The sequence below is a fragment of the Wolbachia endosymbiont (group A) of Ancistrocerus nigricornis genome (assembly GCF_947250785.1).
Taxonomy (GTDB): domain Bacteria; phylum Pseudomonadota; class Alphaproteobacteria; order Rickettsiales; family Anaplasmataceae; genus Wolbachia; species Wolbachia pipientis.
The window spans coordinates 461,371-519,041 of sequence record NZ_OX366348.1 but is presented as its reverse complement, the minus strand read 5'-3'; the positions used below and the strand labels follow the sequence as shown (position 1 = coordinate 519,041).

47 protein-coding genes, 2 pseudogenes and 1 riboswitch (2 of these 50 only partly in view) are annotated in these 57,671 nt (G+C 35.2%); of the genes and pseudogenes, 19 read left to right on the top strand and 30 right to left on the bottom strand.

Going from position 1 to position 57,671, the window contains the following annotated elements; all coding sequences use genetic code 11:
- Positions 1–823: pseudogene (locus OOK90_RS02600) on the top strand (glycosyltransferase family 2 protein); it begins 776 nt to the left of the window's first position.
- Positions 781–2,055 (top strand): COX15/CtaA family protein, encoded by a 1,275-nt coding sequence (locus OOK90_RS02595; protein WP_244663076.1) that lies wholly within the window; start codon positions 781–783, stop codon positions 2,053–2,055. Before OOK90_RS02600 ends, OOK90_RS02595 begins: the two are co-directional and overlap by 43 nt.
- Here OOK90_RS02595 and OOK90_RS02590 read toward each other — a convergent pair.
- Together OOK90_RS02590 and OOK90_RS02585 are read right to left on the bottom strand one after the other, a co-directional pair.
- Complete coding sequence (locus OOK90_RS02590) at positions 2,004–4,079, bottom strand: acetyl-CoA carboxylase biotin carboxylase subunit (RefSeq protein WP_070356813.1); 2,076 nt, start codon at positions 4,077–4,079, stop codon at positions 2,004–2,006. The genes OOK90_RS02595 and OOK90_RS02590 overlap by 52 nt on opposite strands.
- Positions 4,080–4,151: 72 nt before the next feature.
- Positions 4,152–4,907 (bottom strand): ankyrin repeat domain-containing protein, encoded by a 756-nt coding sequence (locus OOK90_RS02585; protein ID WP_264706109.1) that lies wholly within the window; start codon positions 4,905–4,907, stop codon positions 4,152–4,154.
- A gap of 149 nt (positions 4,908–5,056) precedes the next feature.
- Here OOK90_RS02585 and gltX point away from each other — a divergent pair, with 149 nt between their 5' ends.
- Positions 5,057–6,478: a glutamate--tRNA ligase gene (gene gltX, locus OOK90_RS02580; protein WP_264706108.1), complete on the top strand. Its 1,422-nt coding sequence runs from the start codon at positions 5,057–5,059 to the stop codon at positions 6,476–6,478.
- 763 nt (positions 6,479–7,241) lie between these two features.
- Positions 7,242–9,041 carry a succinate dehydrogenase flavoprotein subunit gene (gene sdhA, locus OOK90_RS02575; protein WP_264706107.1) on the top strand — a complete coding sequence of 600 codons (1,800 nt, stop codon included), beginning with the start codon at positions 7,242–7,244 and terminating at the stop codon, positions 9,039–9,041.
- Here sdhA and OOK90_RS02570 read toward each other — a convergent pair whose 3' ends face one another.
- The 6 genes from OOK90_RS02570 to ychF all read right to left on the bottom strand — a co-directional run bounded on the left by OOK90_RS02570 (position 9,042) and on the right by ychF (position 16,912).
- Positions 9,042–11,684, bottom strand: a complete 2,643-nt coding sequence (locus tag OOK90_RS02570; RefSeq protein ID WP_264706106.1) for an ankyrin repeat domain-containing protein — start codon at positions 11,682–11,684, stop codon at positions 9,042–9,044.
- 282 nt (positions 11,685–11,966) lie between these two features.
- Positions 11,967–12,575, bottom strand: coding sequence for a guanylate kinase (gene gmk / locus OOK90_RS02565; protein ID WP_209473330.1), 609 nt, complete (start codon positions 12,573–12,575; stop codon positions 11,967–11,969).
- Positions 12,559–14,364, bottom strand: coding sequence for a pentapeptide repeat-containing protein (locus OOK90_RS02560; RefSeq protein WP_264706105.1), 1,806 nt, complete (start codon positions 14,362–14,364; stop codon positions 12,559–12,561). The genes gmk and OOK90_RS02560 overlap by 17 nt, the downstream gene beginning before the upstream one ends.
- Positions 14,357–15,550, bottom strand: a complete 1,194-nt coding sequence (locus OOK90_RS02555) for an ankyrin repeat domain-containing protein (protein ID WP_070356816.1) — start codon at positions 15,548–15,550, stop codon at positions 14,357–14,359. The genes OOK90_RS02560 and OOK90_RS02555 overlap by 8 nt, the downstream gene beginning before the upstream one ends.
- 146 nt (positions 15,551–15,696) lie before the next feature.
- The gene (locus tag OOK90_RS06630) at positions 15,697–15,825 is read right to left on the bottom strand and encodes a hypothetical protein (protein WP_410529689.1); all 129 of its coding nucleotides are present in this window, start codon (positions 15,823–15,825) and stop codon (positions 15,697–15,699) included.
- Positions 15,818–16,912 carry a redox-regulated ATPase YchF gene (gene ychF, locus OOK90_RS02550; protein WP_010962597.1) on the bottom strand — a complete coding sequence of 365 codons (1,095 nt, stop codon included), beginning with the start codon at positions 16,910–16,912 and terminating at the stop codon, positions 15,818–15,820. Before ychF ends, OOK90_RS06630 begins: the two co-directional genes overlap by 8 nt.
- Before the next feature lie 117 nt (positions 16,913–17,029).
- Between ychF and OOK90_RS02545 the strand changes: the two genes are divergently transcribed.
- Together OOK90_RS02545 and OOK90_RS02540 are read left to right on the top strand one after the other, a co-directional pair.
- Positions 17,030–17,962, top strand: a complete 933-nt coding sequence (locus OOK90_RS02545) for an OTU domain-containing protein (RefSeq protein WP_264706103.1) — start codon at positions 17,030–17,032, stop codon at positions 17,960–17,962.
- A 99-nt stretch (positions 17,963–18,061) separates the two neighbouring features.
- Entirely contained in the window at positions 18,062–19,237 is a 1,176-nt protein-coding gene (locus OOK90_RS02540) for a CCA tRNA nucleotidyltransferase (protein ID WP_213862916.1), read from the top strand.
- Here OOK90_RS02540 and OOK90_RS02535 read toward each other — a convergent pair.
- Positions 19,221–21,008: a coiled-coil domain-containing protein gene (locus tag OOK90_RS02535; RefSeq protein ID WP_264706099.1), complete on the bottom strand. Its 1,788-nt coding sequence runs from the start codon at positions 21,006–21,008 to the stop codon at positions 19,221–19,223. The genes OOK90_RS02540 and OOK90_RS02535 overlap by 17 nt on opposite strands.
- Before the next feature lie 135 nt (positions 21,009–21,143).
- Positions 21,144–21,677, bottom strand: coding sequence for an HK97 family phage prohead protease (locus tag OOK90_RS02530; RefSeq protein WP_006280514.1), 534 nt, complete (start codon positions 21,675–21,677; stop codon positions 21,144–21,146).
- 569 nt (positions 21,678–22,246) lie between these two features.
- Between OOK90_RS02530 and OOK90_RS06700 the strand changes: the two are divergent.
- From OOK90_RS06700 to tatC, 3 genes and pseudogenes are all read left to right on the top strand, one after another.
- A pseudogene (locus OOK90_RS06700) lies at positions 22,247–22,327 on the top strand (WPE palindromic element domain-containing protein); the annotation flags it as partial.
- A gap of 604 nt (positions 22,328–22,931) precedes the next feature.
- The gene (locus tag OOK90_RS02520) at positions 22,932–24,020 is read left to right on the top strand and encodes a type I glyceraldehyde-3-phosphate dehydrogenase (protein ID WP_209472945.1); all 1,089 of its coding nucleotides are present in this window, start codon (positions 22,932–22,934) and stop codon (positions 24,018–24,020) included.
- Positions 24,017–24,778 carry a twin-arginine translocase subunit TatC gene (tatC, locus tag OOK90_RS02515; protein WP_182320250.1) on the top strand — a complete coding sequence of 254 codons (762 nt, stop codon included), beginning with the start codon at positions 24,017–24,019 and terminating at the stop codon, positions 24,776–24,778. The genes OOK90_RS02520 and tatC overlap by 4 nt, the downstream gene beginning before the upstream one ends.
- Before the next feature lie 53 nt (positions 24,779–24,831).
- Here the strand turns inward: tatC and OOK90_RS02510 are convergent, their stop codons facing one another.
- Positions 24,832–25,287 carry an arginine repressor gene (locus OOK90_RS02510; protein ID WP_010081874.1) on the bottom strand — a complete coding sequence of 152 codons (456 nt, stop codon included), beginning with the start codon at positions 25,285–25,287 and terminating at the stop codon, positions 24,832–24,834.
- A 125-nt stretch (positions 25,288–25,412) separates the two neighbouring features.
- Here OOK90_RS02510 and OOK90_RS02505 point away from each other — a divergent pair, with 125 nt between their 5' ends.
- The 3 genes from OOK90_RS02505 to OOK90_RS02495 are packed head-to-tail and all read left to right on the top strand — an operon-like array spanning position 25,413 to position 27,419.
- Positions 25,413–26,147, top strand: a complete 735-nt coding sequence (locus tag OOK90_RS02505; RefSeq protein WP_264706098.1) for an ABC transporter substrate-binding protein — start codon at positions 25,413–25,415, stop codon at positions 26,145–26,147.
- A complete protein-coding gene (locus tag OOK90_RS02500) occupies positions 26,147–26,794 on the top strand; it encodes an amino acid ABC transporter permease (protein WP_264706097.1) in 648 nt (215 codons plus the stop codon). Before OOK90_RS02505 ends, OOK90_RS02500 begins: the two co-directional genes overlap by 1 nt.
- Complete coding sequence (locus tag OOK90_RS02495; protein ID WP_209472947.1) at positions 26,778–27,419, top strand: amino acid ABC transporter ATP-binding protein; 642 nt, start codon at positions 26,778–26,780, stop codon at positions 27,417–27,419. Before OOK90_RS02500 ends, OOK90_RS02495 begins: the two co-directional genes overlap by 17 nt.
- Before the next feature lie 390 nt (positions 27,420–27,809).
- Here OOK90_RS02495 and OOK90_RS02490 read toward each other — a convergent pair whose 3' ends face one another.
- A complete protein-coding gene (locus OOK90_RS02490) occupies positions 27,810–29,009 on the bottom strand; it encodes a phage major capsid protein (RefSeq protein ID WP_065094900.1) in 1,200 nt (399 codons plus the stop codon).
- Between the two features lie 48 nt (positions 29,010–29,057).
- Between OOK90_RS02490 and OOK90_RS02485 the strand changes: the two genes are divergently transcribed.
- The gene (locus tag OOK90_RS02485) at positions 29,058–29,351 is read left to right on the top strand and encodes a hypothetical protein (protein ID WP_010962608.1); all 294 of its coding nucleotides are present in this window, start codon (positions 29,058–29,060) and stop codon (positions 29,349–29,351) included.
- Positions 29,352–29,543: 192 nt separating this feature from the next.
- Here OOK90_RS02485 and OOK90_RS02480 read toward each other — a convergent pair whose 3' ends face one another.
- The 7 genes from OOK90_RS02480 to OOK90_RS02450 all read right to left on the bottom strand — a co-directional run bounded on the left by OOK90_RS02480 (position 29,544) and on the right by OOK90_RS02450 (position 37,634).
- A complete protein-coding gene (locus OOK90_RS02480; RefSeq protein WP_264706096.1) occupies positions 29,544–30,341 on the bottom strand; it encodes a hypothetical protein in 798 nt (265 codons plus the stop codon).
- Positions 30,342–30,390: 49 nt separating this feature from the next.
- On the bottom strand, positions 30,391–31,065 hold the full coding sequence (pyrF, locus tag OOK90_RS02475; RefSeq protein WP_209472951.1) for an orotidine-5'-phosphate decarboxylase: 675 nt from the start codon (positions 31,063–31,065) through the stop codon (positions 30,391–30,393).
- 30 nt (positions 31,066–31,095) lie between these two features.
- Positions 31,096–32,070, bottom strand: coding sequence for a coiled-coil domain-containing protein (locus tag OOK90_RS02470; RefSeq protein WP_264706095.1), 975 nt, complete (start codon positions 32,068–32,070; stop codon positions 31,096–31,098).
- A complete protein-coding gene (locus OOK90_RS02465; protein ID WP_264706093.1) occupies positions 32,055–32,330 on the bottom strand; it encodes a hypothetical protein in 276 nt (91 codons plus the stop codon). Before OOK90_RS02465 ends, OOK90_RS02470 begins: the two co-directional genes overlap by 16 nt.
- A gap of 168 nt (positions 32,331–32,498) precedes the next feature.
- Complete coding sequence (locus tag OOK90_RS02460) at positions 32,499–33,617, bottom strand: coiled-coil domain-containing protein (protein ID WP_209472955.1); 1,119 nt, start codon at positions 33,615–33,617, stop codon at positions 32,499–32,501.
- Between the two features lie 84 nt (positions 33,618–33,701).
- Positions 33,702–35,117 carry an AAA family ATPase gene (locus OOK90_RS02455; protein WP_264706091.1) on the bottom strand — a complete coding sequence of 472 codons (1,416 nt, stop codon included), beginning with the start codon at positions 35,115–35,117 and terminating at the stop codon, positions 33,702–33,704.
- 66 nt (positions 35,118–35,183) lie between these two features.
- Positions 35,184–37,634 carry a valine--tRNA ligase gene (locus tag OOK90_RS02450; protein ID WP_209472959.1) on the bottom strand — a complete coding sequence of 817 codons (2,451 nt, stop codon included), beginning with the start codon at positions 37,632–37,634 and terminating at the stop codon, positions 35,184–35,186.
- 249 nt (positions 37,635–37,883) lie between these two features.
- Between OOK90_RS02450 and OOK90_RS02445 the strand changes: the two genes are divergently transcribed.
- Positions 37,884–39,176, top strand: a complete 1,293-nt coding sequence (locus tag OOK90_RS02445) for a coiled-coil domain-containing protein (protein WP_264706089.1) — start codon at positions 37,884–37,886, stop codon at positions 39,174–39,176.
- Positions 39,177–39,226: 50 nt separating this feature from the next.
- On the opposite strand, the gene OOK90_RS02440 is transcribed toward OOK90_RS02445, so the two are convergent.
- On the bottom strand, positions 39,227–39,742 hold the full coding sequence (locus OOK90_RS02440) for a gamma carbonic anhydrase family protein (protein WP_264706088.1): 516 nt from the start codon (positions 39,740–39,742) through the stop codon (positions 39,227–39,229).
- 144 nt (positions 39,743–39,886) lie between these two features.
- Between OOK90_RS02440 and secG the strand changes: the two genes are divergently transcribed.
- From secG to OOK90_RS02425, 3 genes are read left to right on the top strand one after another with little or no spacing between them, the layout of a single operon-like run.
- Positions 39,887–40,207 (top strand): preprotein translocase subunit SecG, encoded by a 321-nt coding sequence (gene secG, locus OOK90_RS02435; RefSeq protein ID WP_007548880.1) that lies wholly within the window; start codon positions 39,887–39,889, stop codon positions 40,205–40,207.
- Entirely contained in the window at positions 40,207–41,811 is a 1,605-nt protein-coding gene (locus tag OOK90_RS02430; RefSeq protein WP_264706087.1) for a CTP synthase, read from the top strand. The genes secG and OOK90_RS02430 overlap by 1 nt, the downstream gene beginning before the upstream one ends.
- A 25-nt stretch (positions 41,812–41,836) precedes the next feature.
- Complete coding sequence (locus tag OOK90_RS02425) at positions 41,837–42,244, top strand: nucleoside deaminase (protein ID WP_209472967.1); 408 nt, start codon at positions 41,837–41,839, stop codon at positions 42,242–42,244.
- Between the two features lie 71 nt (positions 42,245–42,315).
- On the opposite strand, the gene OOK90_RS02420 is transcribed toward OOK90_RS02425, so the two are convergent.
- The 4 genes from OOK90_RS02420 to OOK90_RS02405 all read right to left on the bottom strand — a co-directional run bounded on the left by OOK90_RS02420 (position 42,316) and on the right by OOK90_RS02405 (position 46,898).
- The gene (locus OOK90_RS02420) at positions 42,316–42,972 is read right to left on the bottom strand and encodes a hypothetical protein (protein WP_264706085.1); all 657 of its coding nucleotides are present in this window, start codon (positions 42,970–42,972) and stop codon (positions 42,316–42,318) included.
- A gap of 20 nt (positions 42,973–42,992) precedes the next feature.
- Positions 42,993–45,020 carry an ankyrin repeat domain-containing protein gene (locus tag OOK90_RS02415; RefSeq protein ID WP_264706083.1) on the bottom strand — a complete coding sequence of 676 codons (2,028 nt, stop codon included), beginning with the start codon at positions 45,018–45,020 and terminating at the stop codon, positions 42,993–42,995.
- A 249-nt stretch (positions 45,021–45,269) separates the two neighbouring features.
- The gene (locus OOK90_RS02410) at positions 45,270–46,475 is read right to left on the bottom strand and encodes an MFS transporter (protein ID WP_244663081.1); all 1,206 of its coding nucleotides are present in this window, start codon (positions 46,473–46,475) and stop codon (positions 45,270–45,272) included.
- A gap of 249 nt (positions 46,476–46,724) precedes the next feature.
- Positions 46,725–46,898 (bottom strand): hypothetical protein, encoded by a 174-nt coding sequence (locus tag OOK90_RS02405; protein ID WP_264706082.1) that lies wholly within the window; start codon positions 46,896–46,898, stop codon positions 46,725–46,727.
- 719 nt (positions 46,899–47,617) lie between these two features.
- Between OOK90_RS02405 and OOK90_RS02400 the strand changes: the two genes are divergently transcribed.
- Positions 47,618–48,718 (top strand): ATP-binding protein, encoded by a 1,101-nt coding sequence (locus tag OOK90_RS02400; RefSeq protein ID WP_264706081.1) that lies wholly within the window; start codon positions 47,618–47,620, stop codon positions 48,716–48,718.
- Between the two features lie 547 nt (positions 48,719–49,265).
- The gene (locus tag OOK90_RS02395) at positions 49,266–50,264 is read left to right on the top strand and encodes a pyruvate dehydrogenase complex E1 component subunit beta (RefSeq protein ID WP_264706079.1); all 999 of its coding nucleotides are present in this window, start codon (positions 49,266–49,268) and stop codon (positions 50,262–50,264) included.
- On the opposite strand, the gene OOK90_RS02390 is transcribed toward OOK90_RS02395, so the two are convergent.
- The 6 genes from OOK90_RS02390 to OOK90_RS02365 form a co-directional block, all read right to left on the bottom strand.
- Positions 50,240–50,614, bottom strand: coding sequence for a TrbC/VirB2 family protein (locus OOK90_RS02390; protein ID WP_006279664.1), 375 nt, complete (start codon positions 50,612–50,614; stop codon positions 50,240–50,242). The genes OOK90_RS02395 and OOK90_RS02390 overlap by 25 nt on opposite strands.
- Positions 50,615–51,468: 854 nt before the next feature.
- A complete protein-coding gene (gene lepA, locus OOK90_RS02385) occupies positions 51,469–53,265 on the bottom strand; it encodes a translation elongation factor 4 (RefSeq protein ID WP_264706078.1) in 1,797 nt (598 codons plus the stop codon).
- Positions 53,266–53,340: 75 nt separating this feature from the next.
- Positions 53,341–54,735, bottom strand: a complete 1,395-nt coding sequence (locus OOK90_RS02380) for a malonyl-CoA decarboxylase (protein WP_264706077.1) — start codon at positions 54,733–54,735, stop codon at positions 53,341–53,343.
- A 1,229-nt stretch (positions 54,736–55,964) separates the two neighbouring features.
- Positions 55,965–56,657: a thiamine diphosphokinase gene (locus tag OOK90_RS02375; protein ID WP_010962623.1), complete on the bottom strand. Its 693-nt coding sequence runs from the start codon at positions 56,655–56,657 to the stop codon at positions 55,965–55,967.
- Positions 56,638–56,913: a SemiSWEET family sugar transporter gene (locus tag OOK90_RS02370; protein WP_006280002.1), complete on the bottom strand. Its 276-nt coding sequence runs from the start codon at positions 56,911–56,913 to the stop codon at positions 56,638–56,640. The genes OOK90_RS02375 and OOK90_RS02370 overlap by 20 nt, the downstream gene beginning before the upstream one ends.
- Positions 56,902–57,004: riboswitch (TPP riboswitch) on the bottom strand. It overlaps the preceding gene by 12 nt.
- A gap of 76 nt (positions 57,005–57,080) precedes the next feature.
- A protein-coding gene (locus OOK90_RS02365; RefSeq protein WP_264706173.1) for an SPFH domain-containing protein crosses the window boundary here: on the bottom strand, positions 57,081–57,671 show its 3' portion. The gene runs 321 nt beyond the window's last position; only the last 591 of its 912 coding nucleotides appear in the window; its start codon lies off the right edge, out of view; its stop codon occupies positions 57,081–57,083.

The window sequence follows — 57,671 nt, the reverse complement described above, 5'->3', positions numbered from 1 at the left end:
GTATGCAGTAATATATGATGCGGACGATAAACCAGACCCATTGCAGTTAAAAAAAGCACTGATTGAATTTAATAAGGACGACGATAAGCTTGCCTGTGTACAGGCGAAATTAAATTACTACAATTGTGATTATAATTTTCTCACAAAATTCTTTTCTCTGGAGTATATGAACTGGTTTCAATACTTATTGCCTGGATTCCAAAAAATGAACATGCCGATGCCTTTGGGTGGTAGCAGTAATCATTTTTCAGTAAAAATTCTAAAAAAAGTGTTTTTCTGGGATGCTTATAGTGTTACCGAAGATGCTGACCTTGGTTTGAGACTTGCACAAATGGGATATAAAACCAGGATGATTGACTCAGAAACATTGGAAGAGTCACCAATTGCTGTATTTGCTTGGATTAAGCAAAGAGCGCGCTGGATCAAAGGCTATATGCAAACTTATATTGTTCATTTAAAAAATATAAAGTCACTTTATAAACACACTGGATTTAAGGGAATTTTGCTATTGAATCTTTTTGTTGGCTCTGCAGCTTTTATATTTTTTACTACTCCATTTTTACTGCTTTCATTGATATTAACTAAAGTTTTAAATGAATTATTTTTGTACTACTTTGTAGTGGTATACGTTACTAACCTGATTCTTTTGGTAATAGCTGTCAAACAGCAAAAGATGCCTTTTTATTTTTATATAGTATCGATATTTTTTCCGGTCTATAGTCTGCTACATAGTGTTGCAGCTTTTCTTGCCTTATGGGAATTTATTCTTTACCCTGAGCGATGGAACAAAACTCAGCATGGTTTATGGAAGCAAAACCTGTAGCTATTTGGCTTTTTCTCTGCTCGGTCATGGTAATTCTCATGGTAGGGATTGGTGGATTTACCAGACTTTCAAAAGCAGGATTGTCAATCACGGAGTGGAAACCAATTACTGGAACATTACCACCACTGAGTGAACAAGACTGGCTACAAGAAAAATTAAAATACGAAGCTACACCTGAATATAAAGCACTTAACTATGGTATTAGTATGGAGGAGTTTCGCGCTATATACTTAATAGAATATGTACACAGATTGGTTGCAAGACTAACAGGTTTAGTTTTTGTCCTGCCATTTATATATTTCATATTAAGAAGAAAAATATCTAAAAAGGTAGTAATAAAGCTATGTGTGGCATTATTATTTGGAGCTTTACAAGCTTTTGCTGGTTGGTATATGGTTAAAAGTGGTTTAGTAACTGAACCTCATGTTAGCCACTATAGGCTTGCACTTCACTTATTATTAGCATTAATTATCTTTGCATTATTGTCATATCAATTTTTTGATTACCAAATATGGATCCCAGTGTTACGTACACAACTATACGAACATTGCAGTATAAGAGTAATTTTCACCAAGAAAGATGTCATCCCAGTGCCCAGACACTGGGATCCAGAAAACTTAACTTTAAATAAGTGGCTGCATAGTAAAAGCTGGATTCCAGTGTCAGCTACTTTCATGACACCATTTGCTGTGCAATTTATTTTCAAAAGTAAGCGTTCGTACAGTTGTGTGTCAGCTACTCGGATGACAGGATTTCAATCTACTAACAGTAGTATATATTACACAATACTTATTCTGATTCTAATTGTAATACAAATAATTTTCGGCGCATTTGTTGCGGGATTAAATGCTGGTTTGATTTACAATACCTTTCCACTAATGGACGGACAAATCGTTCCAGAAGATTTATTTTTCTTACAGCCTATATGGCTGAATATCTTTGAGAACAGAGCGACAGTGCAATTTATACATCGAGCACTGGCATTGCTAATACTAACTTTGGTAGTAATACTCACAGTAAAAAATGCTAGCATAAAACCGGTATATATTATGCTGCTCTCCGTCGTCATTCAGATCATTTTAGGTGTAATTACTCTATTATTGCACATACCAATAGCCATTGCCATAGCTCATCAAGTGTTTTCATTTATCTTGTTTGGGTCAAGTTTGTACTTCTTATGTTATTTAAGAAAGCAGACTACATCACCAATCTGCACATTTTTTCCTTCTTGAACGGGAATATTTTTTATCACCATTGCTGCTTCAGCACATATGATATTTTCCATTTTCATTGCCTCCACCACAAATAAAGGTTGTCCTATTTCCACCTGATCTCCTACATTTACGTGCAATTTAACTAATAAACCAGATATTGGGGATTTTACAGCATCTGCTGAAATCCCTTCTGTTTCATTATTTAGCATTAACCTACTTAATTCAGCTACATGAGGCTTAAATATACAACACTCAGCTTTCATGCCTGCATGCCTTATGAAGTACTTGCTGCCTTGTCTTTCTATTTTAAGTGCTATATTGGTATCGTCATTAATTGTGATATATAGCAATCTATAACTTGATTTCCACTTGCCTATAACGGAGTATTTATTGTGATTATATACCGTTATTAATATATTATCTTGGTATTTTGCATTTACGGAGTACTCATTGTCATTTATATTCACTATGAATAAATCTCTTGCACGGTCACCTGCCATCCGAGTAGCTGATACTGGTGCCCCTTCTTTTTTACTAGATTCCAGTGTCACGCACTGGAATGACACCTGAGATGTTTCATTCACTGCTTTATGATGGTACCTTTCTTCATTTTCCAAATGAACATATAACGCAGTGAAAATAAATATTTTAATATACTCCTCTGTAACAAAATCGCCGTGAAACCCACTAGGGTAATGATCTGGAATGAATCTCGTATGGAGCTTTGCTGCGATAAAATTTGGGTGATGGAAGATGGATTCTAGAAATTCTATATTATTTGTTACTCCTTCTATATAGCATTCAGACAATGCTTTTTGCATTCTGCTGATCGCTTCTACTCTATCTTTTCCATATGTTATCACTTTGGCAATCATCGAATCATAGAACATGCTAATTTCTGAACCTGCAGCAACTCCATCATCTATTCTTACATAATCATTTTCACCCGGTTTATCGTAATATTTTATTCTTCCGCTGGAAGGGAAAAATTTCTTCGATGGGTCTTCAGCGCAAATTCTACTTTCTATTGCAGAACCAGTAAGTTTAATATCATCCTGATTGAATCTCAATTTCTCTCCACAGGAAGTTCTAATCATTTCTTCTACTATGTCTATTCCAGTTATAAATTCTGTTACTGGATGCTCAACTTGCAATCTCGTATTTACCTCAAGAAAATAGAAGTTTTGGTCTTTATCTACAACAAACTCAACAGTGCCTGCTGAAAAATAGCCAACTTGCTTTGCCAGAGAAACACATTGAACATACATTTTTTGTCTTACTTCTTCACTAATGAATGGACTTGGCGTTTCTTCTATTATTTTCTGATTATTCCTTTGTATCGAGCATTCTCTTTCTCCAAGACAAACTATATTGCCATATTTATCTGCTATGATTTGTATTTCAATATGTCTTGGCAACTCTATATATTTCTCTATAAAGATACTGCCATCCTTAAAACTTTTCTCTGCTTCATTTGTGGCTGATGTAAATGCTAGTTCAATTTCTTTTTTGGAGTTTACAATTCGCATTCCTTTGCCACCACCGCCTGATGCAGCTTTGAGCATAACGGGAAAACCGACCTCTTTAGCAACTTGAGCTGCGTGGGCAGCATCGCTGATCTTACCCATATATCCTGGCACTACATTCACTCCAGCTTTTCTTGCAGCTTCTTTTGCTGTTATTTTGTTGGCTGTAACTTCTATTGTTTCTGCACTGGGACCGATGAAGTCTATATTATGTTTTTGAAGAGCACGTGGAAAATCTGGATTCTCTGCTAAAAAACCATAGCCAGGGTGAACTGCCTCAGCACCTGTTTCAACTGCTACTTCACATATTTTTTCAATGTTTAAATAACTGAGGCAAGATGGCGAAGGGCCGATATATCTTGACTCATCTGCTTGTCTTACATGCACAGAATTTACATCTGCATCCGAGTATATGCACACACAAGATATACCCATCTTATGGGCAGTTCTGATAATCCTGCAGGCAATCTCTCCTCTGTTTGCTATTAAAATCTTACTGTACTTCTTTTCTATCATCGTATGAGTATACTTTCTGAAGTTAAGAAAGTAAATTTCTATATCATTGCCTGCAAGTAATTTCTAGCTTCATCAAACACCTAAACTTTCTCCTGCAAGTTGTACATTAGCATTTTCCACTAAAGTGCTTTCGTTATGCAAGGCATGTATCTCGCTACATGCTTTAACTGACAGGTATGTGACTCCGCCAGAAGCTATTGCAACCATCGAGCTTAGTGCAAAAGGTTGCGAAACTAAAAATAAAAAGTATAAAGACAAACATAAAGCAGCGATACATGCTATCGCTCCTATTATATATAAGCACAGGTGAAACTTCTGGTTACATATAAAGCTGTCTTTTATGCCTGCGATTTGCTTAATTTCTTTCTGTTGTGCAGCATTTAAGTAATAAAGAGGAGTTTCCCTCTTCTTATTAAAAGCATAGCCTTTACTGCAGAGCGCATCTTTAATATATTTTTTATTACATTTGAGTTCCTCTTTCAATCTGCTTACTTCTTTCCGATCTCCAGCTTCTTCTGCTTTCGTAATTTTGTTATTAGCTTCCTTCTCTAAGTCATTCACAATCTCTTGTACTGCAGGCAGCAAAATTCCACTTCTTGCTGCTTCATGAAATGGATTATCTCCATATTCATTATGCGCAGTTACAGAAGCAATGTTCTTCTTACAAATGTCTACAAATTTACCTTTGTTTTGTATTCTTGCAGCTAAATGCAGGAAATTACCTGCCTGTACTCTTTGTTTTGTTTTATCAAAAGGGCCGGTGTAACGCCAATTGATATTAGCTTCATTATCTGAAAGCAATTTTGCTATATCTACAAGTCCATCCATAACTCACCTCGCTATATTCAACCAATACTAAATTATACAACACAATTTATGAAAAACAAGTAAATTTTATCTCTCAGAACAAATAAATTCTAAATTGTTACAAACATAAATTTTAGCTATCATCATTTACATTACTGTAACAGACAAATATGCCAGGTATAGTCACGAGATTTGCTCCATCACCAACAGGATTTTTGCACATTGGAGGAGCTCGTACTGCGTTATTTAATTGGCTCTATGCAAAGCATCATGGTGGCAGGTTTTTGCTAAGAATTGAGGACACCGACAGAAAACGTTCAACACAAGAAGCAATTGATGCAATTATAGAAGGGCTAAGATGGCTCGGTATGAGCTATGATGGGGAAATAGTATATCAGTCAAAAAGAATAGAGCGGCATAAAGAAGTAGCAAACCTTTTAGTTGAAAAGGGTAGGGCGTATCACTGTTACTGCCCTGAAGATGAAGTTGCAGAAAAGAAGGCAAAAGCAAGAGAAGAGGGCAAGATATACAAGCATAAATGTACTACAAAACCTCCTTCTTGTCATCCAAGTAGCCGACACTGGAAAAATATGTGGTCACGCGCTGGAATGACATCGGGTGTGAGGTCAGTTGTCCGCTTTAAAGTGCCAGATTCGCAAGAGATCGTCATTGATGACAAAATATACGGCCAAATCAAAGTAAATAGCGACCAGCTTGATGATATATTGATCTTACGCTCTGATAACACTCCAACATATATTTTTGCCGTGGTAGTTGACGATCATGATGCTGGAATAACTGATATAATACGTGGTTCTGACCATCTCACTAATACCTTTAAACATCTGCTAATATACCAGGCTCTTGATTTTGACATTCCACGCTTTGCACATGTGCCGCTTATCCATGGGGAAGATGGGAATAAGCTATCCAAAAGGCATGGTGCCACAAGCGTTTGCGATTATGAAAAGATGGGAATATTGCCAAAAGCGATGCGTAATTACTTGCTGAGACTTGGCTGGAGTCACGGCAACGATGAGATTATTAGCGATGAGCAAGCAATAGAGTGGTTTAATTTAGAAAGTATTGGTCGTTCACCTGCACGGCTCGATTTCAAAAAACTGGAGCATTTGAATAACCACTATATTAGTAATATGAGCAATGAAGATATTCTGACTCTAATGCTTAGAGAAAATACTCTAACTGACAAAAAAAAGGGCTATTTACTGCAGGGACTGACAGAGCTAAAAAAAAGAGCAAACTACCTGACCGAATTATTGGATTTAGCAAAATTTTATATTCAAGATCCGCCACTTGATTTAAGTGAAGAGGCTGAGCAAATTGTCAAATCTAACCTCGATATAATCAAGTTACTCGCGTCATTTCTGTCAAAGATCGGTGATGAAAATTGGAATAAGGGTTTTTTATCTTCTCAGATCAAGGAATGTGCAAAATTGCACGATATGAAAATAAGCGATGTATACCACTCATTACGCGCCCCTATAACTGGAGTAATGGATGCACCTGGAATCATTGATATCATGGTGATTCTTGGTAAAGATGAGTGTATAAGAAGGTTACAAGCAATTTAAATGAAATAAGAAAATTACTTGACATCCTTCGCCAGCCCCCTTATCATGAAACTGAAGCTATTGTATTTGCTTTCGCCAATCTGCAGATTAAAAGGTAAGGATTACTTAATGTATCGGCGTCTTATGTTCAATTTTTTGCAGTATATAGATACTGTATGTCTTTACAAAACTTCATCTACATCTAGATTTTTATCTAAATAAGCTGAACGCGCTTATAAAGCGTTACAAGACATCAAAAAATGCCAATACTCGACAGAGATAGTAAAAGACTAGCTAACTCGGGGGTTCTTTGTCTTTTTTTCTGCTTAGTAAATTTCTTAAACATTTGCAGCGTAAGTTAGTTGCAATTAAAAGCAGCTGAATTTCGCTTGTCAAGCGTTTAAAACATAAAAAACGCCAATATTTTAAAGCGGATAATAACCACGGGGCTTCTTTTGCCTTTTTTTTCGTTTGGTAAATTTCTTAATATTTATAGCTAAACGACAATCGTCATCCCGCTGCTTGTTAGCGGGATCTAGAGATACCGCGAATGAATCGCGGTATGACGGTTCGTGGCGGTATGACGGTTCGCGGCGGCATGACAATAAGCTCGTCATCCCGCTACGTGTTAGTGGCTGAGATACTGCGGCGGTATGACGTAGGATTGCTGTCATCCCGCTACTTGTTAGCGCCGCGGCGGCATGACGTCTTAACTATAGAAAACTTGTATAGATTTTTTCTACTTCTGTGATATCATAAGCCTGTAATGATAAAATAAGTAAATATGGATAAGTCAGCGTATGAGATCATAGAACATGAGTATGACGTGGTAGTAGTAGGTGCAGGTGGAGCAGGGCTCAGAGCAACGCTTGGGATGGCTGCAACTAATTTTTCAGTTGCCTGCATTTCTAAAATTTTCCCTACACGAAGTCATACAGTTGCAGCACAAGGCGGAATTAGTGCAGCTTTAGGTAATATCGGTGAAGACGATTGGCGCTGGCATGCATATGACACAATAAAAGGTTCAGACTGGCTTGGTGATCAAGATGCAATAGAATATATGTGTAAAAACGCTGCTAAAGCTGTTATTGAACTTGAAAATTTTGGCGTACCTTTTTCTCGTACAGAAGATGGCAAAATATACCAGCGTTCCTTTGGTGGAATGACAACTCACTTTGGTAAAGGAAAATCAGCGCAGCGCACTTGTGCGGCAGCAGATAAGACTGGGCACGCAATCCTTCACACTCTATATCAGCAGTGTCTTAAATTCAACGCTGAATTTTTTGTTGAATACTTTGTGATTGATTTAATTATGGATAGCGAAACATGCTGCGGAGTTCTTGCTTGGTCGCTATGCGACGGCACATTACATAGATTTCGTGCGCATAGAGTGGTGTTAGCAACAGGTGGATATGGACGTGTTTATTTCTCTGCAACAAGTGCGCATACCTGCACAGGTGATGGTAATGGCATGGTAGTAAGAGCTGGATTACCACTTGAAGATATGGAATTTGTGCAATTTCATCCGACAGGAATATATGGCTCAGGGTGCTTGATGACAGAAGGATGCCGTGGCGAAGGGGGATACCTTGTTAACTCTCAGGGCGAGAAGTTTATGGAACGTTACGCACCAAAAGCAAAAGATTTAGCTTCCCGTGATGTGGTAAGTCGTGCAATAACAATTGAAATTAGAGAGGGAAGGGGAGTTGGACCTAAAAAAGATCACATGTATTTAACTATAGCGCATCTTGATCCGGAAGTAATAAAACTCAGATTGCCGGGCATTAGCGAAACCGCAAAGACCTTTGCAGGAGTTGATGTTACTAAAGATCCAATACCGGTCATTCCGACTGTTCACTATAACATGGGTGGCATTCCAACCAATTATCATGGAGAAGTGATCACGCTGAAGCAAGGTAAGGAAGAAGTGGTAGATGGAATATTTGCAATTGGAGAAGCTGCGTGCGTCTCTGTGCATGGTGCAAATCGACTTGGTTCTAACTCGCTTCTTGATCTTGTGGTTTTTGGCAGAGCTGCAGCGCTCAGAGCAAGAGAGAAACTAAAATCCGGTACACCACATAAAAAATTGCATTCAGACTGCACAGACTGGATAGTAGATAGATTCAATAAAATGCGATTTGCTTCCGGTGGGCTAAAAGTAGCAAAAATACGCAGTGAAATGCAGAACACTATGCAAAAGTACGCATCAGTGTTCCGTGTTGCTGAAGTTTTAGAAGAAGGCAAAAAAGCTATAAAAAAGGTAGCAAAAATGATGCCTGATATTTCACTTGAGGATCGCAGTATGATGTGGAATAGTGATTTAGTTGAAGCACTGGAGCTTGCTAACATGATCCCACAAGCGGTTATTACCATGGAATGCGCAGCTAATCGCGAGGAAAGCAGAGGTGCCCATGCTCGTGAAGACTTTCCTGAACGTGATGACAAAAACTGGATGAAGCACACTATAGCGTGGCTTGAAGAAAAGAAAGGGCAAATTAACGTAAAAATTGATTATAAAAAAGTGGCTGAAAAAACTCTGAGCGGTGAGATTGATTTCATAGCGCCAGAGAAGAGGGTTTACTAGTTACACTATCCCTACACAATTTTTCAACGAGTTCATTATTGATACATCGCTCATTTTGGTAGCTGGGTTTTCTGTATGCTCTGATTGATTTTGTTGTCTTTTTGCTGCTAGGTCTTCAGAATCATTTCCTAAATTCTGTTGATCATTGTCAATAGGGTTCTTCGAAGCTTGATTCTGCTCTGTTGTTGAATTAGAGCGGTTTTTGTCGTTAAATATGTCCTGTGCTTTGTTGGTTGATTTTTCAAAAAATTTCTTAATACCACTAAATCCTAAAGTTAAAGTAAGACATATAACTCCAGCAGTAGCTATGATAGGAATGGCTGCTCCAATTGCCATTTGACCCTGAAAGAAAGCAAATGTTACCATTGCAATAACAGTAATCGTTATCGTGATTGCTAACAGTTCGCGGGTCCTTTTTGCTGGATCTATGAATCCTGCTACAGCAGATACTCCTTTTTTTATACCAGAACCTGCTTCTTTAATGCCAGACTTGCATTTTTTTGAAGCAGTTTTACAGTGGTATTTTTCTTCAAGCTTCTCTTTTAGTTCTTTAGCTTTCTCCTGTGCTTTCTGTGGAGTCTCTGAATAATCTTTTAGATCTCGTAAAGTTAAATAGTACTTTTTAGTATGGAATTTTGGATCTTTCAGCTCCAGAGAACAGCGATCAGCGCCTATTTCTAGCAGCATTGTACAAAATTTTGTTGTATTGTCATAAGCAGTTGCTGTATCAAAAATTGTTCCTTGCAATAGGTGTTCGATACTTCTTTTTTCTGCTTTTTTCTTTAATGCCAATTCTAGGGGTGTGTTCCCTTCTCCATTAGGTGCATTCACAGCCTCTCTTAATTGATCTTCAGATATTTTTCTTTCTTTTACTAAACCTAATATTAATTTCAAGCATGTAACTTTTTGTTTTCCTTCGAATAAAGCAATATAGTGCAGAGCATTTTTTTCATCTTTATCTTGCACAGTAATATCTGCACCGTTTTGTAGAAATAACTCTAAGGTTTTATACCTGCCAGTATCCTTAAATTCTTTTTTTATTACATTCTTTATTTTATTTTTCAATGAAGGTTCTTTACTCTTTTCTTGTATGCGCTGGAGTACCTGATGGAGCGGTGTTTGCTCTTTCCCGTTAACAGCATTTATAGCCTTACTAAATTCATCCTTACCTAAAGTCAACTTCAAACATGCAACTTTTTGTTCTCCTTTGAATGAAGCAATATAGTGCAGAGCATTTTTTTCATCTTTATCTTGCACAGTAATATCTGCACCGTTTTGTAGTAATAGCTCTAGGGTTTTATATCTCTTAGTTTTCTCAAATTTCTTAAGTGATCGGTTCTCACTCTTCTCTTGTATGCACTGGAGTACCTGGTGGAGCGGTGTTTGCCCTTCTTTTTTATCATTTACAGCTTTTATAAATTGTTCTTTTTGGCTTGCTTCTAGCAATATATGGAGAAGTTTAAGTTTTTGTTTTGTTTCAGGTTTAACAATCAAGTGTAAAGCATTATTATCATCTGTGTCTTTAAGGCTAATATCTGCCCCTTTTTGCAATAGTTCTTTAAAAAGTTCTTTATCATTATTTTTAATTGCTAAATGTAATTGATAATTATCATTACTATCTGGAGTATTTATGGTACGTGGTATAATTTCTTTAATTTTTGCTTCTGTATTGATTTTTATTTCTGGCTTTAATTTAGAGTTCTTTCCTTGCTCTGCTAATTTTTCTAAGAAATTACGATAGTATGTCTTTTGCTCTTCTTTTAAGTCTTGTAATTTTTTTGTAGATAATCCTAAATTATCAGAGCTGGCCCCATGCTCTAACAATTTTGTAAGAAACTTAAGTGTGTTATCGTTATCTTGGATTGTATGAGACTCATGTTTTTCTTTTGTTATCTTGTTAATTAGTGCCACCTGAAGAGGAGTTTTTTCGTCCTGATTTTCACTATCAACAAGTTGTGCTAAATCTTCCTTGGTGACCGTTTTTATTAGGGTACCCAGAAACTTGCATTTCTGTTTCTTTTCCAACGACGCAATGAGGTGTAAAATATTTTTCCCTTCTTCAGCTTTTATGCTGCTAATATCCGTACAATCTTTTAGATATTTTCTAAATTTCCTGTTATTTCCATTTTTGATCGCTTTTAGTAGTAGAGCATTGTTATTTGTTATTTCGTTGCTTATTTCTACTTCATGATCATCTTCAACATCACTGCCGTAGCCACTCTCTGTTTCGCTGTCCCTACGGTTGTGGGTAAAACAATATCTGCTATTATAAGTAATTTCTGAAATTGCTTGTCCTATTTCCTCTTTTTTTATAGGGTCTAGTTCTTTCGATATTTTTCTATTCAATACCGGAAGAAAGCATTGGACATAATACTTATAATATTTTTCTTGTTCTCTAAGTGATTCTTCTAATTTAGTTAGTACTTCAGAGCTAGCACCTTCCTCAAATAACCTTTTACACTTCTTGAGGGTTCCATCTTGATCTCTTGGTTTTTCACGCTTGTGTTCTTCTTTTTTTACCTTTCTCTCTATAATGCCATATAATTGTTCGTCTTTTCTATCCTGCTCTTGCTTTTTATTTTTATCTATGCATTCACCTAATTTATCTGCATTAGTAGTTAGTGCAGTTATATCTATACCCATACTAAAACCTCAATATTAAAAGCTATTTAAGTTGTCAGCACTAAACTAACAACCAAGAAGTTTGACTTTTAAATTGAGCTAAACGTTGTATATGTATAGGTGGAAAGGCAGAAAACTAGTTTCTATTAGAAAATCTGTTGTCATAGTCAAATCCTCACTTGAACAGTTGCTACTATTTTAACCATTTAATCTTAAAAAATAATAAATATAGCTAAACTGTGAAATGTGCTATTGGCTAAAATAGGATAAGAAACTATAGCTGCAAATATCCAAATTGATTTTTTATAAATCTTCCAGGCTTGGTTTTTCTTCTGATTTTTTAAGTCTTTCTTTATTTAGTATGGAGCTTATCTCTTCTACACTTTTATCAATATCATCATTGATTATTACATAATCATATTTATCACGTTTGCTTATCTCTTTTTGAGCTTCGGCTAATCTGCGCTCTATTTCGCTTGCATCATCACTATTACGCTTTTGCAAACGCAACCTAAGCTCTTCCATTGAAGGGGGAAGTATAAAAACACTTACAACTTTTTTTCTCATGAGCTTGAATAAGTGAAATGCTCCTTGCCAGTCTATGCTGAGTAAAACGCTTATTCCATTGCTTAAGTTTTGCTCTATAAAATTTCTTGGTATACCATAAAAATTCTCAAAAACTTTGGCGTATTCAAGCATTTGGCCAGCTTTGCATAACTCGTGAAATTTTTCTTCGGTAACGAAAAAATAGTCTTTTCCATTTCTTTCGCCGGGGCGAGGCTTGCGTGTAGTCATAGAAACAGACCTAACTAAATTAGTTGATTGCTCAAGTAATTTTGCTGATATAGTAGTTTTTCCAGCTCCAGAAGGGGAGGATAGAACCAATAATACGCCCTCACTTTTTACGGTCATTTTTCTTTGCATTTTTTAACATGGTGCTTTTTGGATCAGAGTTTAAAAAGCTAGAACCTTCTAAATTAGAATTTGATAAGTTGGTGCCAATAAGAGAAGAGTTATCAAAGACAGTATAGCGCAAATCGGTCTTTTCAAAATTTGCCTTATTCAAATTAACGTTTACAAACTTTGCTCTACTCAATGTTGAATTAGAAAAATCGGCATTTTCTAAATTCATATTCTTAAATTCAAAGTAAGAATAATTTACATTAAATTTTTCACCCTGTGATATTTTCTCTTGCAAATCTTTAATCGAAGTTATAGCATTTTCTGAACCTGCAAGTTTTTTCTGTCCTTTATTGTCAATCAAAATTGAATTATCAAATTTGCAACCTGTTAAGTGAGCATCAACAACTGAACTTTTATATATGCTTGAAGAGAGAAAAGACATATCACTAATTGTTGAATTACTCAAATTGCTAAGAAAAAAGCTAGTTTTCCTAAAGGCATTAGCGTGAAGCAAAGAAGATCTGAAATCGCTTTCAATAAAATTTGAATTAGTTACTTTTAAATTGGACCAGCTCGAATTATCAGCTAATAAATTAAAGAATGTTGAATTTTCTATTTCACTGGAATCAATATTATGGCGAGAAAGTGTACTGTTATAAACTTGAGAGTCTTGGATTTTTATCTTATACATTGAAGTTGTAGAAAGTTCTGAATCTTCTATCTTCACATATGTGAATAGTGAATGGTCAAAAAATGAGCCATTCATGTTAGAATTTGCAACTTTAGTATTATGAAACTTTCCGTGACGAATGTCAGCATTAGAGACATTAACTTGATGCAGTTCACTAAAACTAAAATCAATATTGGATAAATCAGCATCATGAAGATTTGCTTCAGAAACATATGCATGTTTTATCTTGGAACCATTTAGTATAGATTGAACAAAACTTGAATTATCGTCATTCACATAGGAAATTTGTGTGTTGCTTAAATCAGTTTCGTCGAAGTTACTGTTAATTATGGTAGAAGAATTAAGGCAAGCATCGGAAAGATTGCTACCTGTAAAGTCTGATTCTTTTAACTCTGCACCATATATGTTAGCATTTTTTAATGAAGAAAATTGTATCTTTAATTTATATGCATCCACTCCAAAGAAACTTGCATTATCAAGGTTGTTTTTCTGCATAACAGTATCGTTTATTTCACTATCACTAAAATTTACGTGGCTAACATTCGAGTTTGATAAGTTGGAGAAATTCATTTTCACATTCGAGAAATTAGTATGCAAACCAATTACGTTGTGCATACTTACTTTTTTGAGATCGGAACTGATAAAATCAGCATAACTAACATTAGACTGATCAAATACGATATCTGTTAAGTTTGCAGAAACAAATTTTGTAAAACTCAAATTTGTACCTTTTATTTTAATGCCATGTAAATTAGCATTGGAAAAATTAGCACCACGTAAATCAACATCAATGAAAGACACATCGGATAAATCGGTGTTAGAAAAATCGGCACCAATCAGACTTACTCCATCAAAAACAGATTTACTTAGGTACAGTTGGTTAAAATTAGCTCCATTTAAGTTAGAACCAAAACCTTTCTTAAAATCTTCTGGCACGCCCTCTTTGTGGCACTGCACCAAAAATTCAGCAAAGTCTTTTTTACTGTAAGATACGTATTTTGCATCACGCAAAGCGTTTAAAAAATCACTAATCTGATTTTTTTCATCATTTGTTTCGTTTCCATAACATAAATGACCAACTAAAATTAATATCAAAAATCTAATCATCTTGCTTATCGCACTGTATTTCTTTCGTTTTCACAGCCCAATCGTACATTGCTGAGCTTTCTTTATTGTCTATTTTTCTATCCTCCAAAAGATGTGGCATCATTTCGGCAATCGCATTTATTATATTGATCTGCTTTTTTTCGATTGCTATATCAATTGGGGATTGAAAATTATTGTTAACTACTCTAAGATCAGCACCTTGTAATAAGAGAAAGCGCACTATGTCTACCTCACCTTGTTTAACTGAATAAATGAGAGGAGTATCACCCAATTTATTTCTAAACCTTAGTATCTCTTGAATTGTTAATCCAATTTTTTCTAGCTTACTTATTACTCCTCTTAAGCAAGTTAAGTTGTTCTTCTTAATGCAGTAAAAAAATTGCTTACTGTAATCATCAATAAACACAGTTGTAGGAAGATGCTCATTAAGGCTATCATATTGTCGTTTATATATTGACTTGCTTTGTATGTCTTTATGACCCCATTCTTTTATTGGTTCTCTGTTTAGCTTTGTCCATTTTTGTAAACTTTTCTTTTCACTTTGCTCTTCTTCATCTTTTTTAGTTATAGGTTTTACTCTATTGCGGTCCTTGGAATTACTGTTTGTTTCTTTCACTTTTTTTTCTTCAGACTGATTCTCTACTTTTTCTTTTTTTCCCTCTAATAATTGACTCGCATCACTTTTTGAAAGTTCATTATCTTTTATATCAATCTTCTGATCAGCTTGTAGATTTTTTTGCGGGTTAGCTGTATTCTCATTTAAATCAGCACTTAAAGGCAAAGGCTCTGGTTTCAAATCTTTATTCACTTCTTTATTGGCCACATTTGGTAAATTTTGAGCAAATTTGTCTGTGCTTCCTTCTAGCTGGTCATTTGGCAAATCTTTATCAATCCTTTCACCTTCACTTATAGTTTTTTCAACCACGAAAGCTTTGTTCTCGTTGTGTTGCAGTTTCTCTTTATCGGTAGTGCCGTCTAATCTTTTGCTCTCAGCCTCTTGTGTTTGTTTAGCATCGACGTTGCTTTTTAACTCATCTTTTTGATTTGTGCTATCTTGCTTCCTTACACCTACATTTTCGTTTTTATGAACTGATTCAATTTTCTTTTCTTCAAGCTGCTCTACGGCAAACAGGATGGGTGATCCGAATACGACAGCTAATAATATAAAATATAAAATATTCTTCATAAATATCCCAAGCATAAGCTTAATTAAAATGATACTATAATCAAATGATTAATCTACAGTAAAAAATGCCTTAGGATTTAATTTATAAAAAAACAATAGATTTTTTGTATCTGTTCAGGGGCATCGCAAATATTGAAGCAAAGTGGTCAGTGCTTACTGTACGAACATTGTGATTTGAGAGCAATCTCCGCTAGGGAGGATGTCATCCCAGTGCCCAGACACTGGGATCCAGAAAACTTAACTTTAAATAAGTGGCTGCATAATAAACTACACATTAAACCTAAAGTGCATTATATCGCCATCTTGCACGATATAATCTCTGCCTTCAAAGCGAATTTTTCCTGCGTCTTTGCAAGCTGATTCACTTCCATACTTTATGTAGTCTGCAAAGCTTATTGTCTCTGCTTTTATAAAGCCTTTCTCAAAATCAGTGTGGATTACACCTGCTGCTTTATCGGCTGTTGACCCTATTTTTACTGGCCATGCCCGTGCTTCTTTGGGGCCCACAGTAAAGAAAGTTATCATACTCAGCACTTCATACATAATACGCGCTACTCCATCAAGGCCTGATTCTTGTAAGCCAAATTCTGATAAAAAACTCTGTTTTTCCTCTTCACTATCAAGATTTGCAATATCTGCTTCGAGTTTTGCTGAAATGCAATAAAATTTGCTTTTATTTTCCTCCGCCATCCTCTCTACCTTTTTAGATAATTCATTGCCAGTTATAACATTTGTATCTTCAACATTGCAAACGTACATAACGGGCTTTGTTGTCAGCAATTGAAGCAACTTCATCTCATCTTCATTGATATTCTCCAAACTTCTTGCAGGTTTACCTAATTTTAAAGTAGCTAATACCTCTTGCATTAATTCAAGTTGTCTCTTTAGCTCTTTATCACCTTGCTTTGCTTTCTTTTCCAATTGAGGAAGCCTTTTTTCTATGCTATCAATATCAGCTAGGATTAATTCCATTTCTACCACTTCAGCATCTGATATTGGATCTATTTTACTGTGTATATGGCTGATATCGTCATCCGTAAAGCACCTGAGCAGATGAACGATGGCATCAACTTCTCTGATATGGCTTAAAAATTTATTGCCAAGCCCTTCGCCTTTGCTCGCACCCTTTACCAGACCTGCAATATCTACAACTTCTAATTGGTTGTAGATTACCTTCTCTGAGCCTGCAATTGCTGCGATTTGTTTCAAACGTTGATCTTTTATCGAAATCTTGCCTATATTTGGCTCGATTGTGCAAAAAGGATAATTTGCAGCTTCGGCTGCACTTGACTCTGTAAGCGCATTAAATAAGGTTGATTTTCCTATGTTTGGTAACCCAACTATACCGCAGTTAAAACTCATATTTGCTATGTAAAATTATAACTATTGCATAATTTAAAAATTTCTGCTATACTTAATTAGTCGCTTATTGACAATTTTGTTGGTATAGTAATATATAGCTTAAATTAAGGTAAAACTATGACTACAGCTAAGAAACGGAAACTACCAAGTGACTTTCATGATGTTGAGGTTGGAATAAAAAGGCCCAGGATCTCAGGGCAAGAAATAACTCTTTTAAATAGTAACCCTTACCCTGACAATTTCTATGTAGGACAAGCAATTGGTAATGGAAGCTGTTTTTTTGACTCGTTCAGGCAAAGTCTAGAACAACAGACAGGAGAGCAAGTTACTGCCGAAAAATTAAGAAATGATTGTAGGGAATTTGCGCAAAAGAATCCACCAAAGTGGTTTACAAATGCAATTGTCAATAGTCATGATAACAATGGCCAGCACCGTAGTGAAACTGTAGATGATTATACAGCAGACATTATGCGTAACAGTAGGTGGGGTGATCCTGACGTTGAAGGCAGAATACTTTGTGAAAAGTATAAGGTAAAGCTACATGTTATAGAGAACCAGACTGTTGATAACCAAGATCTGTCTTTGCATGAATTAATAGACAATTCAGGTTCAAAAAGTGCAGGTGAATACAATAAAGTTGATTATGATGATAGTAGTATTGTGCATATAATAAACAAAGGCGGATTGCATTTCGAACCATTGCTTGATAGAAATAAAAGTTTAGCAAAACAACTGCAAGAGGAAACCAAACTTAAACAAGAGCAAGAACAAGAAGATTTCCTATTAGCAAAAAAACTGCAGCTAGACGAGATCTTAGAATATTGTAACCTTTCAAAGGATATCTCTGAGAGAGCAGAGGTTGAAAAGGGATTTGATAAGTTATTGGCAGAAAATGCTGATGGAAAAATTGGTGATGTTGTAGAGCAGTGCGTTAGTGAGATAAAGCAGCGCATAGAGTGCTCTGAAGAGCAAAACCCTTCAAGTTTACCAAGATGTAGTATGGAGGAATCAAGAACAGAAAAAACATTTCATCAACAACAAATATCATAATTGGAAGTGTAAAATAAATCTTCATAGCCCTGTATATTTTTATATAGGGCTTTTGCAAGCATTTCATATAATATGAATTTGCAGTACGTACTAACCTAAATGCAAGTTGACCATGAGACTAGTTTAATTATTGATGCCATAGAGGAATTTGGTGGTGAGGCTAGGCTTGTCGGCGGGTGTGTGAGAGACTCAATTTTGCAGCGTGATGTCCACGACATCGATTTAGCTACTAATTTGCTTCCCAATCAAACGATTAAAGCGCTAAAACTCCGTAATATTAAAACTATTCCAACTGGCTTAAAACATGGAACTATCACTGCGGTTCTAAATCAAAGATCTTTTGAGATCACAACACTAAGGCATGATGTGAAATGTGATGGTAGGCATGCAAAAGTAGAATTTACCAATAATTGGCAAGCGGATGCTTCAAGGCGCGACTTTACATTTAATGCTCTGTATGCAGATAAGCATGGCCATATATATGACTACTTTGGTGGTATAGAGGACTTAAAAGCGCGAAGGTTAAACTTTATAGGCAACGCTGAAGATAGAATTAAAGAAGACTATCTACGTATTTTAAGAGCATTTCGTTTTCATGCAAAAATATGTGTCGGAGATTTGAGTGATGAAATACTAAACGTATGCAAAAAGCATTCGCATATGATTCAAAACCTCTCTGGAGAGAGAATAAGAGATGAAATACTTAAATTGCTGGAGTGCAATGATCCTTTTCCAACACTTAAGAGCATGCAAGAATCTGATGTTTTGCAAAAGATTATCCCAAAAGAAGTAAAATGCGAAATTCTGTCTTCGCCACTTCTTTTGGGCACTGATGCACTAGTAAAATTAGCGTTACTCCTTAGGACTACTAAAAAAAATGACAGGCTAAGTCTTGGAGAATATGTAAGCAAATTTTTACGTCTTTCAAACAAGCAAAAGAAAAAGCTGCTATTTTTACTATCCAACGATATCAAAACAGAACTCTCAGAAAAAGAGCAAAAAAAATACATATCTTTATTTGGTAGAGAATTATATTGTGATTTAGTGAAAATTTGTGGTGTTGAGTCTGGAGAAAATGTTGATGAATACATTTCATTTGCTAACACATTCAATATTCCAAAATTTCCTTTATCTGGCGATGATTTAATAAGTATAGGTCACCAGCCAGGAAAAAGTTTAGGTAGAAACTTGGAATTGCTAAAACAACATTGGGAAGATAGCTCCTACACTTTAACAAAAGAGGAGCTGGTGCTTTATGCTAAGAGCCTATTCTAACTGCTTTCTGACTGTTCAATGAATGTATGCTTGCAATATTAGGGGAACTCATAGAGGAATTAGGTATATGTTCTTTTTTAGCTTTTTCTGTTAATTGATATTCGTTTACTCCTCCTTGAGTTTGATTACACATTCCCTGATCTGGAGATAAAAATTTATCTCTTATGCTTAATGCCAGTTGTAACTCTTGAATCTTATTTGAAAAACATTTCATTTTAGCCTCTGTTAATTTTCCTGTAACAATTTCTTTAAGCAATTCTCCTGAGTCGTTATTATTATTATTCTTGCTATTAAAGCTGTGCAAGATAGAGTCTACAATCTTATTTACCCCTTCTTGTTTGTTAAATTCTAATTTTTTTACGCATTTTTTAACAGAAGGTGACAACTTGGCTTTTAACGTGTCATCTCGTAGTTCTTTACCCATATTTTTTCCAATGTTACAATGTTCGTTGACAACTTCTTTAACCTTAGCTTCTATGATCTCCCTTGCGGATTTTTTCAAATTACTTTCTAATAATTCAAGCAGCTTACTGCTTTCAAATTTGCCATCATCTTGATTTGATAGAGACTTTATAGTTTCATTAAGCACGTTATGGCAAGAGTATTTATTTTCAAATTCAGAAAAACTTTTTTTCAACTCTTTATTTTTATCAGATAAAAATTTATCGCAATTCTCATTCCCACGAAGCTTAGATAAACCCTTTGGAATTTTTGACTTCATAGAACCAGTAGTTGATTTTGCAGTAGATACTGTACTCACTGTATCTGCCTTTTTAGCCAATTGACCTTCTTTTGCTTCCTGTAGTTTCTTAGTGTCAGCTTTCAATTGACCTTCTAAATCAATCTCCAATTGTTGTTTAGATTCTTGAACACTTTGTAATTGCTTCCCCAAGTTCTCCATTTCACCCAATTGAGCAGTCAATGTATTCACACTTAATCGTAGAGCTTTGTTTTCATGACCTAAGTCACTGACTTTATTTTCTAATTCAGTATTTTTGTCTTTAGCCTGACACAATTTATCAGTCTGTGATTTAAGTAAAGCCACTAATTTGCTAGCTTGCCATTGTTGATTCAATTCAATTAATTTATCCTCCTTGTCCTTTAACCTACTCTTAAGTTCTATTATTTGTGCTTTCAGACTTTCATTATCTTTCCTAGTAGCTTCAATTTCTTCTCCTTGCTCTCTTATTATCATGTATTGATCAAATATAGTTTTCTGTTGTTCATCAACTTTATCCTGCATTGCTTTTTTATCTTGTTTGTATTTGGTTAGTTCCTCTTCTCGTTCGCCTGCATCTTCTGTAAGTCCCTTATAACTCTTTTCAAGTCCTTCAATTTCAGATCGTAATTCTCTATTTTCTTCTTTTAAGGAAGCATTTTGTAAACGTTCAAGTTCTAATTCCTGATTTATGCCCTCCAGCTGTTCTTCTAATGCTTCATCATCTTCCTCTGTTATCAATGCTACTCCATCAGTCTGAACCCCTCCATCTTTGTTTATCACTACACTTTGGCTCTCTTTCTCTACAACTTCAGGTTTTAAGTCAACTTGAACACTTCCATCTATTGTCTTAAAAGCATCAGTTTGAACTTCATTGTTTGCAGTAGTTTTATCGTAGTACAAAATATTTTCTGCCCATCTATTCCATCTCTTGGGCAATATTCGTCCAATCGTTTTTAGATATAACCAAGCAAATACAGTAGACCAGCTGTATTTTTTTTCCTTTCGCTTAATGTTAATTTCATAATTAACCTTATTATTAATATTTAGCATAAAATTACCTTATTTTTTAACTTTAATTTACAGAAAATTTTAATAGCAATAAAGTTATATATATTAGTATAAATGTTAAAAAAATACTAACACAGGTGTCAAATTATGGTAAAGTCTTTGCCCGCCTAATACACTTTAAGCAGAAATGTACATGTCTGCAAGTACAGCATTTGCTTTTTCTATCGCTCTTGCTAACACTTCCTGTTCATTGTTCTGATTTTTCACATTGATTACCTGAGCAGCCAAGTTTGCAGGAAAAGTGACCAAACTGACTTCCCATAATTCCACTTGTTTTAACACTCTAGCTCCACTTTTATGATCAACATCATACTCTATAGGTATATAGCCGATGGAAAGTCCGTTAATTGCCCCAGTTTTGAGCATCAAATACACTTCTTCTGCTTTCTGAATACCCAAAAGTAAATGTGCGGTTATATACAGGCCAACATCATTTTCATAAATATCTATGATACTACCTATAGGTTCGTCAGGATTATGCTGCCAAAGGAGTTTTATTTTATTTCTGTTTAAATTTTCCTTAAATGCTCCGGGCAATATCAGATCATTTTGTTTATCAACTATGTTAAAAACGCTCGCATAACCAGAAAATACACCGTTTTCTCCTATACTTTTTATTGACAATGGTGAATAGAGAAATTTCTTATTCATAAAGCCTCCTGTAGTATTGGGAATTTTGTTTCGCAATGCACTGCGATATAATTCTATTATATGCAGTGCTCTAAAAGGGGGAAGCACTTTTCTTAGTTACTAAAAACGCTAAATTGTAATATGGTACAATGTTACAACGATGTCATGAAAGTAGCTGAAACTGGTTCCTTTATGACGGCAGTACCTTCTCCTGTCATCCGAGTAGCCTCCTTTTTTTGTCATCCCAGTGCTTGACACTGGGATGGCTTTGTTGCATCGCTACTTATGAAAGGCTAACTATAGTTAGGATTATAAGCAACCTATTGAAAATCTTGTTTTTTTGCAATCAATCTGATCAAATTTAAGAATAGTAATTTGTTATTTATATTAATAAATTTAATTCTATTGAAAATAGCTAAAGCATTGAAATTCTTGAATTTTAGCCGGATTGGTAAATGGTAGTGAAATTTCTTTTACTCAAATTTAGGTATTCATTGACCGTTCTTGTTATAAATACCAGAATAATAAGCTACTGATATTCCCTATCTTTTTTATCTTTAATCCATCATAGCTAGCGATGCAACAAAGCCCACTGGGATCCAGAAGACTTAATTTCAACCAAGTGGCTGCATAATAAAGGCTGGATTCCAGTGTCAAGCACTGGAATGACATCACAGGGGCATTGACCTCTCTTGGGCTCTTTTAGCTATAAACATTAAGAAATTTACCAAATAAAAAAAAAGGCAAAAGAAGCCCTGGGGTTATTATCTGCTTTAAAATATTGGCGTTTTTTATGTTTTAAACGTTTGACAAGCAAGATTTAGCTGCTTTTAATTGCAACTAACCTACGCTGCAAATGTTTAAGAAATTTACCAAGCAGAAAAAAAGACAAAGAATCCCCGAGTTAGCTAGTCTTTTACTATCTCTGTCAAGTATTGGCATTTTTTGATGTCTTGTAACGCTTTATAAGCGCGTTCAGCTTATTTAGATAAAAATCTAGATGTAGATGAAGTTTTGTAAAGACATACAGTATCTATATACTGCAAAAAATTAAACATAAGACGCCGATACATTAAGTAATCCTTACCTTTTAATCTGCAGATTGGCGAAAGCAAATACAATAGCTTCAGTTTCATGATAAGGGGGCTGGCGGAGTTTGTCAAGCAAGTTTTTAGCCCTGTCTCCTTGCTATAATGTTCATATCGATAGAAAAGCAAAAGAATAGAATGAAATATCAAGTGATATCCTCTATAATTAAATTTTTTGAATGAAGAGATGACGGTTCGCGTAGGAATTAATGGTCTGGGTAGAATAGGCAGAAGTGTATTGCGTGCTATTTATGAAATAGAAAAGTATAGTGAGCAAATAGAAGTTGTAGCTATCAATGGATCGCTCGGTGCTGAGCAGCATGCACATTTGATTAAATATGATTCTGTTCATGGCAAATTCAGTGGTGATATTGATTTTAATGAGTCTCAAAATTGGATTTCTATAAATGGCAAAAAGTTTTCTTTATATAGAGAACGGAATCCTGAAAATATTCCTTGGAATGTTGATGTAATACTTGAATGTACTGGTGCATTCAATAAACGTGAAGAAGCAATAAGGCACAATGCAGAGAAAGTAATTGTCTCTGCTCCAGTTCCGGATGCTGATGTCACTATAGTTTATGGTGTGAATGACGATATGCTCGAAAAAGAGCATAAAGTGATATCAGCAGGTTCTTGCACTACAAATTGCCTTGCTCCGATTGTGAAAGTCCTACACTCCAGTTTAGGTATAAAAAGCGGTTTTATGACTACTATACATGCCTACACGAATGATCAAAATGTTCTTGATGGTAATCATAAAGATTTGCGTAGAGCAAGGGCTTGCGGATTATCTATGGTGCCAACTACAACCGGGGCAGCAAAAACAATTGGTTCTATAATTCCTGAATTAAAGGGCAAGCTAGATGGCACTGCCGTCAGAGTTCCGGTTAGCAATGTTTCTATGGTTGATTTTACATTTACGACTGATAAGAAAGCGACCGTTAAAGAAATCAATGAAATGTTTAAGGATGCAGCTCTCTCGTCTACGTCATTCCAGCGCGTGACGCTGGAATCTAATCCAGTGTCAGCTACTCGGATGACATCAGAGGGTACTAGGATGACAGAGGGTTATCCAATGTCAAATGTACTTTCTATATGCGAGGAACCTTTAGTCTCAATAGATTTTGTGCATAACCCTTATAGTGCAATTGTGGATTTAACTGGTACATATGTTACAGGTGATATATGCAGGGTTGCAGCGTGGTATGACAATGAGTGGGCTTTTTCGCTGAGAATGTTAGACATAGCATTATTGAGCTATAGTAAAGTATGAACTGGAACTCAAACAAATACGCCTCATTTTATGAGCACTTTGCGGAACTCAGAAAAAGAGTTATCTTTTGCTTTCTATTTTTTTGCGTTGCTTTTGGTTTTTGTTACTACTTTAAGGAAAATATATACCGTTTTTTACTTGCACCTTTAATAGAAGCAACAAAAGGTAGCAAAGGTTTTTCTTTGATTTACACAGACTTAACAGAGGCATTTTTTGTATATCTTAGGGTTGCTGTAATGAGTGCACTTTTGCTCTCTTTTCCTGTGTTTGCATGGCAATTCTATATGTTCTTAGCACCTGGGTTATATAAAAGTGAAAGGGCAGTGTTGTTGCCATACTTAATTGCAACACCGGTTTTATTTGTAACGGGAGCTACTGTAGTCTATTACTATATATTTCCTTTAGCCTGGAAGTTTTTTATCAACTTCGAACACAGTGGTAAATCCTTCGATATACCGATAGAGTTTATGCCATCAGTTAGCGAATATTTAGACCTCGTTCTCCAATTTATGTTTGCTTTTGGCACTGCATTTCAAATTCCAGTAATACTCACATTAATGGTGAGAGTAGGGTTACTCACTACACAAAGTTTGTCAAATAAACGCAGAATCGCGATAGTGGTAATTTTTATTATCGCTGCAATCTTAACTCCACCTGATGTATTAAGCCAAGTAGGGCTTGCAATACCTATGCTGATTCTATATGAATTGTCCATTCTGATATGTAGGTATATTGAAAAAAAGAAGACAAAGATTTAAACAAAGAAATCCCTCTTATCTCCTTTATATCACATTTTTAACTTACAACATTCTTATTCAGGACTTAAATATGGAAATGTTTCATAAATTGATTGTAATACTTTGTTAAGTTCAGCCTTACTTTTGATGATCAATAATACTGTATCATCACCTGCTATAGTTCCTATAATTCCTATGTTTTTGCTATTATTTAATGAATAAATAACATACTTCTGATCTAGAAAGTAAGCTAGGCTGCTAGCTTGTCCTGGTTGAGTGTGTAGTACTATTAAACCAAAATCCGAAATTTGCATATTAAGTATTAATGGTAATCGATATTGGTTGATGTCAATTACTTTATACATACCAGCAACTTTGGCAATTTTAAGTTTTTTTAATTTTCTTGATAAAGTAGCCTGAGGAATGTTGTGCCCTCTTTCTTTAAGCAAGGTCTGTAAATCGCTCTGCTCTAAAATTTCGTGATTTTGAATAATATTTAAAATATGTTCACCTAGTGTGTTGTCATGCATTATGCATTTTCCTCATATTGAATATGTAATAAGTATATTTGAAATTATATTCATTATTTCTTGACTATTCAATTTTTAATGTCTATATTCATAAGATGAATAAAATATGAATATAAATTAGTAATATGAAAAAATATATTTTAAATGCTATTATAGTGATAAGTATTCTATTAACAGGATGCAAGGAAAATAAACACGATAATATCATTAGATTTGCAATTTCTGCAGATTATCCACCTTTTGAATATTATGAAAATGGTAAATTTACTGGCTTTGACATTGAGCTTGCTCAATTAGTAGCAAAAGAGTTAGGTAAAGAAGCGATATTTAAAGATATGCAGTTTAGTGCTATACTTGCAGCATTGCAAAGTAATTCTGTAGATGCTGCTATATCTACTATTGGTAGCACAGAAGAGCGTGAAAAAAATTTTGATTTTTCAAATAGTTATTATACAGGGGAATTTGGTATTCTATATCACAAAAATAAACCCATAGCCGGTATAAACAACTTAACTCACAAGAAGATAGCCGTTCAACTAGGAACTGTCATGGAAATTTGGCTAAAAGAGCATGTTCCTACAACAGCTCAAATTATTGCTATAGACAATAATAATCAAGCTGTAGAAACATTAAAGTCTGGTTATGTTGATGGCGTCCTAATTGATGAATTCCAAGGTAAAGTATTTAGCAAAAAAAATCCTGGTCTATCATGGTCAGCCACTGCCAAGTTAGATGGTGGTTATGTTATTGCTGTGAATAAAGGATCTGCTTTAAAGGATAAAATAAACGAGGCATTAAAAAGTTTAGAAAGTAAAGGTGTAATACAAAAAATAGCAGAAAAATGGCTAGGAGATAACTGATGCAGGAATTAATTTCTAATTTCTTGTTTGTTGGAACAGGCCTTGCCTTTACTTTAAAATTATTGATTGGAGGACTGCTTTTAGGTGTGAGTCTAGGGGGATTATTGTCAGTACTCAGATATAATAAGATCTGTATTCCATTAATTAATGGAATTATATCTGTAATACGTGGCACCCCCCTTATATTACAGTTAAGTGTTGTTTATTTTATGACCCCAACCATTGCAGGAATTAAATTAAACATATTTAGTGCTGGCATTATAGCATTTGGTCTAAATAGCTGTGCTTATATTGCTGAGATTTTACGAGCTGGTATTGAAACTATATCAAAAAACCAGTTTGAAGCAGCTAAAACTTTACAAATACCTAGTTTCTATATGTGGAGAGATATTATATTACCACAAGTTATTAAAAATATTCTTCCTGCAATGATAAATGAGATCATTGCACTCCTTAAAGAAACGGCATTAATCTCTACTATTGGTGGTGTTGATATTATGCGCTCTGCGCAAATTCTTGCAGCAGAACAATTTACTTATTTTATACCACTTTGTCTTGCTGGGGCTTATCATTACGCTCTTGTATTACTAATTGAATATATAGGCAAAAAGATTGAACAGAAAGGTATATATGATAAAAATGCATAATGTTTGTAAATTATTTAATAATATTCCAGTACTTAATAATATTAACCTGATTATAGAGCAATCTATAGTTGGTCTTGCTGGTCCTTCTGGTAGTGGTAAATCAACATTGTTACGTTGTATACAAAAACTCGAAGTTTTAGATTCTGGTAGCATTGAATGCAATGATAGTACTGGTTTTGTATTTCAGGATTTTCAACTTTTCTCACATATGACTGTCTGGGAAAATCTTACATATGCTCCCAAACTTAAAAACAAAACTCAGGATCAAAGTGATTCACTACTTGAGTCTTTGGGTATTGCCTCTAAAAAAAATGATTACCCTAGTAATCTATCCGGTGGGCAAAAACAGCGGGTTGCGCTTGCCAGAAGCTTAATGATGAATCCAAGGATTCTATTATGCGATGAGCCAACGTCTGGTTTAGATGTAGCAACAATAGTCGACGTTGTGGAACTATTACAATCAGTTAGAGATATGGGTATTACTATGATTATCGCTTCTCACAATTTGGATTTTTTAACAAAAATATCAGATCGGATTATTCTGTTAAAAAACGGAAAAATAATTGTAGATATCAATCCTAAAGAAATTGATGAACCAACAAACTATTTAAAAAATAATTATTAAAAGAGAATCACTCATATCATACTGAGAGCTATAACAGATTTTAGCATCGAAAATTACATAATATACATTATGGAAAACAAAATTACATAATGTAAGAAGCAATGCTAAAAATAAAATCACATAATATAGCAAACTATAGCTAACCCAAGAAAGGTTTTCCTACGTCATACCGCCGCGATATCTCAGCATAGATTCCGCTAACAAGTAGCGGAATGACGAATTTTTGTTTTTCAAACTGTCGGTAAATCTAAGTCAGTTTAGCTATATGTGTCAAGCACTGGGATGACACCCTCCTGATGGGCCAAAATCACAATGTTCGTACAGTTATGGAATGAATCGCGGTATGACGTGTTGCTTTGATCAGCTATAAAGATGATGCTGCGGAAGTTTTTAGTACTTGCTCGCAACTTTCAACAATTTAATAGCACTGGTGTTTACAACCTCTCCGCCGACACGCTTAGTGACAAAAAACCTCACATAAGGTTTATTCGTATAAGGGTCTCTTAATATTCTCATTCCTCTGTTATCTACAATCTTATAAGCTTGTTTGAAATCTGCCATCGCAATTACTGGTAGCTGATTGTTTGGCGCTGGTGGCATATCGGCAGATTGATATACTGGTATTCCCATTAAAGTATCTGGAGCTTCAAGCGACAGACTTGGCTGCCAGAGATACTGACCTGTTTGAGATTTTAGCAGCCTGATATCCTTCAACGTACTCCTGTTCATCAAAAATGACGCATTTTTGGAATAATATTCGTCCAGAGAGTAATACAACATCATTATTGAATCACTATCTAATTTTTCAGTTTTAACTTGCTCTATTTTATTATAACTGTTTCCATTTTCATAAGCTAAAATTCCTTTTGGTTGAAAAGTGCCCTCACCCTTAATGAAGGCTTCGCTTTCTTCCTTACTAAAAGTCTCGGCAATCTTTTCCACCAGCCAACTCTCAACATCGACAAACGCATCATCGAGTAACTTTTGTGATATTTGTGGTTGAGCATATAACTCGTAAGTTGTGACGGAAATCTTTTGGATTTTGGGCGTGTCCGTATCTTTTGCAAAATCATACTTAGACTTATTGCCACCGTCCTCATCATCTACTGTTTCACTGCTCCAACCTGCACCGGCGCGGTCAAAATCTTCTATAATGTAATCCAATGTTTCAGTAGAGATTCTTTGACTGGAGCATATTTGTCGCATTGGGGACGAATCAGTTACGCGCTTGTTTATGCGTTTTACAATATGCGGAGTAACTAGATACCCCCCGATATCACTGTCATCTCCACTGAGGGTTTTGTGTGATAAACCGCTTTCCATTCCCTTGCGGATATAATCAGAAAAATATTTATCGCTTGTGCTAAAATCTGTATTTACTTCTGGGCGTTGAGCTGCAGTTTCGATCAAGTCTAAACGCTCTTTGCAACTATCAATGGCATTATTTACCTTGCATAGCTGCTCAATTGTTGCAGAATCAGCACGCCCTTTGCTTTCAATTTCTTTTAGTTTGCGATCATTTATTAATTTAAATTGCTCCCATGATGAAGCGAGTTCATTGATACGGTGAGCGATATCGGTAAGTGACATAATAGCCTCCTTTGAAAATGAAATAAAAATGGAAATAAGGTAATAGGAATGGCATCCATAGATGTTTCCCACAGTTGTACGAATATTGCAATATGGTACATAGTAAACGATGTCATTCCAGTGCTTGACACTGGGATCCAGCTTCTATGCAACTTAATTAAAAACGTTTGTTTTAGCGTAAGACAACTACCTTTAGCTCATCAGCTCAGTTATAAGCAAAATTTCTGGATTCCAGTGTCAAGCACTGGAATGACATCATCTGTTGTGCAATTTACCTTTAAAAATGAATATCCGTACAGTTATGTGCTTGGCACTGAAATGGCATCATTTTTTATCTGTTGAAAATGTAAACCGAAAAATAGCGTGGCACTTTGTGCCACGCTTAGTACTGTAAGCTTAATCCAGTAATTAAATTAAGCGAGGTAAAATAAAAGATAATGACACTATATAATGTTCGTTCTTTTATGTCAAGCACTTTTTTGAATTTTTTTGGTGATAATTTTTATCCAGTTATTTTATTATTGTAGTATAATTTCAATGCCAGATACTATCATTATGATCACTATCTAAATTTAAATCGTAATTATCATCAAATTTATATATCCCCTCCATCTCTTCTCTATGCAATTCATGTGAATCACCTAAAGCTTTTTGATTAGAAACGTCAACACAATACTGTAACAGTGCTCTTAATGCTCCAGCACTATCTTTATCTAAATTAAAATTGCTAAAATCAAATTTCTGCATATTCTCCACATGTCCTTCTCTACATAACCTACATATCTTAGCAAAAGCCCTTTCACTTTCTCGACTCCAAGCATTAAGAAAGTAAGGATCTACTACTTTGCTAAATTGTTTCTCTATCTCTTCAAGAGAGCTCTCTGGATTAAGTTCTAATATTACTTTGAAAATCCCACTGCCATGGAATCTATAAAATTTACTAGATAAGCTATCTTTTACAAAATTAACTGCATCATCTATTGTAACACCAGAGCGAGATTCAAATATCATCTCAAATGCTCCATAACAACTATCAATACCAAAATTAATTATTTTTTCCATAAAATCAATTACCTCTTCTAAGGAAATTTGTGGCTTATTCCTCAAGATAACTTCTAAACTCTTGACAAAATTATGCCCATGCTGACCCATAGCATGGGTTTTCCCATTTATTGTATAATGATATAGCTTCTTATTTTCTATTATATGCTTATTGCACTGGTAGATATGTAGCTTATTCAATTTGCCAGAATATTCCTCTATTTCCTTATCTGGTAATTTTGAGCGGAATTCCTTGATTACTTCGCGTATTATTCTATTGATATTACTCATGCTTATTCCTAATTAATATGTTAGTATTTTTATAAATTAAGTTATTATATTAAAATTCTTTCATGGATTTCAATATTAGCTCCGCACTACTTGTAGTTTTTGTAATGGGTCTGCCAATGACGATATAATCAGCTCCTGAATTTATTGCTTCTTTTGGTGTTGCTGTTCTTTTTTGGTCGTCATGACCTGGATCTATACGAATTCCTGGAGTAATAATTTTAAAGTCTTCACCGCATTCTCGGCGCACTTCCTGAGCTTCCAATGCAGAACAGACTATTCCATAGAGTCCAATCTTTTTTGCAAGCTTTGCAAGCAAAATTACCTGTGATTTTACTTCTCTTGCTACTCCAAGCTCGTTTAAATCCTCATTGCTCATACTAGTTAGCACTGTCACCCCAATCAGCTTTATTTTTGTGCCTTGCACTACACTTAGCGCTTCTTCAAGCATTTTTGTTCCACCGCTGATGTGCAGAGTTAACATTTCAATGTTCAGAACTTTTATTACTTCAACTGTTTTGGCTACAGTGTTTGGAATGTCATGCAATTTCAGATCTAAAAAAATTGGTACATTGCATTTTGCAACTTCTTGCACTCCAGAAAGACCTTGAGCAGCAAAAAATTCTAATCCCAGCTTTACCATGCCAACTTTACCACGCAGAGCATTAGCTAGAGAAATAGCCTTATTTAAGTCTTGTGTATCCAGTGCGCATATTATTGGGTTCATTATCTTGCATGATTTATCTTATAATAAGACTCATTGTTGTGTTTTGCAAATACTTTCACTCTGATTGAACTGACTGCGTTCATAAGATTCTGTCAATAGTGAATTTGGCAACTTGGTCGGGGTGGATGAGCGACTGACAAATAATGATTCATATCCAAGATCTTCCAGCGAAGAAGAAGGCGTTTCGTCTGGCAAAAGCCGTGCAATTTCTCCTTGTAACGCAGACTTTAATATTTGAATCGTATCTAATATTGCTTTTCCATCATTATTTCTTATTGGTTCTTCTATATTGTCTGTTACGCATCTTATCAACAGTTGCGCAAAATTCACTTGTTTTTCTTTCTCTTTCAAAAAATCTTCTATTTGACTGTCTCGTTCTAAAAGTGAATTTCTTAAACTTTTTACTTCATTATTACAATCTTTTCTTATCCCATCTAACTCAAAAGATTGATTTTTAATTAAACCATTTGCTTCATCTAACTCTTCAAATTTCTCTTTTAATTCTTTAGATAAATTTTTCTTTTCTTTGTTGACCTCTTTAATTTTACATTGTAGCTTATCTAAGTTTGCATGCAGCCTTTCTTGTTCTTCACGTAATTCCTCTACTTCTTTAGAAAGTTTATTTTTTTCCTTATTCAATGCCTCTACTTTTTCACTAAGTTCATGTTTTTTCTCACGTAGTGCCTTTTGTACTTCACGTAACGTTTCTATTCTATCATTTAACCCCTTATTCTCTAGCTCTAAATGTTTATTATCATCCACTTCCATCTTCAGCTTTGCAATAAATCTACTTCTTTCTTCCAACTGTTTCTTTAAACATGAGATTTCAAGTTTTAATTTCTCTTCCTGCTCATTAAGCTTACCTATTTCCTTTCTTGTTTTGTCCAATTCATTGTCTATTTCAAACGTACGATTCTTTGCTGTTTCTAATTTTTTCTCTAAAGATTTTTTTTCTTCAAGAAGAGATTCTCTCTCAACTTCTGACTCATTTACTTTCTGATCCAATCTTTTCCTAGAGTTATTTTATTTTCTAACTCTTGCTCTTTCTGAGCGAATTTATTTCTCTCAACCTCTATTTTTTTATTATTACTAATTATTTTATACGAAAGTGCAAGCACCAAAATAGATAATGTAGCTAAAGCAAGAATTAGAGGAAGAGGCACATTAGAAGTTACAATAAGCGCTAAAGATGTAAGTAACGTAAGAGTAGCTAAGGAACTAGCTATAAAATAAAATGTGTTAGCCTCACTAAGCAAATTGCTCATTACTCCCCTCCTCCCCCCACGTTCAGCAGTCTTGTATATATTTATTAAAATTCTCTTATCTGTGGAGGAATTATAGTGCTGCACCTACAACAAACTTTCCTTTTTCAGTCTACTAGCTAAAAATGGCTAAGGTTTTATGTATCCAGTGTACAACTGTACTCAAAATGTCTAGTGGCTATTGATCGGGGTAGAACATCCACTGGTATATCCAGGATCTTCCACAAATGAAGGAACAGACGTTTCGCCTGGCAAATATTGTGCAGCTTCTTCTACTAACACAGACTTTGTTGCTTGAATCACTTGTAATATTACTTTTTTATCATCATCTCTGATCACTTCATTTTCCCTTACTAATTTTTCTACCTCATCTGTTACATATTCTATCATCCGTTGCAAAAAAAGCACTTCTTCTTTTTTCTTTTCCAACAAAGCTTTTTGAAGTTGTTCTATTTGAGAGGATTGCTTCAAAAGTGAACTGTTTAATTCTTTCACCTTATTATCGCGATCATCATTCACTGTTGTTAATGTGTTATCAGATTCTTTCTCTTCTTTTTGTAAAGATAATGACTCCTTTTCCAGCTCCTTAATTTTAGATAAGTACTCTTTCTCCTTTGTACACAATTTATCAACTTTACTTTCAAGATCAGTGCGCTTTTGACGTTCATCACTAACTTTACCTTCTAATTCTTTCTTTTCCTTTTCCGACTGGCATAACTTCTTCTCTAATTCTTCTATGTCGCTTTCTGAGCTCTCATGTTGTTCTTCCGATTCTAAAGTTTTTAATTGTTTTACTTCTTCTACTTCTACTTTTTTTCTTAACATAGTTAATTGAGTACGCAGAGAAGAAGCTTCCCTACTTTTATGTTCTAATTCCAAGTTTAATTCATCTTCATATTCCAATCTTAAGCGTAACTCATCTTCATATTCTGACTTTAAACATAACTTATTCTTTTCACTTTCTAATTTGCATTGACACAATTCCTCCATTAAAGAATCCACTCTTTCATTCAATCTTGTATTTTCATCACGTAACTCTTGGTGTTCAAGAGAAAGCATCTCCTCCTTATGTTCTAACTGACCTTTTACTTTTGCTTCCAATTCTACATTATTACTAATTATTTTACATGAAAGTGCAAGCACCAAAATAGATAATGTAGCTAAAGCAAGAATTAGAGGAAGAGGCACATTAGAAGTTACAATAAGCGCTAAAGATGTAAGTAACGTAAGAGTAGCTAAGGAACTAGCTATAAAATAAAATGTGTTAGCCTCACTAAGCAAATTGCTCATTACTCCCCTCCTCCCCCCACGTTCAGCAGTCTTGTATATATTTATTAAAATTCTCTTATCTGTGGAGGAATTATAGTGCTGCACCTACAACAAACTTCCCATCTTCTGATCGGGGTAGAACATACTGGTATATCCAGAATCACATAAAGCGTCATTCAGCTTATGTGATGGTCTGGATGTGTATTGCTGTGATTCTCCTATAGAATTTTCAATTTTCCTGTTAGTCTGCTTATTCGACACCTCTCCAATATTATATTCAATACAAAAATCTTTAATTATAGTATAAGCAGAAGTTCCAATCTTGTTGTTTAACTTTTCAACTATATAATTTATAAAACATTCCACATCTGCTGCTGAGATAGAGAGTGTTGTAAGTCTTGTTTCGTTTAAAATTCTTAAGATAGCATGCTTGTACTTTTTATTTTTTAATTTTTCATTCAGACCATCCTTCAGTATATTCTTAAGTATACTTCCTTCTATCATAGTAAACTTGAGTTTACTACTCAAACGACTTCCCCTAACAAGTGATGCATCTAAATCTTGCAGACTAACATTAGTTGTAGCAAACACCGTCACACCTTTATCAGCTTCATCGAATCTAGTGAAAAAATAATTTAAAGGTACTCGATTGGCATCAGTGCGTCCCTTGCCAAAGCTGTCGATTTCATCTATAAGAACTATACAAGGAGCGTTTTCGTTTGCTTTATTAAAAAGCTCATTTATATTTGATTTTTCAAGCAAATCAGCTCCAGAAACTTTTATAAATGTAGTTAGAGATATCAGCTGATCCCCAATCGCCTCAACAATTGAACTCTTACCAGTTCCTCCTGGACCGTGAAAAATGAATCCTCTTGATATTTTTTCTTGCTCTTCTTCTGAATCACCTGATTTTGCTGAAGACACTATATTAATATTATTTTTTATTGATTCATAAATATTTACTAATTTTGTTTTTATCTCTTTTATAAATATAAAATCCTCAAATGCTTTCTTCCCTCTTTTTTCACCTTTTGCGCAAAATTTCATAAAAATCTTTTCTTGTGTTTTACTTTCTGTTGCAACACTAGCAATCTTTACCTTTAGCTCTTTCACTTCATTGTTAAGCTTATTTAGCTCCTCTTTTTTTGCAGCACTAGCAATTAGCTTTTCAATCTCATTGTACTGACTACTAAGCCTCTTATTTAGCTCTTTGATTTGAGGCTCTAAGCTTTGTATTATATTTTCTTGCTCTTTAGCTAATCCATTTTTTTCATTAGGTTCTGCTTTTTGTGCATCAAGCTTTTTATTCTGGCTGATCATTTTACATGAAAGTACAAGCACCAGAACAGAAAGTATAGACAAACTCAAAGCAACAGGAAGAGCTACATTAAAGGCTGCAACTGAAGACAAGAACTCAACATAAGGGGCAACGGCAAGTGTCCCAGACGCAAGCAATACCAAAGTAGCAAGAGCACCAGCTATAAGATACGGTGCATTGGCTTTATTATATAAATCCCCCATTATTATTCCCTCATACTAATAATGATTACAATAGCATGGATATTAAAGGAAGTAAAGCTATAAAAATCAATATAAATCTATATTCACTATGTATTTCTCGTCTTCAGTTTCAAGCTCAGACTGCATCCACTCTATCGTTTCCGCATTGCAAACTGCCTGCAAATCATTCTGTGCGGATTGATCCAACTTATCCTCTCGTAGATCTGCTTTTATCATCAACTTTTTTATCAGATGCTTAACTGATACATTATTATCTGCCTTTATCTTTCTGATAATGTTTAATATCTGAATAACATTATCTCCCATTTCCTCTGAATATTTATCGTAGATAAGTTCTTCTTTGCTTGGCCAATTACTTTGATTGTGTACAGAATTATAACTATACAACTGGTGGTATATCTCTTCTGTAATGTATGGCAAGAAAGGTGCAAATAACCGCAAAATAACATTTAACACATACGCCAAGCTTTGTTTTGCACTTAAGGTTGCTTCACTGCTTCCGTACGCACGTTTTTTTACTAACTCCAAGTAACTATCACAAAAATCCTTCCAAAAAAATTCCTCTATTGCGCCCAAAGCTTCGCAGTATTCAAACTGTAATAGGTTATTTGTTGCTCTTTCTATAACTTTGTATAACTTAGACAATATCCACTTATCCATTGTCTCGTGAGCAGAATTTATGCTCATCACTTGATGCTTTTCCATGAACATGGAAACGAACTTGCTAGCGTTCCAAAGTTTTGTAACGAGGCGCTTGCCAATTTTGAATGTATTTTCAGAGTAGACTGTATCAACTCCAAGCCTTGAGTTCGCTGCCCAATAGCGCACTACATCAGCTCCATAAGTTTCAAGTATTACATGAGGAGTGATGATATTACCTTTTGATTTACTCATCTTTTTCTTATCATCTGCTAAACACCAACCGCTGATCATAATGTTTTTCCAAGGTAAAGAATTTGCATGATAATGTGCCTTTAAAATAGTATAAAAAGCCCAAGTTCTTATTATCTCATGGCTCTGGCTGCGCAGATCTGCAGGAAATATCGTATCATAGCGATGATTTGGTAAGCTAAACTCACTGTTTACTGCCAGTGCACTCAGTTGAGGAGTAATTGAACTTGTGGCCCAGGTATCCATTACATCTTGATCTGGGATAACCTCTTCTTTGCTATACCCTTTTGGCAAATCTTTCAATGGATCTATAGGCAGGTCCTTTATCTCAGCTAGAATAATTTTACCTTCTTCTCCCTTACGGTTGGAATACCACGCTGGAAATGGCACACCAAAATAACGTTGCCTTGAGATGCACCAGTCCCAATTTAGCCCTTCTATCCACACTTCCATGCGTTTACGCATAGTAGCTGGATGCCAATTGCATTCTTTTACTTTATCTAATACTTGAGCTTTTTGCTCTAAGGTCTTGATAAACCATTGATAAGTAGGCAATATCTCAAGTGGTGCACCAGATCTTTCTGCACACTTAACAGAATGAGAAATGTTAGTGCTTTCTATCAAAAGGCCTCTTTGAGTTAGGATTTCGATTATCCGCTTTCTTGCTTCTTTAACTTTCAATCCATTTATTTCACTATAGATTCCAGTGTCAGCTACTTGAATGACATCATTCAGGTTCATCCTCCCATCCTGATCGATGATAATTTTCATCGGCAGATTATGCTTTTGCTGCCAATATATGTCGAGTTCATCACCAAACGTACAGCACATAACAAGCCCAGTGCCTTTATCTATTTTAACCTTATCATCAGCTATGATTGGAATTTTTTCCTTTGTTATTGGCACTATGGCTGTTTTTCCGATCAGATGAGTGTAGCGCGCATCCTCTGGATGACAAAAAACTGCAACGCATGCTGGAAGTAACTCAGGTCGCGTAGTTGCAATATTGATCTGCTCATTTTCTTGAGTAGAGAAAACTATCGTGTTTAAGGATGACTCAAAAACTTTATCTTCTATTTCTGCTTGCGCAATTGCTGTTTTATCAACCGGGTCCCAAAGGATGGGCTGCATTTTTCTATATGCATACCCTTTATTATATAGATCAATAAACGACATCTGTGAAAGCGTCACAGTTTCCTTGCTGATCGTGTGATATTCCAAATCCCAGTCATAACTAATGCCGACTGATTTAAATAGTTCCTTGAATTCTTGCTTTGATTTTTCAATAACCTCATGGCACATCTCTATAAATTTTTCTCTGCCAACTTCTTTTGCACGGGTTTTATAGGTTTGTTCAACCAATCTTTCAGTGGGAAGCCCATTATCATCAAACCCAATTGGGTAAAACACATCTTTTCCCAGCATGCGCTGAAACCTTGCAATAAAGTCCGTGTGGCAATAGCTAAATATATGGCCAATATGGAGTTTTCCCGATATTGTCGGCGGAGGTGTGTCTATAGTGAAAGTGTTATCCTTTTCACCATTCCATTTATAAACTTTACTTCCTTCCCACAATATGTTGCATTTGTCTTCAACTTCTTTAAAGCCGTATTTTTCTTTTAACATAAATATTTCTCAATTTTAAACCTTAAGCTAGCAACGTCATACCGCCGCGGTATCTCTAGATCCCGCTAACAAGCAGCGGAATGACGATGGTCGGTAAACCTAAATTACTTTAGCTATAGCACAATTACGGCAATTTTACGCCAAAATTTTTTGTTTACGAACATAAATTTTCTATGCTATGATAAAAATATTACTTGACCTTAGGTTCTAAGGGTATTATGTAATGTTAAATTATAATTGAGGTTCGTTATGCTAAGCTTAAAGAATGGTACAATACAGGTTGCCGATGATAAAATAGTGCTTGTTATAAAAAAAGATGATTATGAAGAATTTAAAAAGTATAAAAACGTAGATAAGAGTGGTGCTATAATTGATGACAAGTTTTATGTGGGCTGTACGCTAAATGATCAACAACTATATATTACTGGTTCTTATCCTCAAGAAGAACTAGGAGATAATACAATCATGAATGTAAAATCCGTTGGGAAAAAGGGTGGCAAATATTTTAGTCGCCTAGAAGAAATGAAAAATCTGTTAGGCTTTAACGATGGGAAAGAGGAGATTATGGTAAAAGCCCTATCTTGCCATCCCACAGTACAATTGTTAGAAGAGAAAAATGTTAAAATAACAGAATTGGAAGCTGCAGAAGAGCAGTTAAAGGGGAAAAATGAAGAATTAGAAGCTGCAAAGAAGAAAGCTGAGGAGGAATTGAGAATTAAAACACAAGAATTACAAGATCAATTGGACACAGCTCAGCAGGAAAAACAAGACTTAGAAGCTGAAGTGGAAAAACTAAAGGCAATAGATTCTACAGCGTTGCAGCAGCAGTTAGAAGAGAAAAATGCTAAAATAACAGAATTGGAAGCATTAGATGCTGTGGCGTTACAGCAAAAGTTAACAGAGAAAGAGAATGAAATGACAGCATTAAAAGCTCAACCAGATGCTGCTGTTACGAAGTTAGAGGGTGAAAAAACAACACTAACAAATAAAATAAAAGATTTAGAAGCACAGTTAAACAACCAACCAAATGCTGCTCAGTTAAAAGCCAAAGAGGATGAAATAAATAAACTAAATGATGAAGTTGCGCAGTTAAAGGCAGCACCAAATGATACTGCTGCTCAGTTAAAAGCCAAAGAGAATGAAATAATAGCATTAAAAGATCAAGTTCAGCAGTTGCAAGCAGCACCAAATGATACTGCTGCTCAGTTAAAAGCCAAAAAGGATGAAACAAAAGACTTACAAAATCGATTGACTGAAGCTGAGGAGAAAAATAGAAAACTAGAAGATAAAAGCAAAACAACTGAGCAACCAAAACAAGGCAATGGAGCACGGTACACTGCTACTGTTGGTATGGGTCTTGCTGCTGGACTGATAGCATTTACTGCACTTGAACGTACAGTTAAGTTAGAGATGTTAGTAATGATTGGTATAGCAGTAGCATCTGCACTCGTAGCCGGTGGTATTACATATGCAGTATTACCTAGTACTCAAGTAGATGGGGCAAAAGCACAAGAAGTAAATGAGAATGGGAAAAAGAAGTAACAAGGGTTAAGCCGAAATGTACGTGTCAAGTAAAACACTTGACGCGAACTTCAGTTTTTATATCCCTTCATTAGCATAATATAATTTTGTGCTGATTGTGTAATATGTTTAATTTCTTCATTCGACATCTTTTTGAAGAACTTTGCTGGCCTGCCAGCCCATATTTCCCCACTTTTTATCACTTTTCCGTGTGTTACCAGTGAGCCAGCAGCTACCATAGCTTCAGGCTCCACAACTGCATGGTCCATCACGGTAGAGCCCATACCAATAAACGCCTTATCATGCACCGTGCATGCGTGCAACACACAAAAATGTCCCACTGTTACCATGCTGCCAATAATTGTGTCACCACCTGGGTTTCTATCCACATGAATTACCGTTCCATCTTGAATATTTGTTCCATTACCTATTTTTATTGATCCAACGTCCCCTCTGATTACACAATTAAACCAGATGCTTGCATCTCTTCCTATTTCAACCTTGCATATGATATGCGAACCACCTGCGATGAAAGCACTTTCGTCTATTTTTGGTTCATAATCTTTGTATTTTAAAATGTGATACATATTAAGCCCAAAGTCTTATGCATATGTTAATCAAAATAAGGTAAGCAGTAAATACATACTTAGATTTCAAACTACTTGGGTGACAGATGTTCTTGACTTACGTGCTTTGTACTGCTAAGATTTTTATTTTCAGCCCTATCTATAATGTCAGTAGCGGTATTAAGTATATTTCAAATAATATTGGTTGTTGTGTTAGTAATTTTAGTGCTCTTGCAGCCGCCTGGAAGTAGTTCGTTAAGTGGTTTTAGTAATACACAACAGGGGGTCAATTCGATGATTCCGGTGAAATCTTCTGAAAACCCGCTCAGCAGAATAACGGCTATTGTTGCTGGATTGTTTATTATAAACACATTGCTATTGTCAGGATTATGTTCAAAAGACGTACATAAAAAATCGATCGCAGAAAAAATTATATTAGAAAAAAAGCAAGAAAGTGAATCTACTTCTGTTCCATTTGAAAATTAATGAAGGAAGCTAAATTTATCTTTGTCACAGGTGGAGTTGTGTCATCGCTTGGTAAAGGCTTAGTTGCTTCGAGTGTTGGTGCGCTTCTTCAAGCTCACGGTTTTAAGATCCGTATCAGAAAACTTGACCCGTATCTCAACATTGATCCTGGGACAATGAACCCAACTCAGCACGGAGAGGTATTTGTTACCGAAGATGGTGCTGAAACTGATTTGGATCTTGGGCATTATGAGCGTTTTACTGGAATTAAAGCAACAAAAGATGACAATATAACAACTGGTAAGATATATCATGAGTTATTGAAGAAAGAGAGGCGTGGTGATTATCTGGGCAAAACTGTGCAAGTCATTCCTCATGTAACAGATTTGATCAAATCGTTCATTTTTAATGGTACGGAAGGTTTAGATTTTGTAATATGTGAAATAGGTGGAACTGTAGGTGACATTGAAAGCCAACCATTTTTGGAGGCTATACGCCAAGTTAACTACACATTAGGAAAACAAAGAGTTATCCTTATTCACTTAACTTTAATACCATATCTTACCGCAGCGCAAGAATTAAAGACAAAGCCAACGCAGCATTCAGTTCGAGAGTTAAATTCCGCGGGGTTACAACCAGATATTATATTATGCCGCAGTGAGAAAGAAATTTTCGATAATCAAAGAGAGAAAATAGCTAAGCTTTGCAATGTTTCTTTATCCAATGTGATACCTGCTCCTGATGTGAGTCATATATATGAGTTACCGGTGTTGTATAGCCAATGTGGGCTTGATACGCAAATTTTGGAGCACTTTCATTTAAGTAAGCCAAGACCAAGCTTGACTGAATGGGATCAAATAGTGCATTCCATAAGGCACCCAACACAGGAAGTTACTGTGTCTATAGTGGGAAAATACACCGAATTCCCTGATGCGTATAAATCACTAGTTGAAGCATTAAATCATGGTGCGATTAGTAATAAAGTCAAAGTAAGGATAAATTGGGTTAACTCAAGAGAGAAGGAAGAAAAACCTATAAATGAAAAACTTATAGGAGAGAAATTACAGAATTCTCATGCAATCCTTGTTCCAGGGGGGTTTGGTGATGACGGAGTAGAGGGTAAAATATTAGCAATAAATTATGCCCGTACAAATAATATCCCATTTTTCGGAATTTGCCTTGGTATGCAGCTTGCAATTATTGAGTTTGCTCGTAATGTTGTTAAGCTTGAAGATGCACACTCTGAAGAATTTCGTAACTGTAAACATCCAATCGTTAAGTTAGCTGGCGATCAAGATGACGATCTTGGTGGAACCATGAGACTTGGGGCATACAAATGTAATATAAATGCAAACTCTAAAATGATGGATGCATATAGTAACACTACTATTTCAGAAAGACACAGGCATAGGTACATAATCAATTCAGATTATAAAGATGACTTAGAAAAAAATGGGCTGTTATGCAGTGGCATATCAGAAGATGGAACGTGCATAGAGGCAGTGGAGTTAGAGAGTCATCCGTGGTTTATTGGTGTGCAGTTTCATCCAGAATTTCAATCAAAGCCGTTTTCTCCTCATCCTCTTTTCGTGTCGTTCGTTAAAGCAGCAATTGATAAGAAATAAGTGCCTAGTGTTTAAGTATCAATATATGGAGCTTGCCATAGAGCAAGCCAAACTCGCTCAAAAAAATGATGAGGTGCCCATAGGTGCTGTAATAGTGAGTGGAGACAATATCATTTCTTCTGCACACAATATATCCAGCGATCCAACTGCACATGCAGAGATGTTAGCGATCAGACAAGCATTTTCAACTCCCACGCTTTGTGATGCTGATATGTACGTAACATTAGAACCATGTCCGATGTGTGCTCAAGCTATTTCCTTTGCCAGAATTAAACGATTGTACTTTGGAGCTTATAATCCAAAAGGTGGAGGAATTGAAAATGGTGCTAAGATATTTCAATTTTGCAGCCATATACCTGAAGTTTATGGTGGGATATTAGAAACAGAATGCTCTTTTTTGTTAAAGGATTTTTTTGAGAAATTGAGAACATAGTTTAAGTCTATCAATTGTCATTTGCTTGCTTATCTCTGAAACTATCTTCACTTTTTTCCATATAGCCGCCTCTAGTCTAACTGTGCAGATCGATTTGCTGCCACGTGCGTAATAAGTACAACATTAGAGTTGCTAGATAAATTATTATTAGTACCAGCTTCAGCGGCCAAATAACGACCATCTTCAGTACATGTGAGTATATAATTTAATAGTGTTGCGGCTGCTTCCCTATCATTCAGTTTTGGGTCCAAACAATAATCTATCAATTTACTAATTGACTGTTTATTTGTAACTCGACCCTCAAACTCCCTGAGAGATCCTACTCTCTCTCCTAAGTTTATAACGAATTGCTGCGTTTCTTCAGGTGTAAGTTTACCTACTCTGTAATCTAACTCATTTGCGGTTCTTGCACGTTCTACTTCTTCGTGTCCATAGCAGCCTAATAGGTTACTTATTGCCTGTACCATACCATTTAGACTATTTGCAAGTTCTACTCCTAATATCCTATACAATGACTCTTGTACCGATGTCGTATAAACTTCATCAATCACTTCTTTCAGGCAGACCAGAGTATAGATTATAAATTTTCTTTCTTCTCTTGATTCTGATAGGCTCTTTAAAATATCAGTAAGAGTTGGTACTATAACATTCCGCACAACTTCTTGATTTCTTATTAAGTTTGGTACTGTATTTTTTAATACCTTAGCCCACTGCTTATCTTCAGGCAATTTTCTTTCACTTATGGCAGTTAAAATTGTACTTCTGATAAATGGTAAACAAGCGATAATAGATGTAAATTGGAAATAGGAATGCTGGAGCGTATCTTTAGAACATCTTTAACAGCAGCATAGAATTTCTTTAAAGTACTAGAATCTCTAGCACCTTGAAGTTCTTCAAAATTACTTAACTTATTAATGAAATTTTCTTGTATATTTTGAAATCTTGCTTCAATTAATTCCTTTTTGGATGTCATTTTTTTAGCTACACTTTCAGTCTTTTCCTTTACTTCCAGGTATAGTGCACCTGCTTCTGCTCCTCTTTCTGCTATAGTTGATAACCCGCTAAACAAATCATTAGCTGCTTCTTCTAGACTTATGTTAAATACAGCATTATTAACAATCACCTCGTGTTTGCGTTCCCCTTTTACTTTTTTATATAATACAAACAGAGACATAGATGCTATTGCAGTCAAAAAGAAGGTCACAGCTACTATTACTAACACTAGCGGAGACATTTTAATTAGAGTAAACGTGGCTGCAGCTCCCATACCAAGCGAAAACATCGCTACACATCCAACCGCTACTTGGAAATACAACTTACAGTTTTTCTTATTATTTGAAATGTTTGCGTTATTTGGAATGTCTGCTCTGTTTCGTAAAAGAAACCCGATACCTTCTATATCTCGATTCTGAAGAGCTTGTATCAGTAAAGATGACCCATTATGCGAAACATTTGCTCCTAGATCTATACAAGATTGAGCACTATCAAATAATTTATTGTTGAAAAAATACTCCAATAGTGTTTCACCAGAAGGCAATTTGAAATTTTTTACTAACTGCATGTTTTCACTCTGATCACCTCTTTCTATATATAGCTTGAATAAATAAACAGCTTCCCTAGGAGCTATTCTTGCGTGAAAAGCATATTCAAATGCTGTAAGGTTATCATGATTTTTGATATAGAGATCTGCACCATTCTTAAGAAAATCATAAAAAGTAGCGTTAGCTGTATAGGTTTCATCACATTCAATTAAGCGCTGCTTAATAAAATTGACAACAGCGTAGTGTAGTGAGCTATTTCCATTATTATCTGGTATATTAACGTTAACTCTTTGTTTTATGAGATATTTTGCATGGCCCAACTTATCTTGAATAATTGCATTTAGTAATAACGTTCTTCCTTCAGCATCTTGAGAATTTACTCCTTCATGTGCTCCCCTTTCAAGCAATAGCACAGCATTTTCAACATCACCTTTTTCAGCTGCAACACTCAGTAGGGCTTGATCACCTTTATTAACATTAATGTTAGCACCATTTTTTAGCAACCAATCTATAACCTCTTCCTTTTCGCATCTGTCCTCAATCTCTAATGCTTTTGTAAGCACATCAAAGCAGTAGTTATGGTCAGAAACAAGTTTATTTAAATCTAATTCCCCTATATTAAGGTTGCGTGAGTATAAAAACTTTTCACTATGTTGTGCTCCATATTTTTGCAGCAAGCTATACATTTCACTGCCATATTGAGCATAATCCAAAGCAGTACAACCATCATTATCCTTAGCATTTACTTCTATTTTTTGACATAACATAGACAATGGCAAAAACCTTGCTACCAGGTACTGAGACACTTCTTTTTCATTAGCTTCTAAAAACAACTCAACAACTTTTCTATTTTCATTCCTAACAGATCTATGCAGTACAGTACGATCGCTAGCATCTATAGTATCAATCCTACTGCCATTGCTTATTAATGAACTTATAACTTTTGATGAGCATTTTTTTTCTATAGCAACGTCTAGAATAGTTTTGCCATTTTTTGTAGCATTTATATCTAAATCTTCCTTGATAAGCTGCTTAATTCTGTTTTCCCTATCGGTGCTGTTTTTTATTCTCAACACATCTTCAAAGTACTCAAAATTAGACCACGCATCACACAATGCTTCATTTTCTACTGATTTTTGTATTCTTTCTGAGTAAGCAATATCTGAATGAACAGCATTTCCTGCTTGTTCACGTACTATATTAATTCTATTATTATTTTCTGTATCTGTTGCCATATACCCTCTATAAAGCCTAACTTATATCATACTATATTTGTGACGCTTGTAAAGACTTAAATTTACAGTTGGAAATACTGTTTTTTTAGACGAATAGAATAAGAAATTAGTGTTACGCATAAAAAAGTTTATCATGGCATGTGTTTTTGATCGTTCTAATTTTTCCGCAATAAAATTTTCTCATTTAGCGAGATTAGCGCATTTTTCACACCTTTTTTCAACTTAGGAGAATACACACTTAAGAGAAAACTAAGACCAATCAAATTTCTTATCTTGCGGTTTTATTTGCAATATTGCTACCACACTGATCAACAAGCAGAAGACTATATAAAGCCCAGCAGCAAGGTTTGTTTGAGGAAATGTTACAGTCAACCAAATACAAACCATAGGAGTAAATCCTCCATGTAACGCATAAGAGATATTGCGTGATAAGCTCACACCACTAAATCTAACATTGGTAGGAAAGAGTTCAGATGCAACTATTCCTATGGGAACTATACCCCTTTCTATTATAGAGAGAACCATTACGCTCAACGCAATCACAAGATAATTTTTATAGTAATATGCAATAGATAACGCAGGACAACACAGTGCCATTGTAATTGCTATAAATAAGATTGCAGTGCGCTCTTTTCCAACTTTATCAGCCAACATTCCAAACGCTATTGAAGATATCGGCATTAATACACTGGTTATAATCAATACAATTTCGTTGATATATGTTGTTACATAAACATCCACTGATGCTATTTCCTTTGCGAGAGTTCGAAGAAATATGGTAAATCCAACAGCAACATTAACAGGTACAGATATTAAAATAGCAAGTATAAGAGCTCTCTTGTGGCGTTTTATAAGCTCTATTATTGGCAAATCAGGTAAATTTCTTTGTTTTCGATTTTTTTCATATGCTGGAGTTTCTCCCAATGTGTATATGCTATACGCGCTAATTAATCCTAAAATAGCTGAGAAAATAAATGGCAATCTCCAACCCCAGGTACAAAAATCAGTAGTTTTTTTGCAGATAATCACTATTACCGCAGAAAGCAAGACGCCAATGGAGCGACCAAAACCCATCATTCCAAAATACATCCCTAAGTTCTCTTTCCTACTGGATAAATGCTCTATAAGATAAACAGAACTTCCTTGTTCACCACCAAGTGCAATTCCTTGTGTTATATGGATTGCAAGAAGCAATATAGTAGAAATTATACCTACTTGATTGTGACTTGGAATAAATGCAATGAGACTTGATGGTATCGATATTAGCAAGATAGTAATTATTAATGCTATCCTCCTTCCATACCTGTCACCAACGTGACCAAATATGAATGCACCAAGTGGCCTTACAATTGCACCTAGCCCTACAATTCCAAATAATTGCAGTATGTTACTGTAGACATCTTTTGCAAAACAAAACTCTCTGCTGATTATGTTAATCAAATCAATAAAAAGCATGTAGTCATACCATATTGCGATTCTGCAGAGTATGGTTGATATCAACACCCTTGTTTGCACTAAATTCAATTCGTAAATGTTTGCTTATTCTATTCTGGCTGCTTTTTGGGATTTTACAACCTAAACATATGGAGTTGACTTTTTTATTATGGTGTGTGATAATTGCAATGAATATAGCTTATTTAGCAGCACTTATAGCAGCAGTAATACTTTGTGCTATAATGTGTATAAGCATTTTCTTTATATTATTTAAGGAATTAAAGAACTCTCAGATTCAAAAGGATTTCTATCTCTTCTGAAAACAGTAGGTGTAATTTCTATAATACTATCAATTATATCTCTCCCACTTATTATATTAAGCCTTACTACTACGTCACCTCTGGTAGTAGGTATAGTAGGTGGTATCGTTGGTGCTATTTCCATAATACCATTAATAGTAGCTTACATTTTGCTTGTGGCTATATCGAATATCTTTATTACCAAGTCTTTATAAATTTGAGCTAATGTTACTGTCTTCATTTCTTCTTGGTTGTAATATTGCTGAAAGTTATCTATTTCCATAGGTATAACATATAATCTGATTTTATAAGATATTCTACCGGGATTAAAATATCGTAAATCTTAGGCGTTATAAACAAAATTTACAGGAAAAATAAGATGATACTACTCAAAAAGGCAAACAAGACGGTATTTTTCTGGCATAAGTTAGCGTTCAGCTTTACCTTTCCTTGCAAGACATTTTAGAGCTATTATGTCTTACTTCTTGAAGATACAAGTTAGCGTTTTTAACCCGAATTCTGGATTGGAGATTAAAAAAAACAAGAATATCAATAGCTTATTGTTTTAGCATTTACGATAAAGCAGTAAGCATTTTAAGACTAGTTACTAATTTAGTAAAATTCAAGACTTTCAATAATTTACCTAAAATCTAATCCAGAATTCGGGTTAATAATAAAATCTTGTTTTTTGAAAATGAATTTGGTAAACTTTAAAGATGTATGTGACAATATGGTGATATATTGTTTTTAGTATTTAATAAATTAAAGTACGTACTTGATAATTTTTCTGAACACTCTAATCAAGCTAAAATAGGTAAGCTAGATAAAATTATTCTTAGTTTAAAATTGGTATAAGGTATTAAGATGAAAAAAATTGAAATTTCAGAATTACTAAAAATAATTTCAATCTGTTTACTATGCGTGGCAACTATTATCTCTATCGCTTTTTTGTTTGCCTATATGCATACAATGTTGCTTAGTAAAGGGTATGAGTTAGCTGCACATTATGTTAGTGAAGCTATGCCTTGTGTGTTACTTTTCGTTCTCCTTTTTATTGTTTGGTTTGTATATGATCGAGTATTCAGCAAACTAAAGGAAGTAGAGCTGCCTATATCAATAGAATTAGCTAATTCAGATGATAAAAGAATAACATTTGCTGATGCTATAATTGATGACTCCTTAAGACAACGGTTGCAGATGATTTGCTGTGACCAAATGACAGAAGAAATGCGCAAGCTGTTTGGAAATAAAAGTATTAATTCACTAAGAGGTTACATATTATATGGCCCTCCTGGAAATGGTAAAACACTTATCGCTCGTGCAATTGCAGGTGAATCAAATATGAATTTCATAAGCATCTCAGGTCCTGAACTTATTGGACTATATATTGGTCATGGTGCACATGCTGTACGCGAGCTTTTTAAAATAGCAAAAAAATATTCTCCTTGTATAGTCTTTATAGATGAAATAGATGCAGTTGCTCAAAAAAGAAGTACCGCTAATAACTCAGCTTACCATTGTCAAGAGAGTTTAACACAGTTGTTAACTGAAATAGATGGATTTAAGAGCAGAAAAGATATAATAGTAATTGGTGCAACTAACCTTATCGGTGGTATAGATCCAGCACTTATTAGACCTGGACGTTTAGGTCAGAAGGTTTATGTCCCTAATCCAAACATAGAGGTGAGACAAAAGATATTGGCACTTTATATGCGAGGTACAAAAACTGATGAAAAGCTAAGCCTCCAAGACATTGCAGACAAGACTGAAGGCTATTCTGGGGCTGAGTTAGAGCAATTAGTGAATGAAGCAAAAATTAGCGCTGGTGCGCAAAGAAGGCTTATAGTGAGTGAGGAAGATTTCAGTTACGCGCTTCACAGGTTAAGTCCAGAACAAGAAAGAGATAGAATAAAGTTAGTTTCAAACGCGAAGACACAGGTAGAAGAAACTTCTTTTACACGGTAAACATAAAAATTGAAATTATAGAAGTGTAGCTGAGCCAACCTTCGTTATTCTTATTATTACCCACAAATAAAGACATGGTATTGCATTTACTCAAATAATTTAATTTTATTAACCTGAAAGCTTATTGGATTAAAATTATTAAATTAAGAGTTATAATTTTAGCAACTAAAAGCTGTAAATTGCACCATATAAACAGTTATTTCAAGCAAAAGTTATACTGACCTTAGCCAGAAAAAGTGGTGGAAAAGTTAGGAATGTTTTTTACAAAAAAAGACAGTATCAATAAAAAGGATTTTATTCTATTTGAAATATAAAATTATCATGTATTTTTCTGTTATTCCCAAGTGAATTATTATTAACTTAGCAGTATATATTATTAAAAACACAAGCAATACAATCATTTTTAGCAACCAAAACCAGCAAGCGTGAGAAGATTTTTTTTTGGAATGAGTTGGTCATGATGTTTGTAAAACTTAATTTGTACACTTTACTTACCCCCAGTAATTCTGATATAGTTACTTTAGTTAAAGTCTATAAAAGTTTATAAATGGCAACCTTAAGTGTAAGAGAAGCTTTATGCACAGCAATTAGAGAAGAAATGCAAAACGACTCTGATGTGCTTATCATGGGTGAAGAAGTTGCAGAGTATGATGGTGCTTATAAAGTAACGAAAGGATTACTGAAAGAGTTTGGAGAAAACAGAGTAGTTGATACGCCTATTACCGAACATGGATTTGCTGGCCTTGCTGTTGGAGCGGCATTTGCTGGATTAAAGCCAATAGTCGAGTTTATGACTGTTAATTTTTCTATGCAAGCTATTGACCAAATTGTGAATTCCGCAGCAAAAACAAATTATATGTCAGGCGGACAACTTGGATGCCCTATAGTATTTCGTGGACCAAATGGCGCTGCAGCAAGAGTTGCTGCACAACATTCTCAATGCTTTGCAGCTTGGTATTCGCATATACCGGGGTTAAAAGTAATAGCACCCTATTTTGCCTCAGATTGCAGAGGTCTGCTTAAAGCTGCAATTCGTGACCCTAATCCGGTAATATTTCTAGAAAACGAAATAGCTTATGGAAATGAGCATGAAGTTTCTGACTCTGAGCTATCAAACAAAGATTATCTACTTGAGATAGGCAAAGCTGCTGTTATACGGGAAGGAAAGGATGTAACTATCACTGCTTTTTCATTTAAATTAATGGATGCCTTAAATGCAGCAGATTTACTTTCGAGTAAAGGTATAGAAGCTGAAGTTATTGACCTCAGAACCTTAAGACCACTTGACACTCAAACTGTTATTAACTCTATTCAGAAGACTAATAGGTTAGTTAGTGTAGAAGAAGGATGGCCATTTGCAGGAATAGGAGCAGAGCTGTCAGCCGTTGTTATGGAACAAGGATTTGACTACCTTGATGCTCCAGTTGTACGTGTAACTGGCAAGGACATCCCCTTACCTTACGCTGCAAATCTAGAAAAAAAAGCATTACCGCAAGTGGAAGATATAGTTGAAGCCGTGCATCAGGTCTGTTTTAGAAAAAAATAGTTCTTTTTTGTGTCTCCTGTTCCGCATTGGTCCATCAAAGAAGTATTTCCAGTGCCGCCTATACCACCCATTACTTTTATGACGATAGTTTTAGCACCGAAAAATACAGCACAAAATATACCGAGTGCAAAAAGAGCTGGCCATGGCATTCTACCAAATATCGCAAGCAAAGCTGCACCTATTATCACTACGGTCATAAGCGGTCCGCCTATTCCCCAAACGTAGCCAATAATGTTACATATTACTTGAGCAGTTGTATCAGTATTAGTGTCAGCGGCAGCACTCCCAACATGAGAAAAAGAAATAAATAATACTATAAAAAGAATATTAAAAACTTTCCTAGGGTTCATCTCTATACCTTAAATTTAGATATTGCAATTATACCTAAAATACTATAATTTTTAGTAAAACTAGCATAAAGATTGAATAACAAACGGTGCCACAAAAGTAGTTGACACACAACTGCACAAATATTGTAATATAGACATAGTAAACGATATTATTCCAGTGCTTGACGCTGGAATCCAGACTTTAATTGTTATATTTATAAATAAGTCTGGAACGTTCATCTCAAATGCAGTATTTTTGTTGAAATAGCTCAACTGGATCCCAGTGTCAAGCACTGGGATGACAGCAGTCCTACGTCATACCGCCGCGGTATCTCAGCCGCTAACAAGTAGCGGGATGACGGTTGTCGTTTAGCCATAAACATTAAGAAATTTACCAAATGAAAAAAAAGGCAAAAGAAGCCCCGTGGTTGGCTAATTACTTACATTATACTTTCAAGTATGGCGTTTTTTTATTCTAAATGCTTAATAACCGCGATTCAGTTGCTTTTAAACCGCAACTAATCTAAATTAGAAACATTAAGAAATTTACTAAACAGAAAAAAAGGCAAAAGAAACCCTAGGGTAGCTAGTTATTCACTATCCATTTTTTAAGTTGGCGTTTTTTTATGTTTTAAACGCTTTATAAGCGCGTTTCAGCTTATGTAGGTAGAAGTTTGATAAAGACATAAGGTGCACATAGTGCAAAAAATTAAACATGAGACGCCAGATACGTGAGTTTTTTTGTCATTTAATCTGTACAGAGAAGATAAATAAATAGCTTCACTTTCATGATAAGGGGGCTGGCAGAGTTTGTCAAGTAAGTTTTTTCGTTTCTAACGGTTGTTGCCAAAAACTATACAAGAAGTCTTTTAAGATCAATCACTTATCTTCAAGGCTTGAATAAAAGCATTCTGTGGAATATTTACGTTCCCTATAGAATGTAACCTTTTTTTACCCTTCTTTTGCTTTTCAAGTAGTTTCATTCTTCGCGTTACATCCCCACCATAGAGTTTAGCTGTTACATCTTTTCTGTATGGGTTAATCGTTTCTCTGGCAATGATTTTTCCGCCCACTGCCGCTTGAATCGCGATTTTATATTGCTGACGTGGTATTAAATCCTTCAAGCGTGCACATATTTCACGCCCCCTTTTTTCTGCCCTACTTTTGTGAACGATACAAGCCAGTGCATCTACGGGCTCTCCATTAATTAAAAAGCTTAATTTATCTATTTGGCTTACCAGATAGCTGGAAATTTCCCAATCCAAACTTGCATATCCTTTGGAAATTGATTTTAATCGATCATAAAAGTCAAAAACAACTTCAGACAGTGGTAATTTGTATCTTAACAATGCTGTTGTTGTGTTACCAATGTAAGATAAATCCTCCTGTTCTCCCCTCCTTTCTTCACATAGAGATAGAATATCACCTAAGTATTGATCAGGGACCATTATGGTTGCGGTAATCCACGGCTCTTCTACCATTTCAATCTTTGTTGGATCTGGCATATCACTTGGGTTATGAATATTCAAAACTTCACCACTTCGTGTTGTAACCCTATATATAACACTCGGTGCAGTTGCTGTTAGGTCTAAATCAAACTCTCTTTCGAGTCTTTCTTGAATAACTTCAAGATGCAACATTCCCAAAAAACCACAACGAAATCCATAGCCTAGTGCATTTGAAGTTTCAGCCTCGAAAGTAAAACTTGCATCATTTAAATGTAACTTTTCTAGAGCTTCTCTTAGATATTTAAAATCATCCGTTTTATGAGGAAAAATGCTACAAAATACCACAGGATGAACTTCTTTAAATCCAGGAAGTGCTTCACTACAAGGTCTCTTTTCCTCAGTGATAGTGTCCCCTACCTTGCAGTCTGCTACTTCCTTCATTGAAGCAGTTATAAAACCAACTTCACCCGCTGAAAGTTCACCCGTCATCACTTTTTTAGGGGTGAAAATACCGATATTATCTATCTGGTATGTAGCATTATTAGACATCATAACAATTCTCATGCCTTTTTTTAGCACTCCATTTTTAACTCGCACTAAAATTACTACTCCTAAGTAAGTGTCATACCAACTATCAACCAAAATTGCTTGCAATGGAGCATTTACATCACCTTGAGGAGCTGGAAGTTTTGCTACTATTGCTTCCAGTACATCTTTTATTCCAAGTCCAGTTTTTGCTGATATTAAAACTGACTCACTTGCATCAATACCGATTATTTCCTCAACCTGGAGTTTTACCTTTTCTGGATCTGCAGCAGGAAGATCAACTTTATTGAGCACAACTATTATTTCATGGTTGTTGTCAATAGCTTTATATACATTTGCAAGGGTTTGTGCTTCAACGCCCTGGCTACTATCTACCACTAAAAGTGAACCTTCACATGCGGCTAAGCTTCGGCTTACCTCGTAAGAAAAGTCAACGTGACCTGGGGTGTCCATGAGATTTAGGCAATATTGATTACCGTCGTTTGCCGTATAATTGAGTTTTACCGTCTGTGCCTTAATTGTAATCCCACGTTCGCGTTCTATATCCATTGAATCGAGTATTTGATTGATCATTTCTCTTGCTTCAAGGCCGTTACATTCCTCTATTAAACGGTCAGCAAGCGTTGACTTACCGTGGTCTATATGCGCTATTATTGCAAAATTTCTTATGTTGTTCATTTATGGCTATTTTACTTAAGTAGAACCATTTTACATTTTAAGTGTTGTGAGGGCAATCCTTTATTAAGAGACTATTTACTCCTTCAACATAGACGACACTTTTTTCGAGCAGGAAATCACTTTATTAACCATATAGTTTTCATGATTATTATCTATTTTAGGCAACTCATATAGATAATTTACCATCATCCCGGCTGACTGACTAATACCCTTTTCAGAAGTATCCGCCATCCAGTTTAATTGTTTTATTGATGCGCCATTGCTTAAATGAAAATGCGCCACCGGGTCATAAGTATTTCCATTACTATTATTCACTTTTAGTAAATAATATGCACATAGTTTAAGCATGTATTGTTTAGTTTCATTTGTACATTCAACATTAGCTTTTAATTGCTCTGCACTTTCTAAAATTTCTGCACTAGATTGTTTTATATTTAGTTTGCCCAATAAAGTGACATCTTGGTTTAGATTGTTTTTTAGCCATTTCGTAAAGCCAGGTATTGGAGAAAGAGTTGCATATGTTTTTATACTTTTAAACTCCTGTGATAGCTTTTCTACAACCCTTTTGATCAAAAAATTACCAAGGCTGATTCCAGATAACCCTGCTTGAGTGTTTGATATTGAATAGAATATAGCAGTGCTTGCATTACTCGGATCATTTGAAGGTACTGACTCATCTAAAAGGTGTTGAATGCTATCTGCAATCTTATCCACCAATGCAACCTCTACAAAAATTAGAGGTTCGTTTGGTATCTTGTAATGAAAAAAAGCAAAACAGAGACCCAGCCTGTTTTTTAAGTCATCCCAAGAGGAAATTTTATGCACAGCTTCATATTTTATAAGTTTTTCTAGCAATGATGCAGGTGAATCCCAGGTGATTTGACGAAGATCAAGTAGATCAACATCAACCCAAGTATAGAGTATATTTTTTAATTCGCTTTCTAGTGGATTCAAGCTTCTATATTGGTTCTTTAGCTTAAGCACGTCAGAACGCATATCAACAATAAACTTAAGGCCTTCTGGTAAAGAAATAAATTGCTTCAATATTTTAGAACGCGGTGATTCAAGAATTTTTATTAAATCCTGTTCAAATTTATAGTTTAACTCGGGATCTTGGTTTTTCTTATACTCTCTAATTTTCTCATCTATTTCCGCTTTATTCGGATTAAATTTTTCTGCCAGGGTTTGTAGAAATTTTATTTCACCTTTCTCTGATAAGCTCAAGTACAGGTTACCAAGAGATACAGCGTTCTTACGTGCTGAAACCTCCCCTCCCTTTGGGTTTAAGCACTCGTTCATCTTCAAGACTAAACTATCGATATCGCGACTGTTGCTTAAATCAGGACTGATGTTACCAATCCACGATCTTACAGCATCTGCCACTCCACCTAGTATTTTAAAAAATCTTCTTACCGCCTTTTTGTCTTCAACTTTCACTATATCAGTTTTTACCAATGATTCTTTTGTCATAGATTCCCTTTATTATACATAGCTAATGCAAGTCAGGGTCATACCGCCGCGATATCTCTAGATCCCGCTAACAAGCAGCGGGATGACGGTTGTCGGTAAACCCAAGTTATTTTAGCTACATATAGCTTAAGTTAAAGGAAAATTTTAGCTACATAGCAGGCACTATTACTGAATTATTAATAATTCAGTAATACAATAGACTTCTTGCACTACCTCCCAAGCCACAACTGTCATTCAGTAGAAACGAAAAAACTTGCTTGACAAACTCCGCCAGCCCACTTATCATGAAACTGAAGCTATTGTATTTGCTTTCGCCAATCTGCAGATTAAAAGGTAAGGATTACTTAATGTATCGGCGTCTTATGTTCAATTTTTTGCAGTATATAGATACTGTATGTCTTTACAAAACTTCATCTACATCTAGATTTTTATCTAAATAAGCTGAACGCGCTTATAAAGCGTTACAAGACATCAAAAAATGCCAATACTCGACAGAGATAGTAAAAGACTAGCTAACTCGGGGATTCTTTGTCTTTTTTTCTGCTTAGTAAATTTCTTAAACATTTGCAGCGTAGGTTAGTTGCAATTAAAAGCGGCTGAATCTCGCTTGTCAAGCGTTTAAAACATAAAAAACGCCAATATTTTAAAGCGGATAATAACCTCAGGGCTTCTTTTGCCTTTTTTTTCATTTGGTAAATTTCTTAATGTTTGTGGCTGAACGACAACCGTCATCCCGCTACTTGTTAGCGGGATCTCTTGTTAGCGGCTGAGATACCGCGAATGAATCGCGGTATGACGTAGGACTGCTGTCATTCCAGCGCGTGACGCTGGAATCCAGCCTTTCACGCAATCCCATCAAGAACGTTGTATTTTACATAACACTTTTATGCTTACCAACTTAATAAAATTCCTGGATCCCAGTGTCTGGGCACTGGGATGACAGGCTAGCCTGACAACCGTCATCCCTGTAAAGATCAAGTATCCCACTACGTGTTAGCAGCTAAGAGATACCGCGAATGAATCGCGGTATGACGGTCTGTGGCGGTATGACGGTTAAGCAATTCGTCATCCCGCTGCTTGTTAGCGGCTAAGAGATACCGCGGCGGTATGACGTAGGACTGCTGTCATTCAAGTAGCTGAAACTGGAATGAAACGTCATAAAGGAACCAGTGTCAGCTACTTGGATGATACCTTTTTTCTACTTAGTTTGGGTTATGCAAGAAGTCTATTTACTTCTTAACTTGACGCACATGATGTCTTGCAGCATCATCTACTGTCTCTAAATAAATCATTGCTAGACATATACCACTGTGTACTTCTACGGATACCTTATTGCCTAAACTTCGATTAAAGCAAGAATTTTTTCCCGGAAAAGCAAGATTACTAAGGTGCAGTTCCCATTTTAATCCTTTAGTTGATATTTGAGCTCTCGGTATACCAAGTAAAGATATTTTAGTATTTTTTGGCAAAGAAAAAAAATGGGTAATACCTTTTTGTAAAGTGTAACCTACCATGGGAGGTGAAGGTGTGTAAAAGATACTGCCCGTACTTAGAAAAATGTTAATATTCTGTAGTATGTGATCAATTGCTCCTCCAGTAATACCCGTTACTATTGATGGCAATAACTTTACTGTTTTTAAGTGAGCCATTGCTTTAGAAAAGTCGCAATAATCTTGATCAGGTAGATATATCGTATTCAAATTAGCACGTAAATCCAGATTTACGCTATCCAAATCTCCTACTACAAGATCGGGTTTTACGCCAATTGATAGAAGCTTGTTTGCTCCTCCATCTACAGCAATAATAGGTATATCTCGTTTAAAAAACGATGAGCTCGGTATTTTTCCATTTAGCACTACAATAGAACGATATTGTTGTTGTGTACTGCAGTGCAGCACATGATCATGGTGCAGGTTTTGCATCGTAGTAACATTTTTGAATAATTGATATTATGCTAATCACTAATCCAGCAATATTGCTAAGCACCACAAAAATTGAGCTCTGGTAAAGACCATAGCCAATCCAAGACAATGAACAAATAAGATAGTTTACTAACATTAACATCGATACATCACGAGTAACTTTAGTGATATATGCTTTATATACTTGAGGTGATAATCCAATTAGAGATGCAATTAACGCAATGAAGCCGAAGCATTCTTCAATATTTATATACATACATTTTCCTACGCTTGCTTTAACAATATCAGGTTCAAAGGGTTGTACTTTATGTACTCTCAGCTTTTCTAGAGCACCCCTAATGCGTGTAATTTATAACATCATTTAGTCTATTAATCAAGAAATTAATAGTGACTTGCATTTATGAAACCCAATCGGCTTCTATGCTAATTATTATCTAAACTAATCGTCGGTTGTGCATCTTGCTCAGAGATTAGGGCAACCAACAAATTATTTATCAATTGAACCTTTTGCTTGCCATCTAATTGTAAGCTTTTGTTTTTTTCAAAATGAGCTATTACTTCCTCGACAATTCCTATTGCATTTTGCACTATATGCCTTCTTGCCGAAGTGATAGCATGTGCTTGTTGACGCCTTAACATTGCTTGTGCAATCTCGGACGAATACGCCAAATGCGATATTCTTGCTTCTGTAATCTCAATTCCTGCAATATCTAATCTTTGTTGTAACATTGACCGCAATTCATCTGAAATTTTATCAGAATTTTTACGTAAAGACTCCTCATCGCTTTCGCTATCATACGGATAATTGCTCGCCAATTCTCTAATTACCGAGTCACTTTGTACAAAAACAAATTCGTGATAGTTGTTAACATTATAATACGCCTTTGCAGGACTGCTCACTCTCCAAACAATTACTGCAGAAATCTCTATTGGACTTCCATTTGCATCATTCACTTTTATTTTTTCTGTGTTGATATTTTGAAATTTTAGAGAAATGACATGTTTGTTTGTAAA

Bases quoted from the DNA above. Each gene is read 5' to 3' on its own strand.
- OOK90_RS02595 (WP_244663076.1), top strand. From the start codon at position 781: ATGGAACAAAACTCAGCATGGTTTATGGAAGCAAAACCTGTAGCTATT.
- OOK90_RS02590 (WP_070356813.1), bottom strand. From the start codon at position 4,079: ATGATAGAAAAGAAGTACAGTAAGATTTTAATAGCAAACAGAGGAGAG.
- OOK90_RS02585 (WP_264706109.1), bottom strand. From the start codon at position 4,907: ATGGATGGACTTGTAGATATAGCAAAATTGCTTTCAGATAATGAAGCT.
- gltX (WP_264706108.1), top strand. From the start codon at position 5,057: ATGCCAGGTATAGTCACGAGATTTGCTCCATCACCAACAGGATTTTTG.
- sdhA (WP_264706107.1), top strand. From the start codon at position 7,242: ATGGATAAGTCAGCGTATGAGATCATAGAACATGAGTATGACGTGGTA.
- OOK90_RS02570 (WP_264706106.1), bottom strand. From the start codon at position 11,684: ATGGGTATAGATATAACTGCACTAACTACTAATGCAGATAAATTAGGT.
- gmk (WP_209473330.1), bottom strand. From the start codon at position 12,575: ATGACCGTAAAAAGTGAGGGCGTATTATTGGTTCTATCCTCCCCTTCT.
- OOK90_RS02560 (WP_264706105.1), bottom strand. From the start codon at position 14,364: ATGATTAGATTTTTGATATTAATTTTAGTTGGTCATTTATGTTATGGA.
- OOK90_RS02555 (WP_070356816.1), bottom strand. From the start codon at position 15,550: ATGAAGAATATTTTATATTTTATATTATTAGCTGTCGTATTCGGATCA.
- OOK90_RS06630 (WP_410529689.1), bottom strand. From the start codon at position 15,825: ATGTGTAGTTTATTATGCAGCCACTTATTTAAAGTTAAGTTTTCTGGA.
- ychF (WP_010962597.1), bottom strand. From the start codon at position 16,912: ATGAGTTTTAACTGCGGTATAGTTGGGTTACCAAACATAGGAAAATCA.
- OOK90_RS02545 (WP_264706103.1), top strand. From the start codon at position 17,030: ATGACTACAGCTAAGAAACGGAAACTACCAAGTGACTTTCATGATGTT.
- OOK90_RS02540 (WP_213862916.1), top strand. From the start codon at position 18,062: ATGCAAGTTGACCATGAGACTAGTTTAATTATTGATGCCATAGAGGAA.
- OOK90_RS02535 (WP_264706099.1), bottom strand. From the start codon at position 21,008: ATGCTAAATATTAATAATAAGGTTAATTATGAAATTAACATTAAGCGA.
- OOK90_RS02530 (WP_006280514.1), bottom strand. From the start codon at position 21,677: ATGAATAAGAAATTTCTCTATTCACCATTGTCAATAAAAAGTATAGGA.
- OOK90_RS02520 (WP_209472945.1), top strand. From the start codon at position 22,932: ATGACGGTTCGCGTAGGAATTAATGGTCTGGGTAGAATAGGCAGAAGT.
- tatC (WP_182320250.1), top strand. From the start codon at position 24,017: ATGAACTGGAACTCAAACAAATACGCCTCATTTTATGAGCACTTTGCG.
- OOK90_RS02510 (WP_010081874.1), bottom strand. From the start codon at position 25,287: ATGCATGACAACACACTAGGTGAACATATTTTAAATATTATTCAAAAT.
- OOK90_RS02505 (WP_264706098.1), top strand. From the start codon at position 25,413: ATGAAAAAATATATTTTAAATGCTATTATAGTGATAAGTATTCTATTA.
- OOK90_RS02500 (WP_264706097.1), top strand. From the start codon at position 26,147: ATGCAGGAATTAATTTCTAATTTCTTGTTTGTTGGAACAGGCCTTGCC.
- OOK90_RS02495 (WP_209472947.1), top strand. From the start codon at position 26,778: ATGATAAAAATGCATAATGTTTGTAAATTATTTAATAATATTCCAGTA.
- OOK90_RS02490 (WP_065094900.1), bottom strand. From the start codon at position 29,009: ATGTCACTTACCGATATCGCTCACCGTATCAATGAACTCGCTTCATCA.
- OOK90_RS02485 (WP_010962608.1), top strand. From the start codon at position 29,058: ATGGCATCCATAGATGTTTCCCACAGTTGTACGAATATTGCAATATGG.
- OOK90_RS02480 (WP_264706096.1), bottom strand. From the start codon at position 30,341: ATGAGTAATATCAATAGAATAATACGCGAAGTAATCAAGGAATTCCGC.
- pyrF (WP_209472951.1), bottom strand. From the start codon at position 31,065: ATGAACCCAATAATATGCGCACTGGATACACAAGACTTAAATAAGGCT.
- OOK90_RS02465 (WP_264706093.1), bottom strand. From the start codon at position 32,330: ATGAGCAATTTGCTTAGTGAGGCTAACACATTTTATTTTATAGCTAGT.
- OOK90_RS02460 (WP_209472955.1), bottom strand. From the start codon at position 33,617: ATGAGCAATTTGCTTAGTGAGGCTAACACATTTTATTTTATAGCTAGT.
- OOK90_RS02455 (WP_264706091.1), bottom strand. From the start codon at position 35,117: ATGGGGGATTTATATAATAAAGCCAATGCACCGTATCTTATAGCTGGT.
- OOK90_RS02450 (WP_209472959.1), bottom strand. From the start codon at position 37,634: ATGTTAAAAGAAAAATACGGCTTTAAAGAAGTTGAAGACAAATGCAAC.
- OOK90_RS02445 (WP_264706089.1), top strand. From the start codon at position 37,884: ATGCTAAGCTTAAAGAATGGTACAATACAGGTTGCCGATGATAAAATA.
- OOK90_RS02440 (WP_264706088.1), bottom strand. From the start codon at position 39,742: ATGTATCACATTTTAAAATACAAAGATTATGAACCAAAAATAGACGAA.
- secG (WP_007548880.1), top strand. From the start codon at position 39,887: ATGTCAGTAGCGGTATTAAGTATATTTCAAATAATATTGGTTGTTGTG.
- OOK90_RS02430 (WP_264706087.1), top strand. From the start codon at position 40,207: ATGAAGGAAGCTAAATTTATCTTTGTCACAGGTGGAGTTGTGTCATCG.
- OOK90_RS02425 (WP_209472967.1), top strand. From the start codon at position 41,837: ATGGAGCTTGCCATAGAGCAAGCCAAACTCGCTCAAAAAAATGATGAG.
- OOK90_RS02415 (WP_264706083.1), bottom strand. From the start codon at position 45,020: ATGGCAACAGATACAGAAAATAATAATAGAATTAATATAGTACGTGAA.
- OOK90_RS02410 (WP_244663081.1), bottom strand. From the start codon at position 46,475: ATGCTTTTTATTGATTTGATTAACATAATCAGCAGAGAGTTTTGTTTT.
- OOK90_RS02405 (WP_264706082.1), bottom strand. From the start codon at position 46,898: ATGGAAATAGCACCAACGATACCACCTACTATACCTACTACCAGAGGT.
- OOK90_RS02400 (WP_264706081.1), top strand. From the start codon at position 47,618: ATGAAAAAAATTGAAATTTCAGAATTACTAAAAATAATTTCAATCTGT.
- OOK90_RS02395 (WP_264706079.1), top strand. From the start codon at position 49,266: ATGGCAACCTTAAGTGTAAGAGAAGCTTTATGCACAGCAATTAGAGAA.
- OOK90_RS02390 (WP_006279664.1), bottom strand. From the start codon at position 50,614: ATGAACCCTAGGAAAGTTTTTAATATTCTTTTTATAGTATTATTTATT.
- lepA (WP_264706078.1), bottom strand. From the start codon at position 53,265: ATGAACAACATAAGAAATTTTGCAATAATAGCGCATATAGACCACGGT.
- OOK90_RS02380 (WP_264706077.1), bottom strand. From the start codon at position 54,735: ATGACAAAAGAATCATTGGTAAAAACTGATATAGTGAAAGTTGAAGAC.
- OOK90_RS02375 (WP_010962623.1), bottom strand. From the start codon at position 56,657: ATGCAAAACCTGCACCATGATCATGTGCTGCACTGCAGTACACAACAA.
- OOK90_RS02370 (WP_006280002.1), bottom strand. From the start codon at position 56,913: ATGTATATAAATATTGAAGAATGCTTCGGCTTCATTGCGTTAATTGCA.